Here is a 56,130-nt window from a genome sequence, read left to right as displayed (position 1 = left end):
ATCGAACTACTGCAAAAGAAGGCCTTAGTTGCAGCTAGGGCTTGGGTCTCACTTTACCTTAAATCATTAATTTGGTGGGGTTATTATCCATACAAACTGTTTAAGAGTGATTCTTAACGGTTGGCATTTTTAGTGTTAAATTTGAGTTGTGTATTGTGGTTGCGTTACTCACACTTTAACAGGGCGTTGAGCCTGTAGGAAAACTCATTGTTAATTTTTAAGCTTAAATTATTGTACAATAAATAGACTCAAAACGCTTTATTACGTAAAACCTTGATAGGTTTAATCGATTAAACAGCAAAACTTTTCGACGTAGCGAACGATTAAATTTTGAGGACGAGGTTTTTCTACAGTCTCGTTATACATTTTGGGAAGTTATGGAGTTTTCGATAAATCCGCACAGTGGAGTTGGCTCAATCAAATTAGGTATGCATAGAGCAGAAGTTCGTGAAATACTTGATGGATCATTTGATTCATCTAGAGGATCTCTCGATTATTATTTTAATGGCAGTCTTCAGGTTGAGTTTGAAAATGAATTAGTAAATTTTATCGGTCTAGCTCTAGATGAATCTTATGTCGTAACGTACTTAGGTGTTAATGTATTTGATGTAGAGGCTTCTGAATTATTTGCCTTAATAGCTGCTAATGAGCCATTGGAATATACATTCGACAAAGGCGAGTATGTTTTTCCTGAGCAAATAATAACGCTGTATGATGCTGATGATCAGTACGATTACTTAGGGAATCACCGAAGATCTATTTGGGGACAAATTGGCTTAGGTTCAAAGGCATACTTGAAAGCCATAAGTGGTGAATATCAATCGCATCAAGGCGGAAACAAAAAGCTTATAAGGGCGTTATGTGGTACGAGAGTATGAAGATTACCGAGAGCTTAAAAAGCCTGATCTTACTTCCTGTTCTAGTGATAGGGATGCCGGTCGTACTAATTTCTCGTTTTTTCGAGAGTAAAATTGAGAGAACGCCAGAAGAAGTGGAATCTGTATTATTTGAAATGGCATCAGGTAAAGTAAGCGACGATTGCTGGGATGATTTTCTCAGCATACCGATTAAAAACAAAAGCCTAGACAGAATTCGAGAACGCGTTGAAGTATTGTGGGCTTATGAGGAATACCAAAGAAAAAACAATAAGGGTTTTTACGTACTTAATGTAAAAGGCCTATCTGAAATTCAGGGTATTATTCGTGATTTACAAGCTATCAGAAGCACATAACAATTTGCTCCATTTGACGCTGTGCATGGCTTTCGGCCATTAATCCACAAAAATCTACTACAACCGCTGTGCAAATGTGCAAGGCGTTGAGCCTTTAGGAAAACTCATTGTTAATTTTTAGGCTTACTTTTTTGTACAATAAAGTAAGCCTAAAAATGCGTTGCTAGGTAAAATTTTGATAGGTTTTAACCATTAAACAGTAAAACTTTTCGACGTATGAACGATAAGTTTTTGAGGACGAGGTTTTCTACGGTCTTGTTATAAACTACTTTAAACATGGAGTCATGAGTGGAATTTTATAAAGCAAAAAGTTAGTTATAAATACTTTAGCCGAATATGGTCAGTTTGGTTGTGGCATTATTTCTCTTTAAAATCAAACAAAGGTCAGTCAGCAAGAATTTCTGGTTCGCAAATATGTGTGGCGGTAGTTGATGTACATGGGCGTTTAAATGGCTTTGCGCGTGTATTAACTGACTTTACTTTTAAGGCGCTCATCTTTGATCTCATTGTAGCTCCTGATCAAAGAAAAACAGGTTTAGGTAATAAGTTAATTAACCTAATCAAAGAGCATGAAAAATTAAAATCGGTTAAATGTTTTGAGCTATATTGTTTACCTGAGCTTGAGCCTTTTTATATCAATCATGGTTTTACCACTGACGTTGATAATATCAAATTAATGCGGTATGCAAACGTATATAAGACGCCTAAGGCTAAATAAATTTTGGAGAACGTAATGGAAATAGATGAAGATAAAATTGATGAGGCAGCATTAGCACTACTTTACCTGACTTTACATGATCACTATAGAGCATGGAAGGGGCTTGATGGGCTGTAACCAATCGCCTTTATGAAAAAGGGCTCATCTGCGCTCCAATAGGAAAATCTAAATCAGTTTTATTTACTGATGAAGGTTTACAAAAGGCGGAAGAATTATTCAAAAAACTTTTTACTAAATAAATCACAGTGCTGAATTGTGCTAAACAATCATTGAGGATATACGATTGTTTGAGGTGCGTTTATTTCTAGCCTGTAACAAACCAAGTCTCTAAGATTGGTTTGTTTGTGGATCGTGAGCGGGTCATAAAACCAGTAGCAACCAAGAGCCGCAATTAAATTAGCACATTTAGCCTTTTCGTCTTATCCAAAAATTGAATCGGGAAAATTAAGTTAATTTTCATCCACTTTGTTGGTGAATGCATAATAAATTAAAATATTTTCCTTTGTTGTTGAAAGCTTGTCCGTTATCAATTTGTGTTCACCCGGATTTAAAACGATTGTTTTATAATGCGAAGGTAAAATGGCAGCCATATTTTTATAACTGGTTATTTCTTGCTCTGCTCGAAAGTGGATAATAACTTGTACTATTTGAGTAAAGTCGGAATTATTAGCTAGTTCAAAGCTGTAGTTACAGGTTTGTGAGTTACAATGCCAAGTTTTTTCAGTAAGTGTAACGTCAGCATTGATATCGGATATTTGCTTACCGGCAATAAGAGCAATAATCAAAATAAAGCATACTAGAAAAAATCTTATCATTCTAACTAAGTCCCTGTTGTACAGCTTTGCTGTTTCATTTTATTTAGCCATACCTGTTACGCCAAAATTCGAGCATATATTGATTAATTTCCCATTGGTTGCCAACGGCTTGTTTGGTGTAGGGCAAAGTTGGCATATAAGGAAACGGGCCAAATTCTGGAGTCATGCTGAGTTTGCCTGTGCTTTGGCGTTTAATATCGACTACTGTATCCCACCACGCGACATGAGCGGCAAAGGTTTTTTGCCATTCGGGTGCTCGCGGATCATTAACCTGTGGACCATGGGTGAAACCAACACGGGAGTGAATATGATCGGTACGCTCAAGCGCCAGCTTTACTGCCGCTTTTTGATCATCCAGTAATGATGAAGCAACATTGACCCAATGTGAAATATCTAAAGTTAAACGCAAATCCGGAAACGCCTGTAAATAGCTTTGGCAAATATGTGCTGCAAATAAAATACGTGCTCTGTGCGTTTCATGGCATATTTGGATATTTGCCGCTTTGGTTTGAGCTGAGCTTTCGTTAAAAAATACGCTGGCTTGTTCAAACGTAAAATAATCGCGTCCGGTATGGCAATTTATTTTAACGGGATTTAACGCAATGGCTCGCTTTAAATCATTTTTAAAAATCGCAAAATGCTCGTTAAAATCTCCCTGATGCGCGCCAACTAATAGCAGCATTTTGAGATCGTATTTTTCAAGTGTATTAACGACCGCCCGTGTTTTATCGGGTGAGGGCAACCAGAGTTCAACACCATCGTATCCGGCTTGTTTGGTCTGATTACAAAATTCATCAAAACTGCCTTTATAACCCCAATTGGTCGCAAATATATTGAGTTCTAACGGTTTTTGAGTAGTTGCCAGTGCCGAATTTAATCCTAAGGCTGGTGAAAGCTGGCTGCCAATAAGTGCACTTGAACCTAGTGAATATTGTAAAAACTGACGTCGGTTAAACATAATTTTTGCTCGTAAATTAAAACAGTAAAAAAGGTACAATCAGAGCCAGAATAAAAGCCAGCACGATACGAAAAGACGACACAAAAAATAATTGTTCTGCGCCCGGTGCTTGTTGTGCCGGTTTTTTACCGGTTAGCATGGCTTTAACCAAATTTTGTTTTTTGACCAACACATAAAAAAATACAATAACCAGATGCAGCCAAATTAACCCCAGCAAAGCATTAAAAATCCAGCCGTGTAAAAAGGTAGCAAAATCAGAACTTTGTTTTACTACCCAATCGGCTAACGGACCTGAAAACCCAATATCGTCATTGGCAAATAAACCACTAATCACTTGGCTTAAAATCACCAGTAAAAAAATAATCACCATCCAGCCACCGGCCGGATTATGCCCTGCATGATAATCGTCGTGCCGGTTAAATGATTTGAGTAAATAACGTACTGCGTGCCACGGCCATTTGACAAAATCGCTGAAACGCGCAGTTTTTGCACCAATAATGCCCCAAATAAGGCGATAAATAATTAAAAACGCGATAAATAAACCCGAATATAAATGTGCATCTAGCCAACGCATTTCCATCGTTAACCAGCAACTAAAAATGGCGATAACTAATAGCCAATGAAAAGCGCGGGTGGAGATATCCCAAACTTTAACTTTGTTAGCCATGGTTTACTCCTTTAAGCTGAATATTATGTTGTTGGCAAAGCTGTTTTAATGGTTCTGAGATCAGCGTTTGTTCAATACTTAATGTTTTAAGCCGAGTTAACTTGGTAATTAATAAACTTAAATTATCCGGTGATATTTGAGCGCCCTGTAAATAAGCTTCGGTGAGATTATGCATGGCTAATAAAGTATTGAATGATGAATCTGTTAGCTGGCTGCTACGCAAATAAAGCGAACTAATAAACGGTGCTGCTGGTGCAATTTGCTGCATAGTTTGATCAGTAAATTCACCAGTGAAAGAGACATTGCTAAAGCGCAGTAAATGAGAGTCTCGGGCAATAAAGTTAAACGCGTGCGGAAAACTTGGTGCAAGTTCAGATAAAACCTGATTCACTGGTAATCGTGCTTGCTGTACCGCTTTTTTATCTAATAGCGGAATTTGTACCTCAACTATTTTTTGAGGGGCATCTGGAAAATCTGCCGCAGTTAATTCTGCGCTGGCACCTTTATTAATCCACATAGTTAATATTTTTAATTCATCTTCACTGGGTTTATCCCAACCCAACGGTGGCATTAAACGTTTGTCGTCTTGCGGCAGTTTCATTCGATTAATTATCTGGCTGCTGGCTGGCTCAAACGGCACTATGTTGTTTGTACTTTTGCCAGAATATAAAGTGTGAATAAAACTGTCGGTTCTGAGCCCACCTTTGCTTTTATCTATACCGTGGCAAGCCGCGCAGTATTGGTTAAAAATAGGTTCAACTCTTTGTTTATAAAAAGAATCATCTGCTAGTTTAATTTGAGGTTTTAAGCCTAGGCCGGTTAAAAGCTGGTGGCGGTTAACCGGATCATTTAATCCTAAAAATACCAATAATAGGCAGGTTATAATCGCAACATAAGTAAAATACTGCGCAGTGCCCAAACCTTGTTGATGAATTAGCCGGTTGGCTTTTAACTGCATGACATGCTCATTTAGATTGTTCATTTTTATTGATGTTATTAAGCCAGAATTTGTGAAACAACCCGATACGGGTTTACACCGGTTAGTCTCTGCTCTAAACCTTGATACGGGTAATTTAATGCATGAGAATCAAACCCTAATAAATAAAGTAACGTGGCGTGAAAATCATGCACAGATACCGGATCTTTAACCACTTCATAGCCCATATCATCGGTTTCTCCGTGGGTATAGCCGCCTTTTATGCCGCCGCCAGCAACCCAAACTGTATAGGCAGACGGGCAATGGTCACGCCCTAATAATGCAGCATTATCAGAGCCTCCGCGATTTTCTTTCATTGGTGTGCGGCCAAACTCACCGGCAAAAACGACAAGCGTATCTTCTAATAAACCAGATTGTTTTAAATCGGTTAATAAGGCTGAAATAGGCTGGTCGATTTGTTTGCATTTGTCTTTAAACCCCATATTTAATGCTTCGTCTTTAATAACGCCGTGGCTGTCCCAACCCCAGTCAAATAATTCAATAAAACGCACGCCCCGTTCAGCTAATCGTCTTGCGACCAGACAATTTTTTGCAAAACTGGCGCTGTTCGTATCTGTGATTGCATAATTTTGACGGGTTGCTTCGGTTTCCTGATGTATATCAAATGCATCTGTAGCTTCTAATTGCATTCTAAAAGCCATTTCGTATTGGGCGGTGCGGGTAATGGTTTCGGGATCGCCATATTGCTGATAAGTATCACTATTGAGCGCATTAATGGCATCTAGCATATTGCGCCGTGCATTTCGGCTCACACCATCCGGATTATCCAAATATAAAACGGGTTGTCCTTGTGAGCGGCATTGCACACCCTGATAAACACTGGGTAAATAACCTGAACCCCACAAAGCTTTACCGCCGGATGGCAATGCGCCGCCAGATGCCAGCACAATATATCCGGGCAGGTTTTGGTTTTCTGTACCTAAGCCATAAGTTGTCCAAGAGCCTAACGAGGCATGGCCTAATTGCACTGAGCCGGTTTGCATTAATAATTGGGCTGGTGCGTGGTTAAATTGGTCGGTATACATAGATTTTATAAAACAGATATCATCTACGTGTTTCGTTAAATGTGGCAATCTGTCAGACAGCCATGCGCCGCTTTGACCATGTTGTTTAAAGCTAAATTGCGGTCCCATTAATTTAGGCACACCGGTTAAAAAAGCAAAACTTTTGCCTTCTAAAAATTCTGCCGGGCAATCTTTCCCGTCAAACTTTGCCAGCTCAGGTTTATAATCAAAAAGCTCTAGCTGGCTGGGAGCGCCTGCCATGTGTAAATAAATAACTCGCTTAGCTTTAGCCGCAAATTGTGGTGGCAGCGGCGATAAGGGGCTTTTAGGATCTCGGCCAAAATCAAGGTGTGCAGTGGCAGCATGTGCTTGGTTTGCCCCAAATAATCCGCCAAACTGAGATAAAAATGCGGCGCCACCAAAACCGGCTGCACCTTTTAAAAAGGTACGGCGGGTTTGGTTTTGTAGCTCGGCTAAATGCTGTTCCAGTTGATTAAATCGTTGAAAATGTTTCATTATTTTTTACCTGTTTAAACTGGTATCCAGATTCATTATAGTGGCTGCCAGATCGGTCATTGCGGCAAGCTCAGGCTGAGTTTTATCCTGATGTAATTTAATCGCCTGCTGATAGCTTTGAGTTAATACATTGATTTCTTTATCTGTTGCTGGACGACTGGCAAGGCGTAAAAACCCCTGATTAATAGCAGCATTTAAATGTTGTTGCTGTTTGGTTTTTAATAATATGTCAGCCAATGCTTGGGCAGCTTCGTGGTAAACCACATCATTTAGAGTGACCAGTGCTTGTAGTGGGGTATTGGTGGTAAACCTTTGCGGCGCACTAATAATATGGCCGGTATCGTCAAACGTGATAAAACTTGGATAAGGCGAGGTGCGTTTATTGTAGGTATAAATTGCGCGGCGGTATCTGTTTTCGCCAGTTGCTTCAACCCACTTTTGTTGATTATAGACAGTTTGCCAAACACCATCCGGCTGGGGCGGCATCACAGATTCACCAAATTGTTTGTCTGATAATAATCCCGCAGCAAATAGAGCCTGATCTCGGATCATCTCAGCACTTAACCGCTGGCGTGGGCCACGGGCTAAATAGGTATTATTTGGATCTTGCGATTTTTTATCGGCTGTGGCGATTGCACTTTGGCGATAAGTTGATGATAAAACAATGGTTTTGGCAAGTTGCTTAATATCCCAATTTAAGTCTTTTTGAAAATAAACCGCCAGCCAGTCAAGTAATTCTGGGTGGCTTGGCTGCGCTCCAATACTGCCAAAATCACCTAGCGTTTTCACTATTCCCTGACCAAAAAACTGTGCCCAAATTCGGTTTACAGCCACTCTTGAGGTTAATGGCTGGTCATCATCAAAAAACCATTTTGCTAAATCAAGCCGGTTAGCCCGCTCGGTTTTAGGGTTTAATTGACTGCTAAAAACGGCCGGTGTTAAAGGCAAAATGTCGTTTGCTTCTTTGTCTGTAAAATTGCCTCGGGTAAAAATGCGGGTTGAACGACGCTCTTGGGCAATTTGTTCCTGCATCACAGGCAAACTCGCTGCTGCTGTCTGGTTTATGGTCAGATTTTGAGCTTTAGCTTGGGCCAATAATGCTAAGGGTTTTTGGGGGGCTGTTGAGTCACTGACAGTAAGTTGTAATTGTCTTAAATAATAAGGTTTTTCACCACGGCTATGATCTTTTTGTAACTGATACAGCGAAAACGCCAGTTTATCACCGCGGTTCAGTTCAATTGGCTTTGTTAATAGGGCATAACTGCTAACCTGAGTATGCAATAAATGAGCGCTTAACCCTGTATACCAGCCTGAATCATAGTGAGTTTGGGCGCTGGTTTTTTGGTGATTGCTTCGGCGGCTATATAAATCCAGCATTTGATTAAAACCATAAACCGAAGCCGGAATAAATTGTTGAATTGCAACCGGCTGTTGCTCACCGTTGTGGCGAATAATTTTAATGTCGACTTTTTCAACCGTAAAACCATCTTGCGGGGTATGAATCGCTTTGGCTGGGTCAAGCGGAGCTACATTAAACTTGATGGCTGAAATAGTTTGTTTGCCATTAGCTGGCTCGGCTTCAAGCTGATAAACCCCAAGCGCTGGAATGGCTAATTTAGGCTCGGCTAATTCACCGTTTGTGATATTGAGTGGGGTTACACTATCTGGCAAATCAGCTTGTATTGCTGACTTTTCAGCCGTTTTAGCCAAGCGGTAAGCATTAAAAATGTTGTTGTGTTTATCCGTTAACTGTTTGCAGCTCTTTGCTAGTTTTTTGTTATTTTTTGAACAGTTCTGGAGCTGGTTTTGCAACTCTGGATTAAGTGATCGCCAGTCATATTCTGCAATTGCCAGCTGCGCTAACGGTTTATTGATTTGCGCTTTAGCTAAATTAACGGGTTGCCACTGGCTATTATTTTGCCAACTGGTTAGCTCAGCAAATAACTTGGTGCGGGTATGCTCATACGCTTGCTGGACATTAAATAAAGCCTGACGTTTATTTTGATCATAGGCAAATTTTAAATTTGGGCTGTCGTCGCGTCGGTCTGCATCTTCAGAGGTATTAAAAAAGGCCAGCGAATTAAAATATTCGGTGTGAGTAATTGGATCATAAGGATGCGCATGACACTGAACACAATTCATGGTAATGCCATTTAGTGCAATCCAAGTGGTTGCGTTTCTGTCCATGACTGCATAAGTCCGGTATTCCTCATCATCAGTCCCGGCTTCGTCATTTGCCGGAGTTAACCGGTTAAAAGTGGTGGCGACAACATCATCTAACTCAGGTTCGGGTAATAAATCACCGGCAAGTTGTTTAATCACAAATTGATCGTAAGGCATGTTCTGATTAAATGCGCGAATTAACCAATCACGATAAGGCCACGAATCTCGGTGTTTATCCCGTTCAAAACCACGAGAATCAGAATAACGGGCTAAATCCAGCCAAACACTGGCCCAGCGTTCACCATAATTTTTAGTGCTCAATAAGCGGTCAACTGTAGCTTCAAATTTATTGGGATCGGTACTGGTAACAAATTGATTAATTTGCTGCTCGGTTGGCGGTAAACCTGTTAAATCTAAACTGGCACGTCTTAACCATTGGCTATCGCTGGCAACTGGATTAGGCGTTAATCCTTGTTCAGTCATTTTATTTAAAACAAATTGATCAATTGGATTATTAATCCAATTTTGATTATCAGTTTGTGGTGGGGTAATTATTTTTGGTGGAATAAAAGCCCAGTGTTCTTCCCACTGTGCCCCCTGATTTATCCAATCTTCCAATAATTGAATTTCGTTATCTGACAGGGCCGGGCGCTTATACGGCATTCGTCTGGTTAAATCTTTAGACTTTATTCGCTGAATAAACTCGGATGCTTTAGCATCACCCGGCACTATATTCAGTCGCCCAGAATTACCACGGGCCAAAGCTTCGTTACGGTAGATATAAGAAATGCCGCCTTGTTTGGTGACTCCGCCATGACAGCCCACACAGTTTTTATTCAAAATAGGGCGAATTGACTCGTTAAAACTGATTACTGGCGTATCTGAACGGTTAGTGTCTGCCTGATTACACGCCGTTAATGCAATAGCCGAAAAAACCAGTAATAAACGGTTTTTTATGAACCAAGTCGAATTGAATAGTTTCACCACAACTTATACCTTATTTCCCCTAATCATTTGAATATGTATTAAAAAAGTAAATAATATTTGGGTAGTTGTTTTTATTAGGTGAATTAATTTAACATAAAAAGACGGTTTTTGTTAGTTATTTGATTGTTAGTGAGTGAATTATGTTTTTTGATCTCAATTGTTTGAGAGTTAACAGGCTTACATGTAAGCCTGTTAGATAAATGGCGTTAATTATGTTCAAAGCCAATTACGTTAATGTTATTGATCGCTGGCATGGTAAGATGGTCTGCACTAACTTGATTTAATTTAATATTTTTTACTGGTGCATCAGCTTGTGCTTCAATTTTGCAGATAAAATCGGCTTGTTGTAAATGAATATTTTCAAGCTGAATATTTTCGATTTGAGTTAAGCGCACTTCATAAGTTGGGACTAGATCTTTCCACTGGTATAACACATCGGTTTCTATTGCCAGAGCGCCACCTTTTACCGCTTTCACTTTTATGTTGCTGACATAAATATTTCGGACAAAACCGCCGCGTCGCTCGTTGGTTTTTAATAGCACCATATTGCCGGTGCCGACTGTATATTGAGTGCCATCTTCAAATTCACAGTCGTGAATATACACATTTTCAATCCCACCAGATAGTTCGCTGCCAAGTGCAACCAGTTGATGTGCGCGTTTAATTAAACAATTTCGCATCACTAAATTTTTAGTTGGGGTATTTAAACGCCAAGCATCCTGATTGCGGCCGGCTTTGATTGCAATGGCATCGTCACCTTGATCAAATATGCAATCCTCAATCAGCATATTTTGGGTCATTTCTGGGTCTACACCATCATTGTTATGTCCGTGAGCTTTTACTTTTACCCGACGGATCACCACATCGCTACACAAAAACGGGTGCAATACCCAAAACGGACTATCTTCAATTTCAATATCTTCAATTAAAATGTGTTTGCAGCGATTAAACTGAACAAAATGAGGCCTTAAATTAGCACCTTCAAATACCATCTGGCGTTCTATTAAAGGCTCGTTTTTCGACATTTGATGATACAACTTGGCCAAAGCCTGCATGTGAGGTTCGGGTCTGGCATACCAAATTTGCCAAATATCTAATTTAGCTTTGAGTTTACCTTGTCCACTAATGACAATGTTTTCACATTCATACGCATAAATTAAAGGGGAATAGTTGTAACACTCCATGCCTTCCCAAGTGGTTTTTACTGCCGGTAAATAATCGTTTGGATCTTCGGAAAATAATAAAATAGCGCCTTGCTCAAGATGTAAATTAATATGGCTTTTTAAATGAATTTTGCCACATAACCATTCACCTTGCGGAATCAATACTCGCCCATGTACTTTATTTGCTAATTCGATTGCACTGGCAATTGCCTGATTATTTTTTAGTTTATTATTTGGTTCGGCACCAAAATCAAGGATATTAAAAACCGGAGCTTGGCTAAAATCCGGCACTTTAATTACAGGCATTGCAAACGGTGCGTTGACTTGAATCTGTTCCATAAAAGTTAATTTTTTTAGTAAGAAATTATATCTTTGTTATATTAAAGCAATATCAGTCAAACTCAATCACTACTTTAACTAACTTTTTCTCTGTTGGAAGAATGCTTGATGCTGCGACAAATGGTTTTGATGTATGATCGCATGGATGTGAGAAATAGTATAAGCAGGAGCAGTTATATTTTTTCACCGGCTGAAATCAAGTTTTGAGATTGCATGAGTATATAAATGACAAATAATTATCATTTATATACTTCTGTGTTGGAGTGCTGGTGGTTTTAAATTTACGGTTTTTCCATAACTGAAGCTGCCATCAATACTGCCATATAACCATGTGCATATTGTTTGTCACCTATCGTTGGCACACTAACCGGGCGTTTGTTTAGATAATCCTGATAGGTGTTTTGTGGACTCATCCCCGGAGCAAAACCGTTTATTTGTATTTGACCATCTTCTGCTGTACTGATTGCAGTTTTTAGAGCTTGCCAGCCTTTTAAAGTTGTTACTGTATAAGCATGATCTAACAAACCCAAGTTGATACCTTTTTGGAGAGCATAAACGATCATACCTGTTGCACTTGACTCGGGGTAATTAGCTGGATCGGTATGTTTATCAAGCACCTGATGCCAGAAACCCGTATTAGGGTTTTGCGTTGCTCTAATGCCTTCTGCCAATTCAGAAAATAATATTTTAATTTTTGGATAAGCAGAGTGTGAGGGTGGCAATACTTCGAGTATGTCGACTAATGCCATTGCGTACCAAGCTGATGCCCGTCCCCAAAATTGAGTTGCAGTACCTGTGATTGGATGAGCCCAAGGCTTTTCTTTATCGTAGTTCCACGCATGTAGTGGTAGCTTATATTTAATATTAAATGAGCGCTCAGATACGAGCAAAATTTGCTCTACTGATTTGTTAATTGCTATTTGGTCTTGGGCTAATAAACCGTAACGAATTAAAAACGGGTAGGCCATGTATAAACCATCAACGGATGCGACATTTTTATATTTATCGACGTTTTTATGCCAATATGCACCGTCGGGTGTTTTGTTAAATGCAGAATTTTCTGAGAGCAGGTGATCTCGCATATTTTTAGCGGCCTGTAGGTATTTTTGCTGGCCGGTTTGCCTATACAAAAATAAACAAATTATGCCTGGATGAATTCCGTCTAGCGTATTTAATAAGCCATTTATTGAGCCGTCTGCCAGAATATAACTATCAGCATAAGCTTGAATATATTTAAAATAAGTTTGGTTACCTGTATTGTGAAATATTTTTTCCATACCATGCATAATGACACTATTTGAGTGATCCCAGCCATGATGTGTAAGTGCATCAATTGTTGGTTGGTATCGGGTAATAATTGCATTAGAGGTATCTTCGCCTAAAGTGCCAGCGGTGGCATTTTTGTGCAATATTAAAATAAATAGAATGGTTAATTTAAAAGTGAGTTTGAGCATCATAATCCCTGTTGTTTTATTTTGATTTGATAATGTAAATTTTTTGTTTCAAATTCACAATAAGAATAAAAAAATAGACATTATAAAATCGTATTATGGCTACAGGAGATGATTTTTTGAGCGCTAATTCGTTTTGTGAAAGGCCTTAGGTTTAATAGGTTATTTATAATCAGCTATCTCACAGTTTTTAAACTGGCCTAGTTTTAAGTAAATAACAGCACCTTGCTCTGTGGCACAAATAGGTGATGCATTTGGGTTGGCAAGTCGCAGCCAGCTGCCGTTTGGAAAATCTGCCTGTTTTGTACGGAGTGCACCGGATACCACTAGTATTTCAGCATTTTGATTGTTTAAAAGGTTAATTGTTTGTGTTGGTTTGAGTTTTAACAAGCTAACTGTTTCTGTATCTGATTGATATAAAAGACAACTATTTATACTGTTAGTCGTTTGCCATAGGCTTGGATCTTGAGTATTTATTTTGACTGTTTGCGTATCTGAGCTATCCATTTGTCTGAGTTTTACAAAAATCCGTGCACCGGTTTGGCTAAAAGGCTGATGGCTTGAACCGGGTGGGTTCCTAAGATACCAGCCAGCCGGATAATCGCCATTTTCATCTGAAAAGACACCGTGTAATACTAAAATTTCCTCTCCTCCCGGGTGCAGGTGTTGAGCAAAATTTGAGTCTGGTTGATATTCTACAATGCTGGTTGCACGGGCTTTTTCGTTGCCGATTCTGTCTAGCATTATTCTATTAACCCCTGCCTGAGGCGATTTGCTCCACTCAAACTGATTTGGTTTAAGCGATACATTTTTTGAAAAGTCGGCATTTAACAACATAAACAACCTCTAAGTGTAAGTTAACGCTTGCTTTTATTATGGATGAAAAGATATTTTAACTCATCAGCCTGCCAATTAAAGTATGGATAACAAATGACCACTGAAAACAGCGTATTACCTTTTGATAAACCTGCCGAATTAACTGAGCAAGAACAACAAAATAATATTTGGCGGCTGGCAATTGCACAAGCTTTAGCTGGAGCTAACTCTGTTGTGATTTTTGCAGCGGGCGCTATCGTTGGTAATAATCTTGCACCATCCGCTATGCTAGCGACTTTGCCTATTTCTATCTTTGTGGTTGGTATGGCTGCTTGTGTTTTCCCCGCAGGTGAAATTGCCAGATTATTTGGCCGCCGGATTGCCTTTTTAGTTGGCTCAGGTGCCGGTGTTTTAACCGGTTTATTTGCTATGTTAGCTGTTTTTATGGGCTGGTTCTGGTTATTTTGTGCCGCTACATTTTTAGGCGGCGCTTATGCGGCTGTTGTATTATCCTTTCGTTTTGCTGCTACAGATGGTGTCTCCGCTAAGCGTCAGCCACAAGCTTTATCATTGGTGATGGCTGGTGGTGTATTGGCAGGTGTGATAGGGCCACAATTAATTACATACACTATGCATTTGTGGCCAGGACACACTTTTGTTGCCACGTTTTTAACCCAAGCTGTGGTTGCCGCTATAGCAGCGGTGATTTTATGGAGCGTAAAGCTACCCGAGCTGGTCACAGTAAAAAATAACACAGGCAGAGCATTAACTGAGATTATTCGTCAGCCCAAATTTATCGGTGCGGTTATATGCGGTGCAGCTTCTTACACCATTATGAACTTTTTAATGACCGCCGCGCCGCTGGCAATGCATATTCATGGACATTCACAAGAGGCTGCTAATTTGGGCATTCAATGGCATGTGATTGCTATGTATGCGCCAAGCTTTTTTACCGGTAAATTAATTAGCCGATTTGGGGCAATTGGGATTGCAGGTGCAGGTATTTTATTAACTGGAGTGTCAGCCATTATTGGCTTAGAAGGCACTGATGTAACGCATTTTTGGTGGATGCTGATTTTATTAGGGGTAGGCTGGAATTTTGGATTTTTAGGGGCTTCGGCTTTAGTTTTGCAATGCCATAGGCCTGAAGAAAAAACGCGAGTACAATCCCTTAATGACTTTATTATTTTTGGATTAATGGCAATTGGATCGTTTTTATCCGGTGGGATTTTAGCCACATACGGCTGGAACTTTGTATTATGGGTTTCATTTGGTCCGTTGCTTGTTGCTATTTTAACCTTAGGATTAATTTTAAAGGGAAAAAGCTGAGTTGTAGTCGAAAATAGCTGGCTGGTTAATATTATGATGTGCAGATGGGTTAATTTATTTAGGTTTTTATATTTTAGGGAGAAGTTTAGCACAAGGTCGGGGGTGTTGGGATTGCTTCATCTTTGGGCATATCTGCTGGTGCGTTAGTACATACTATTATCGCTGCTGTGGGGTTATCGGCATTAATTATGGCTTCGGCCACTGCTTTTTTTATAGTTAAAATGGCTGGAGCTATGTATTTAATTTACCTTGGCGCTAAAATGCTTATACACAAATCAGAACTAACGGATACGATTTCTAACTCTGCAACTGGCTATTCAACTGCTTTTAAACAAGGTTTAATTACGAATGTATTAAATCCCAAAGTCGCTTTGTTTTTTCTGGCTTTTTTACCTCAATTCATTAGTCACGACAGCCAGTCCCATTTGTCCAGTTTTATGATTTTAGGTCTTACTTTTGTGATTACTAGTAGTATTTGGGGATGTTTTTTAGCTTGGTCGTCTGCCATTTTAAGTCATAAATTAAGAGCAAACCCTAAGATATTAAACTATATCAATAAATTTACTGGTTTTTTGTTGGTTGGTTTGGGCATTCGCCTACTTGTTAGTGATAAAAGTTAACAGACAGAGCGATTTATACACTGTCTGTTATGTTTATCTATAATTTTAAAGCGCTAAACTAACAATGGATTTAGCGGGTAGCTCAATAATGATTTTACCATTTTGCCAGCTTGCTTGATTGAAGCTTTGTAGTTTTACCTTAGTAGGGTTGTCAAAGCTGTTAAAATCGTCCATTTTATCTGCGGTTAATAACTGGCCTTTAATCGACTTTTGCTCGAAGCCAGTTAAATTTAAGCTTAATTGTACAGCCTCATCTGGATTTAAATTAGCCAGAGATATATGCACTTGTCCGTTTTTATCAACCGATGCTGTCGCGCTTACATTCGGTACACTAACACCGTTATGTTGGTATTGATTCGCCGATATGGTTAACGGCAGAGCTTTGGCGTCCTGATGTACTTTGTACATATCAAATACATGGTAAGTCGGGGTTAACAAAATTTTATCTTGGTCGGTTAATATCATCGCTTGTAATACATTGATCATTTGCGCAATATTCGCCATTCTTACCCGCTTTGCATGCTGATGAAAAATATTCAGAGTCACTGCGGCCACCATTGCATCACGCAGGGTATTTTGTTGCCATAAACCGCCCGGACTATCTGGTGCGTAGTCGTACCAAGTACCCCATTCATCTACTACCATTGCCACTTTTTGCTGTGGATCGTATTTATCCATGATTGCACCATGTTTACGGATTAATTCATCTATTAACAATGCACGTTGCATGGTTGAGATCCATAAATCTTCATTAAATCCAGTTGCCTGACCTTTTTTGCCCCAATCGTTGGTTGGCAAAGTGTAAAAATGCAAAGATAAACCATCCATCAGTGGTCGGTCTGTATTATAAAGTAAAGGGGATGTTTTACCGGGTCGCCACATCATGGCTTTTTTCATCACGGTTTCTGTCCATTCATAATCATCTGTATCTGCACCTGTGGCGATTAGCTGTGGTCGATTACCACGTGGTGCAGATGAACGCACATAACCTTGATATTTACGATACTGATTAGCGTATTCTTCGGCGTACATATTACCGCCGCAGCCCCAGTTTTCGTTACCTATGCCAACATAATCTAGTTGCCAAGGTTCTGTTCTACCATTTTTTGCCCGTTCAGAACCTATCGGGGAATCTGCATCCGTTGTCATATATTGCACCCATTCGCGTGCTTCTTGTACTGTGCCTGAGCCAACATTAACGGATACAAAAGGTTTGGCACCAATTTGTTCAATAAAATCCATAAACTCATGTGTACCAAAGGTATTAGGTTCAATTTGTCCCCAGCTTACATTGAGTGACGGCTGGCGGGTTTCACCTATGCCATTGCGCCAGTGATATTCGTCAGCAAAGCAGCCTCCCGGCCAGCGTACAACGGGCACTTGAATATGTTTAAGTGCTGCGACTACATCGTTTCTAATGCCACGTGTATTTGGAATCGGCGAATCTTCACCTACCCAAACCCCCTCGTAAACACCGCGGCCTAAATGTTCCATAAATTGACCATATACTTCTTTATGAATCATTGCGCCGGGTTTAGAGGCATCTATATTCACTGTGATTGTTTTGTTGGGTGCTGCGCTGCAAGCCTGTATAAAAGATAAGCCGCTAAGTGCTGCAGCCAGTGCTAGTTTTTTCATTGGTATACCTTTGTTTAGTTGCCATTTCCATAAAGTTTTGAACGTCTGAGTGCACCTGTAGATCGGCGTTTACGCCGATCTACAGTAAAAATTTGAACTCATCAAAATTAAATGGAAAAGGTATTAGTTGCTCATTCGCTAAACTATCGATTTTTAAAAGCGTAATATCACACAAGCTGGCTTATGTTTTGTTATGCCAGCTTGAATCAAAACCACTTTACGGTTGGTTAAAATATTGGGTTAAGCGGTCGAGTTCTTTAATTGAAATTGGGAGCACTGCGCCATGTTTTGGTCCTTCAAAATTAGTCGCTTTCATTGGTGAATCCGGCTCATTAAACCGGCCGATATTTTTAAATGTTTTAAAATCTGTAGTTTCGGCAAACCCCATGTTATTGCGTGGTTTTGCGTGAAAAACATCGTACATTAATACATAAGTATCAGTGCCGTGACGATGCCATAAATTGGGGGCCTCAGCTGCCACTTTTTCTGAGTCGACTTTAGTTGGATCAAACTGATAGTCTGCATTTATTTTGTCTGAAATTGCCTGCCTTAAATTGCCCGGGTTATCGTGAGCAACATAAAACATGTGGTATTTATCACCAATTTTGGTGATGTCAGCATCTATCGTATTAATTTTAGGGTTTGGATAATAAAAAATTTGTTTAGGGGTGGTAGTTAAAGTTGTAAAGTCCGAATTCGCATACGAATACACCATATAATTTGGTTCGTTTTTTTGTCTGGTGGTAAAATAAACCATTAATTGATTAGTTGTGTCATCGTAAATGGTTTGTGGTGCCCAGACTGAGCCTAAATCGCCCGCTTGAGGAAATAATTGATTAACCGGCACGCGTGCTAATGTCCAATCAATTAAATTGTAGGATTTCATTAAAATCAGGTTTTTATTATTACCCCAGCCGTATTTATCGCCGTCCCTTTCCCATTCTGTCGCTCTTAAACCTTCGCGCTTAGCAAAAATATGTAAGTCGGTTAATGCCATATAAAATGCATTATCTGGGCCGCGGTAAATGTGTGGGTCTCGCACGCCCAATTGTTCGGCAACTGCTTTGCCGATTAAGACTGGTTCACCGTTATTTACATCGGTAAACCTATAACCGTCTGTTGAAGTTGCAAAATAAGCTGAATGTGTTTCATCTTTAAAATAAACCAATAAATAGGCGGTTAAGTCGGATTTATCTGTAATTTGTTGAGTATCAGGATCAAGCTGCTTAACTAAATTTAATGTTTGAATTGCATGCTGATTCGGCTGAGTAGATGCGGGATCGAGCGCTACAGACGTTGACGAATTAACCGAGCAGGCAGATAAACCTGCGGTGATGACAAGGCTCGCTAAACTGAGCTGACAAAATTGTTTTAGCTTATGTTTTAAGATCATTTTTGTTTTCCTTGTTTATATTCTTTAAGCTTTGGATCTTAGGCTTAAATTATAATATTTATATAATCAATGGAATGGCAAAAACACTTAATTTGTTAATAATATTTTGTTTTCTTGATCTTTATTGATTGTATCGGACACCCAATACAAACTGACGACCAGTGTGATTATATTCGCGCATTAAGTTCATACTGCCGTCTCCAGTCACATAATGGCGGCTATATTCGTCAGTTAAATTGCCAATTTCAAAAATGAGTGTGGTTTGTTTGGTTAGGTTATAAAAAGATGAAAAGTCAACATAAGTGGAGCCTTGTGTTGCATTTTGTTTATTGCCGGTATACCCCGGAATTTCGGTAAAATAATCACCGCGACTATTAACTGAAATACGTGCGCCAAAAGCGGGTTCTTCATAATACAAAGTTAAATTATGTGAATTTTCAGATACTCCAACATTTTCACCTGAATGCACCTGAGTATAATTAGCGGTCAAACCTGTGTTAGCCCATTTGCCGAGCAAAAAATGAAAAGGCTGTTGGTAACTAAACTCAATGCCGTTAATTTTAGTACCTTCGCCATTTTCAGAAGAAACATGGGTATAAGCTTGAGTAAAAGGATCAACCGATATACTGGGATCAAAATTAGAATCTGCTCTGATCGAATCAAAATAAATAGGATCGACCATTTTGTCTTCCTTAGATGAGCGGATGTAATCTTTAATCCGTTTATAAAAAAAGTTAACTGCCACTAAAGCTTCTGGTTGAAAATACCACTCCATTGCAAAATCAAAATTGCTACTTTTATAAGGATCTAAATAAGGGTTGCCAACGGCGACTAAACCTTCAACATAGCGAAAACTCGGATTACTCGGGTTGAGTTTTGTTAAGCTTGGCCGGGTCATGGTTTGGGTTGCGCCCAACCTAAAAATAATATCCTGCGGGGTTTCCAGCGCCACATTTAAGGCGGGTAAAAAATTAGTATAACTATGCTCAGCATTAACCGCTTCAATCTGGCTATATAAGGTTGTATAACCAGTTGAATCTGCATCTGTTTTTACCAGCCGAAACCCTAAATTAGTGGTTAAATACACCTCTTTAAATTCATGCTGGTGTTCAAGTTCAATAAATGCGGCCTTGGTAGTTTCAACAATTTCAGAATTACCTTGAATTTGCTCAATCCAGTTTAATTTACCTCTGGCTTGTTTAACCTTAACAAAGTCTGCAACAATAAATGGAAATACCTCACCGTTAAAATATTGCCCATAATCAGATTTAGGAAAATCTTTAGTTAAACCAACTGCTGAATCAGCTTCAAACATGGGCAAACTATAACCTAAATTGGTTACTGTTCGTTGATTGTAGGCTACACCGGTTTGTAAATGCCAAATTTGGCCGGTGTAATTAAAATTGAGTTTGGCGGTAATATTTTGTTTATTTATCTCGGTTGCACCATCAAAAGATTTAAAGTTATAGGCTGCGGGGTCATTATAATTATAAAAATAGGTGACCTCTGGCGAATTAGAGTCTTGTGTAAAGTCGAAAGCAAACTGATGAGTTTGCAGCGTATCCATAATATGACGTAGTTCTTCACGGCGAAAATGAGATTCTGCTAGCCCTAAAATGCCATTCATTTGGGTCGATTCATTCAGCTGCCATTGACCAGATAACGCGTATTGATTAAATTGAGTTAAGCTTTGTGTATCGCGGCTTTCAATGCGTCCGGTGAGGCCATCAAATAAACCTGCATCGACTTGCTTGCCATTTTTATTGACACTGATTTGCAAAGGGGTTATCTGGTTAAAATAATTACGATACATTTGATAATAGTTATAAAAATCACGATTATTTTTAAGCTGAGCATGTAAAAAATCTAATGTGAGTTGAACGGTCGAAACCGGCTGATATTGTAAGCTGGAGGTAATGCCAAGACGCGTTTGATGATTGCCAAAAAAGTCTGGTCGAGGCAATCTGGGGGTCCACAAACAATTCACTGCGGCAACTTGTTGCGAATTTAAATAACAATCCTGCTCAGCTATATCGCCACTAATCTGTAGCTGAGTCGTATCAGCATAAGTCATATTATTTTCAACGGGGGTTTGCCAGCCAACAGTGCCAAATCCTTCCTGAGCTACTGTGCGTTTCGCATAAGCAAATGATAATAATGCGCCAAATTTTTGATCGGCGAAGGTATTTGAAATTAAAAATGCGCCACGCGGATCATAAGCATTGGATACAGGGTTATAGCTGGTTTGCAGCGAGGTGGCCAAGGTAAAGCCAGGTTTATCTAAGGGTTTAGCTGAGTATAAATTGACTGTACCCGCAATACCGCCTTCTTCAATTGCAGGGGTGGGCGATTTTTGAATATCCACTCGATTAAACAACTCAGATGCAAAAACATTAAATTCAAATGCGCGACCGCCATTTAATTCACTCACCGATGAATCCAGCTCATCAGTGGTGGTTGGAATTTCCATCCCGTTTAAAGTTACCCGAGTAAAATCAGGGCCTAAACCTCGTAGAGTAATACGGCGGCCTTCGCCACTTTCACGAGTAATCGCCACTCCGGGTAAACGCTGTAATGAATCGGCAATATTTAAATCAGGGAATTTACCTATATCTTCGGCCGAAATAGATTCACTCAAATTAATATTAGCGCGTTTGGTAATAAGCGCCTGACTGAGTGAGCTTCTAAACCCTTTAATTTTAATAGTTTCAATGTTGGTATCTGCGAGATAACTTGGTTTAGCATCATGGCTTTTCACCACTTTTTTGCTTAATACAATTCGGTGCTGTGAGTCTAAAAAGGCGTGTAACTGTGAATCTGCCAGTAATAATTTAAGCGCTTGCACAATGGAGTATTTACCGCTAAGCGGCTTGGTTTGAATACCGGTCAATTCAGACATTGGGACAGCGAAACTAACATCAGCTTGTTCGGCAAATTTTAATAAGGTCATCGCTGCATCACCGGCTTCAATATGAAATGTTATTTCAGATGAGGCTTCGTTAGCCTGCAACGGATTGATTGCCAGCTTAAATAGTAAACCAATGGCTAAACATAAATTGAAAACAGCGTGAGCTTTTAATGGGTTAAATAACCTACGTACCATCAATAATGGAATTGACAGTTGTTTGATTACATTAGGTTTAAATAACAAGGTAAAATGACCTGTATTCACGTATTTCCAGCTCAGCTAAAAAATCATAAAATTTCATAAATAATCATAAACGATTAATAAATGTAACAATAACATTATTTCTATTAACATTTAAGTTAAAACGAGAAATTATTTAACCTGAGGTGTGTATAAGGAGTGTTGAAGTAAATTTTTCAACTATTGGATTAAATAATACCAAACCAAGCTTATTTACGTTCCAACGAGGATAGTTTTTCGTCCTATCAAGGCATTTTTCTGTACCTAATAGTGAGCTATTAGTCAGAAAAATAACGATGAGAGGCGGAAAAATAGCCCGTTGGGCAAATTTTCTTATGTGCAGCTCAGGTTATTTAACCTCAATTCAGGCGCCTGATATTACCTTTGTCTGTAATGTGATGACTATTTTGTAAAAACCTTAAGTATTTTTTGGCTGTAAAACGTTAATAACTAAAAAATACAGCAAACCGGTCAGGCAAATTGCTTACTAAACCGGATAACAAAATGGATAGACAGATGGCTTTTCATCCCAAGAAAATTCGAGATTTTATAATATTAGCTATTGCTTTTTTTAGCTTAGCCGCTTGCAAACAAGCACCACAACAAGATAGTTCACTGTTAAAATCTCACCTCAATTCTGCACAAAGCTTAACATTAACCAATCAACATAAACCATGGACACGCTGGTGGTGGCATGGCAATGCGGTTACTCAAGCTGGGATTTCCTATGAGTTAGCTGCATTGAAAGCTGCTGGTGTTGGTGGTGTTGAAATTACCCCTATTTTTGGTACTTACGGAGAAGAAGATCAGTTTATTGAATTTTTATCCCCTAAATGGATGCAAATGTTTATTCATACATTAAATGAAGCTAAGCGATTGGGTTTAGGTGTCGATTTAGCAACTGGCACCGGCTGGCCGTTTGGTGGGCCATGGATTAGTGAAACTCAGGCTGCAAAAAATATTAATTATAAACAATATCAGTTAGCTCAAGGTCAGCAGTTGACTGATAAAATAGAGTTCATTCAAAAACCTATGTTAAAGGCTTTAAATAAAAAAGCTTCGTTTGAACTGATTAAAACACCACTGTCGGCTAATCAAAATCTACAAGCGTTAGCTATCGATCAAATCCGTTTTGAAAAATCATTACCGCTCTTGAGCTTAATGGCTTATAGCGATTCTGGTGACGTCATCGAATTAACAGAAAAAGTTTACAACGGACAATTAAACTGGATAGCGCCGCACGGCAATTGGACTTTATATGCCATATTTATGGGGCAGCATGGCAAAATGGTTGAGCGAGCAGCGCCGGGCGGAGAAGGTTTAGTGATTGATCATTTCTCAAAACCGGCACTTGAAGATTACCTTGCACAATTTGATCTTGCATTTAAAGGGCAGGATATCAGTTACTTAAGAGCTTTTTTTAATGACTCTTACGAAGTTGATGATGCTGCCGGGCAAGGCAATTGGACTCCTGCATTATTTAGCCATTTTAAGCAATTACATGGCTATGATTTAAAAACACATTTGCCTGTACTGCTAAATAAAGAAAATACGGAATATGGTCGTCAAATATTAACCGATTACCGCACCACCATTGAAGATATGCTATATCACAACTTTACCCAAACATGGAAAAACTGGGCGCATAATAACCAGGCGCTGGTTCGTAATCAGGCTCATGGTTCACCCGCAAATATTTTAGATTTATATGAGTTGGTGGATATTCCAGAAACCGAAGGTGAAGAGATGATCAAAATTAAATTTGCTTCGTCTTCGGCAAATTTTACGAATAAACCTTTAATTGGGGCAGAAGCCGCAACTTGGTTAAATGAACATTTTGAATCAGATTTAACTGATATCCGTAAAAATATGGAAAATTATTGGCTCGGTGGGGTTAATCATCTGGTATATCATGGCACCGCTTATAGCCCAAAAAATGCGGCTTGGCCGGGGCATTTATTTTATGCTGCGATTCATTTTAATGACAGAAACCCACTCTGGCACGACTGGGCTGAACTCAATCAATATGCTGCCAATGTGCAATATTATTTGCAAAACAGCCAGCACGATAATGACTACTTAGTCTATTTTCCAATTTATGACAGATATGCTCAAGTTTCAGATAACTTACTGGAGCACTTTGATATCTGGGGAAAATTTAATAAAACGGAAGTTAAAAAACTGGCCGATAAATTATTAAACAACGGCTATGCATTTGATTTTGTTTCAGATAAACAAATTGCTAAGCTAGCCTCAAAACAAATCGACACCAATACTAAAGCATCTAACTATAAAGCGATTTTAGTCCCTAAAACAAACTATATGCCGCTTGAAACCTATCAAGCTTTATTTAAGCTGGCGGAGCAGGGTATACAAATCATCTTTTTTGATCAGCATCCAAAAAAAGCAACTGGGTATGCCAATATTAGCCAAAATCAAGCTGTGTTTTCAGCGCTTAGCCAATTATGGCAACAAGATAATCCGGCTGTTACTTTTGAAAGTTTTAATCACAATCCTGATTGGATAAAAACTCAGTTACCACAAGGTATTCGTGCAATCCGCAAAAACTATCAAACCGGAAAACTCTACTTTATTGTGAATGATAGTTTGCAAGCTCAGGATGTTTGGCTGCCTTTAGCCAAGTTAGAATCTTCTAACTTACTGATTAATCCGCATGATTTAACTCAAGGTTTAGCTGAAGTTGAATCAAATGGCACTGGTCATAAAAAAATACATGTGCAGCTACAAGCCGGAGAAAGTGTCTTGTTATTAAGCCGAGAAGCGCCATTTAAAGCTAAACCTTATTTGTATTTTAAACCCGGAAATACAACCAAACTGACTCAGCCTTGGGCGTTGTCTTTTATTTCTGGCGGGCCTGAATTAGCACCTGCACTTAAACTGGATAAATTAATGAGCTGGAGTGAATTAGGGCAGGCATATCAATATTTTTCTGGCCGTGCCAGTTATGTCACTTATTTTTCAAATGTCAATTTATCTAATCATAAAGCCACTGATTATATACGTTTAAATTTAGGTGAAGTTGCTAACAGTGCGCAAGTGTTTATCAATGGGCATAAAATTAAAACTTTAACCGGACCTGATTTTTCGGTAGTGCTAAAAACTTCGGAGTTAAAAGCAAGCAACCGTTTAGAAGTTATTGTTAGTAATACAATGGCAAACCGAATCCGTTACATGGATCAACATAATCTAAACTATAAAACTTTCTACAATATTAATTTCCCGGCGAGAAAACCACAAAACCGTCAAAACGGTTTATTTACCGCTGAACACTGGCAACCCAAAAAATCGGGGTTATTAGGGCCAGTTACCATAACCGAGCTGAGTGTTAGTCCAATTAATAAATAGTCAAAATTAAATATAAGGCATTAAAATGATTAAAAAAATACACGTTTTTATCATTGCATTAAGTTGGCTGGCGCTACCCAGCTTGGCTGCACAGCTAACTTATCAAAATAGCCAGCTTAATTTCGATAATGGCAAACTACAAATTTTAAAAGATGGTAAAACGATTATTGATTTGCAAGACATTTTATTGAATTACCAAAGCGCAAAAACTTGGCAGTTAACATCGGCAACTCAAGATAAATTAACTTTGGTGGCTTCATTTTCTGATCAGGTGGAAATGTATAAAAGTATTTACGACACGGCCGACCGGCAAGTTGAATTTGAAATCAGTTTAGTTAAAGGTGGTTATCGCATCTATGCACAACCTAAATGGCTCGCCCATGTTACTTTAAAATTTAATGCTTTGGGTGATCATTTTTTTGGTTTAAGTGAACCACTGCAACCCGATAATCAATTATCTCCCGATTTAAAAGGTGCAGTGATTGATGTTGAAATTAACGGCAATAACAATAATTTACACGAAAATTATGCGTCTGCTTATTCTGCGTTTTATATCAGCAGCTATGGTTATGGTGCTTTTTTTGACTCATTTGCTAAAGGCCGATATTACTTTGATATAAACGGTGAAAATAAAATTCATCACGATGCCAACAAACTCGACTGGTATATATTTTTAGGCGATAGTGGCGAGCAGATTCATCAAGCCTATTTTGATTTAATTGGCGAACCTAAAAAAGTACCAGTATGGGCAATGGGGGCAATTGGCTGGCGTAATAATAATGCCAATGCTGCTGAAATTATCAGTGATATCAAAATCCTGACAGCTTTAAAAATGCCTTTTACTGGCTGGTTTGTTGATCGGCCTTACAGCGACGGTGCACATGCTTGGTCAAAAATGAATTTTAATCAGAATTTTGCTGATCCCAAGCAATGGATAGCTCAAATTAATAATGAGTTTGGGATGAAATTTATGACTTGGGCTTCAACCCCATTTTTTGAAGATCCACGCTTTGATAAACACCTAACCAGTTCATATAACTACTTGGATTTAACTGACAATCCTTCGTTAGCAGCCTTTAAACAAGAACTTACCAATAAGCAATATAAAGTTGGTGTGCAAGGGCATAAAATTGATCGGCTCGATGAAATGTTTAGCGAGCATGAAGTTTGGACTGATGCCAGTGTGACAGTCGACGAACGTAAAAATAAATATGCGGTATTAACCGCTAAAGCATTTAATGATGCGCTGCAAGATTATTGGGGAGATGAACATTTTAATTTTGCTCGTTCCGCCTATCACCGCAGCCAACCTTATTTAAGTGCTATATGGGGAGGTGACCCAAGGTCGAGCTGGCAAGGTTTACAAGCCAATTTTGCTAATGCAATGCGTGCTTCTTTTATGGGCTTTCCAGTGTGGGGGACTGATGTTTCTGGTTATTTAGGCGAAGCCATAATTGATAAAGACTTATATATTCGCTGGATGCAAGCAGGCAGTATGACTGGCTTTTTTGAGATAAAAGTAGATGGGCAAAGCAGTAAACATGGTGATCGTCTGCCAAATAAATATGATGAGAATTTTCAGCAAATTTATCGTCAGATATTAGAAGACAGAATGCGTTTTGTCCCTTATTTATATTCGCTTGCACATACCTCTGCGCAAAACGGGCCACTGATGCAGCCATTAACTTATCGCCATTTAACGGATCAGAACACCTATTCAATATGGGATCAGTTTTATTTAGGCAAAGCTTTATTAGTTGCCCCCGTATTTGAAAAAGCTTATCAGCGCCAAGTCTATTTACCGCAAGGCCACTGGGCTGATTTTGATAACCCGGCTAAGTTATATCAAGGTGGCAAAACGATTAAAATTTCAGCGCCATTAAATAAACTACCACGGTTTATTGGGCAGAATCAGCTTTTGGTGACCGGGAATATTATTCAAGGTAATGCTAAAAATTGGCAGCTATTTGAACCAGAATTAACTATTCATGCTTATCCGGCAATGCAAAAAGCACAAACACAATTTGAATATATTGATTATCTGGATGCCAATCAGGCTAAAACGATTCGGATGATGTCATCACCAAAACAAATTGAAATCACTGCTCCAGCATTTAATCACAAGCTAAATATGAGTTTGATCATTGAAGATCAACCTAAAGCTGTGCTGCAAGCCGGTCAAACAATTCCTTATCAATTTGACGCGTCTAAAAATCTGCTAACTTTGAACCTCAGTAAAGGACAGCCGGCCAAATTAACTTTAATAAAGTAATTTTTGTTGTATTCACTCTAAGCCACCACAAAAGCTGATTTGTTATAAATCAGCTTTTTAGTTTGCATAAAAATCTATTTATCAATTTGTTGCATTCAGGTAGGCTTCTGATTTAGTGGGCGATATTTACCTAATCAAAACAATACAATAAGAGAAAACAATGAAATATTGGCGCAATGGTGAAGTTAAACAAACAATTAGCTGGAAAGCTCTTTTCTCCTACCTTTGGTTAGTTCCTACACCTGCGATTGTATTTACTTTTATTGTGCTGTTTAGCCCCAAAGGGGCTCCAGCAAGAGGGCAAGCCGCATCAACAAAACTTGACCTAAATGTACTTTTTGAACGGGTTTTATTCATTTATGAATGGTTATTAGTGATTGGGATAGGTGCTTGGATTATCACTTTTTTTATCAGACTGACACCTGCATTTTTCATACGAGATAAATTGTTACATATCTCAACTTTTGGCATTTCAAGTCAATATCCATTATCAGGCATTTGCAAAATCAAAGTTTATCGGTTGGGGCCGATAGGCACGCTATTAGATGTAAAATCAAGCATGGGGACAAATATCAGACAATTTTTATTTGTTACTCAAGTAAAAAAAGATAGCCTGCGTAGCTATCTGGCACCTTCAAATATTGTGGTGGAATAAAAAGCTTTAGTTACGGTATGGTAATTATTTAACGCTTTAAGATTTATTTTATAAGATACCAGCTTCGCAGCGCCAGAAGCGTTGGCGCTGCGAAGTGATACCGGGTTTTACCCCAAGCACTTATTTGGTTGTTTGCTTAAAAAATATCTAATTTAATATTCTGAATACCTTGCTCAAAAGCCGCTTGCCCTTGTGGGCCTAAATTTTTAGGTTGATTAAATTTAGTACCAATTGGACTGATTCTATTTAAAAAGCTGATTTCGCCTTGGTATTCGAGAGCCAACGTATTGGCTGGTTGAGATGCATTTTCTGGTTGCAATACGCGAGCAAACAAGTTTTGGTTCGGCGTTGAAAAGTGAATCCGGTTATTATTGTCACCAATTGCTAACCAATTGATGTTAGCAAAGTAGCCTTTAAATTCTGGAAATATCCAGTTTTCACCTGCTATGCCTTGATTATATTCGTTTTGCCAAACGCCATAATTCACGCCCTCTAAACGGTTTGCCCAAACTCGGTAAGGGCCTTTTCCTAGCCATTGTTTTTGAGTAAATGCCGATTGTGGATAGTTAAAACTAATGCCATGTAGCACATAATGTCCATCTAAATGATAATCCAAATCAAGTGATAAATAACCCTGCTTATGTACTGTCCAAACTTGTTTTACAATGCCTTTTGGTGGATTGATAAGGGTAATTTTTAAGCCGTCATTAATTTGCTGTGTTTGTAAACGGGTATTGCTTTTCTGCTCAGCTTCGTTTTGGGTTGGATCATGTAATTGCCAAGATTCTATATTTTTATTGTGCAATGAATCATCAGAGCGAACTAATAGCGGACCATTTGTTAAGTTATGAACGCGGCCTTTACGTTGGTATTTCATTAATCGGCCACTGTTTTGGGCAAACTCAAGGGTTAAATCCGCAGCTTGAACAATCAGTTTTGTCTTATCTGAGTGAATAATTTTTACCGCTTGCTCAGGTATTTTATTAACTCGATTTTGCTTAAATGTTTGTGCTGTTAAGGCTGCATTTTGTTGCGCAGTTTGAATAGGCCAAGACCAGTTTATAATAGATTTTTGTTTGCCTTTACCTTGGGTTTTATCGAAAATTTCAACTTCTAACCAGCCTTGTTGTTGCCAATTGGCTGGTAGATTGAGCTGCAGATTGGCAATGTTGTCTGGTTGAGTTTTAGGTAAAACTTGCTCAGAACTTGCAAATAACTGAGGTGAGTGGGTTGCTTTATCAAATGCAGTTTGTGTTTTATACAAACGCCATTCTAATGTTAAGTTAGTTAGATTATTAAAATCGTAAAGGTTTTTGATATTTAACTGACCATTAAATTGTGTAGAGATAAGTTGACCATTGGTTAAATTAGTCAATTGTAACGGTGACCAGATTTCTTTAATGGTAAAGTAGCTGGCTTCTAATTCACCATTTGGGCCAATAATGCCATCAGGTGCATGGTTGCCGTCGGTATCTATTTTGCCATTTTGGTCGGTTCTGGCTACGCCTTCATCGGCTAAAACCCATAAAAAGCCGCCGGCCCCCAGCGGACTGGACATCATTAAATCCCAAAAATCACGTAACCCTGCACCGTGGCCGCCATCGTATAAGCCATGCAAAAATTCAGTGGGCATAAAAACTTCACCTTGGGCTGGTTTGGCTAATAAATCTTGATAAGTAGGGTAATGGTCGGTATCTAGGTGCCTGAATAATTCCCAAGGGTGCATTACTGGCCGGTTTTGTAGATCGTATTTAGCATAATCATCATCCACTTCGGTATTCCAGCCACCTTCATTGCCGTTTGCCCAAAATAAAATACTAGGATGAACCTGATCTCGTTTGACTAATTGGGCAACTAAGCGGCGTGCTGATGCTGTATCGTAAGCCGGTTTTTGCCATGTGGTCAGCTCGTTAATAACATAAATGCCGAGTTTGTCGGCGGCCTCTAAAAAATGAACATCGGGTGGATAATGTGACATTCTGACCGCATTCATATTCATATTTTTAATTAATTTTATATCGTCTATGCTAATTTGCGGCGTTGTGGTACGGCCAGTTTGCGGACGAAAACTGTGGCGGTTGACCCCTTTGAGAATAATTTTTTCTCCATTTAGATACAAACCATCATGCGGTTTTAATTCAAAGGTACGAAAACCAAATGTTTTGGTGATTTGATGTAAGGTTTTATGCTGATTTTGTAGTTTAATATTAACTTGATATAAATTAGGGGTTTCGGCGCTCCATAATGCAGGACTATTAATGTGTGTATTTAAGCTAGCCATTGCATTGTTTAATGGTGCTTTAAAACTATCGCCAATGTGATTACCGTTTAAATCCTGAATTTGAGCAACTACTTGGACTTTATCTAGGCTGGCTGTTGTTAAACTATTTTTTTGCGCTAAATAGACATTTAGCTTAAATTCGCCACTGGCTTTGGCATCTAAACTCACCCAATCAATATGATTTTGCGGTAAAGCTTGTAAAAATACTTGTCTGAAAATACCGCCAAATACCCAATAATCGGCTTGTCTTTCAGCAGTTTCAATACTTGAATTAGCAGATACTTTATCAACAATCACTTTTAATTCATTTGGTTGATTAAAGTGGATAAAAGGCGTGATATCGTAGCTAAAACGATAAAAACCGCCCTGATGTTTTGGCCCGACCTGTTGATTGTTGACTAGCACTGTGGCGTCTGTCATGACACCATCAAACACAATTTTTATGGTTTTATTTTGCCAATTATCCGCTAAAGTAAAATAACGACGGTAAATACCCTGTTCATTATGTTTTGTTTTATCTGTACCGTAATTGTAATGCCCAAAGCCTTGTAATTCCCAGTTAGAAGGGACAGCTATTTTTGACCACTTACCGCAATTTTGCCCTTGGTTACAATAAAAATCCCACTCGATTGCATCGTGGCTGCCAGTACCGCTGAGCATTTTAATTTGAGTTGTGACTGTATTAGAGTCTGGCTGCTGCTGATTAGAACAAGCTAAAAGGATTAAACTGAAAAAACAAAGTAGCGCTTTGCCGGCAAGTGAGTTGAGCATTTAGATTCCTTTTAAATATTATGTCCAAATTGGCAGCCCGGTTGATTAAATTAACCGAGCTGCTTATTTGAGGTTAGAGTTTACTGATTATAACGAACACCTAAGAAGAACTGACGACCAGAGTGATTGTACTCACGCATTAAGTTAAGCGTACCGTCACCTGTCATATAAAGTCTTGAGTATTCATCGGTTAAGTTAATAATTTCAAACGACACGGTGACATTTTCATTGATGTTATAAAACGATGAAAAATCAACGTGCGTTGGTCCGGTTGCCGCGCTTTGTGCGTTACCGGTAAAGCCTGGGACTTCAAGGAAATAATCATCACGGCTGTTCACCGAGATACGGCCACCAAAATCTTCTTCTTCATAATAATAAGTGAAGTTGTAAGAGTTTTCAGAAACACCGACTAATTCACCCGAGTGCACTTTAGTATAGTTGGCGACAATACCTGTGTTGCTTAAAAAGCCCGGTAAAAAGCTCAGTGGTTGTTGGTAAATTAACTCAATACCATTAATGTCTGTGCCTTCGGCATTATCAGACGAAAAATGTGTATAAGGTGTGGTGTAAGGATCAACCGATATCCGTGGGTCAAAACTTGGATCTTGCTCAATTGCCGGATAATAAATGGAATCAATTAATTTATCCTCTTGAGTGGAGCGAATATAAGACTCTACATCTTTATAAAAGATGGTTGCAGCTAATAATGCTTCATCGTCAAAATACCACTCAACCCCTAAGTCTAAATTATTAGATACGTAAGGGTCTAAATAAGGGTTACCAACCGTAGCAAACCCTTCAATGTATCTGAATCCAGGTTTGCCCGGACTTAATTTAGTTAAGCTTGGGCGAGTCATAGAACGGGTTATCCCTAAACGGACAATCACATCGTCTACTGCCTCTAACGCTAAGTTCATTGAGGGTAAAAAGTTGCTGTAATCATGTTTGGCGATAATAGGTAAGACACTACCATCTACTTCTACATAACCGGTTGAAGTGGTATCTGTATCCACCATACGAATACCAAAGTTTGCCATTAATAGCATGTCGGCAATATCGAACTGAGTATCAAACTCAAGATACGCTGCCATAGTTTCTTCTTCAATTTTATAGCCATTAGCGGGTTGCTCTTGCCAACCATTTGCACCAGTCGTTCTGGCTATTTCTTCTTTCATTTTGGCAAAGTCAGCGACAATAAATGGGAACGTATTACCGTCAAATCCATCGCCATAATCACTTTCAGGGAAATCCTCAGTAAAGCCTACCGCACTATTTAGTTGTAATGCGGGTAAACTATATCCACGGGTTGTAATACTGCGGTCGTTATAAGCTAAACCGGTTTTAATCGTGACCTCATCGGCATCATATTTAAGGTCAAGTTTACCAGTAATATTACGTTTATCTGTTTCACCTGCACCATCAAATGAGCTTAAATTGTATTCGGCTGGATCATTAAAGTTATAAAAATACTCAACATCTGGCGAGTTCGCATTATTAGAAAAATCAAAGCCAAATTGATGTGTTTCTAGTGTATCCATAATATGACGAAACTCTTCACGTCTTAATTCAGATTCAGCTAAACCTAACATGGCTTTTAATTGCAGACGCTCGGTAAAGTTAAATTCACCGGATAATGCATATTGATCAAATTTTGATTTTGCATAAGTTTCACGGCTTTCAATTCGGCCAGTTAAACCGTCAAATAAACCGGCTTCAACTTGTTTACCGTTTTCGTGAACCGTAATTTCAAGCGGGGTAATTTGCGAAAAATAGTTACGGTACATTTCATAAAAATTATAAAACGCGCGGTCATTTTCAAGTTCTGAATGCAGATAATCAAAGGTGATTTCGGTATCGTCATTTGGTGCCCATTGTAAAGCTGTGGTAATCCCAACGCGCTCTTGCTGGTTACCAAAAAAATCAGGACGCGGTAAACGCGGCGTATATAAACAGTTAACTGCATTGACCTGCTCACCATTTAATTGGCAATTATTATTAGCCGGGGTGCCGTTAACCACTAAATTTGGGTTATCAACATAAGTCATATTGTTAACAACGGGTGTTTGCCAACCAACGGTACCAAAACCTTCTTGGTTAACATCGCGAGTTGAATAAGCCACTGAAAATAATGCACCAAACGTATCTTCTGCAAATGTATTAGAAACCATAACCGCAATGCGTGGGTCGACTGATTTTGATACATCGTTATAACTAGCCTGTGCTGAGGCTGCTACATGAAAACCACGATTATCAAACGGTTTGGCTGAGTATAGATCGACAGTACCGGCAATACCGCCTTCTTCTATTGAAGCCATCGGTGATTTTTGAATATCGACCCGATTAAACAGCTCAGATGCAAACATATTAAACTCAAATGCACGGCCACCATTTAATGCGCTAACCGAAGAATCCAGTTCATCAGTGGTCGATGGAATTTCCATTCCATTTAACGTAGTGCGGGTAAAATCCGGGCCTAAACCACGTAAAGTAATCCGGCGACCTTCGCCACCTTCACGACTAATGGCAACACCAGGGACACGCTGTAATGATTCAGCAATGTTGAGGTCTGGAAACTTACCCATATCTTCGGCAGAAATGGACTCGCTTACATTTACATTGGCGCGTTTATCTAATAACGCTTTGTTAAGTGAACTTCTAAAGCCTTTTACTGCAATTATTTCCATATCTTCAGCAGTATTGTCTGTTTGCTCTGCGGCGAATGATTGTGCGCTTGATAACCCCAATAATGCACAAATCACGCTGGTATATACTTTAGTATTTTTCATTTTAAATTCTCTTGGCGTCTTTGTTGTAACCAGAAAATGAGCCTGCTTTTATGTTTAACTTGTATGTTAAAGCATAAAAAAAGGCATAACTTCCTGACCTGTTTCAATCCTATTCTGTCACCTTAAAACAACATAAAGAGTGAGCAATGACATTGAATAGTGTTTCAATTAAACAAACATAATTGATTAAACACGCTCATATAACGAAATTTAAAATCAAAAATACTTACAAAAAATTAATAAAATAAATAAATATTTTTAAATTTTTTTTAGTGTATTGAATTTTATATATTTTATTTTTTGGGGAAATAATCATTTTTAAGCATCTCATGGTTTTGTTATTCTTATTTAACAAATTGATGGATTAATCTGTAAGCAGATTTATTTTTGAATAAAGTAAGTATTTTCTTGCGCTGCTGCGTTATATAGCTAAAGCATCACTCAAGTTGCGGTAAACATGGTTTAGAGTATGGATAATAAACAAGACTCAGTCTCATTTTTTCAGTCTATTCGGGGGCGTTTGAAACTCTTTGTTTCTTCAATTGTGCCACCGGATGAGGTAGACGATATTGTGCAGGAAACTTATTTAAAAGTTTGGCAGCATCAGCAGGAAAAAACCGCCAGTATTAATAAAAGCTTTATTTATAAAGTGGCAAAAAATCTGGCGATTGATTTTTTACGCAAACCTCAGTCACAAAAAAATGATTCTGTTGAGGATGAATCTGAATTTGGTTTTGAGCATCAGGACTCAACCTACCAACAAGTTGAAGCAGATGAACAGTTTTTATTATTTTGCCAGCTTGTACGCCAGTTGCCGCCGCAGTGCCGAAAAATTTTTATTATGAAGAAAGTATACGGAATGAGAATTAAAGAAATCGCCGACGAATTAGAGCTAAGTAGTCGCACTGTTGAAGTTCAATTGCAGCGTGGTTATGTAAAATTTCAGGCGCTTGTGCACCAAGCCGAAGCGAGTGAACAGGGCGATTTTGCAACTATGCAAGGGAGAGGTCGTCGCCATGATTAATCATAACCAAAACACAGATAAAGCCAATGTGGTTGATTTAAAAACCAAAGAGCAAATTATATTGGATGCCGCCGGTTGGTTAATTAAACAAGAAGAGGGCTTTAGCCAAACTCAACAGGTTGAGTTTGAGGATTGGTTAAATCAGTCTGAATTACATAAAAAGTTATTTAATCAAGTCGCTAAGCCGGTAACGGATGCCAATATGCTGGCTAATTTAGCACCGATATTTCCGTATCAAAAACGCCAGCAACGCCGAAAAACGAGCTTGCTACCTAAAATGGCGGTTGCTCTTAGTACGGTATTTTGTGTTGGGTTATTGTGGTTTATGCAAACTGCACAAACTCCAGCGCCTAGTGCAAATCAGTCATATCAGGATTCTGTGATTTTAGATGCGCATAACTCTCAAACGAATACAGTGCAATATGTAAGAACCTTTCATACCCAAATTGGTGAGCAAGGGCATTTTATTTTACCGGATCAATCTAGCTTACGGCTGAATACCAATTCTCAGGTTAAAGTGGTATTTACTGATAACCGTCGTTTACTTTATTTAAATAAAGGCGAGCTTCATATTGAAGTGGCTCATAATCAAACCTGGCCACTTTCGGTTATCGCCAAAGATAAAACTTTTGAAGCCGTTGGCACAGCGTTTAATGTGGCGATTGAAAATGAGCTGGCAGTGGAGTTAATTGTAACTGATGGCACTGTGGCCGTTGCAGAGATTAAACCTGTACCAGCCAATCAAAACCAGCCTGATAATCATTTGGTTATCAGTGTTAATAAAGGTGAAAAACTACAGCTTTCAACTGAGCAAAATAGTTTGAAGAATGCCCAAAAAGTGCAGGTGGGACAAGCTCAAATTGATCAATTATTGGCGTGGCAAACGGGTAGTTTAACTTTTAATGGTGAGCCGCTCGAAACCGTTTTGCAAACATTAGCTCAATACACTGAATATCGATTTGAGCTGGAACAAGCTGAGTTAAAACAAATGAAAATAGTCGCCCGGATAAAAGTAAGTGAATTAAATAACATTACTGAAATTTTAACCCATAACTTTGGCTTAAAAGCAGAAAAAACGAAAGATAAACAAAGTATTGTATTAAGTAAGGCTAAAGTTAATTAATATCAGTATGAGAGTATTTAAATGTCATCTGCTTTACAGCACGTTTAGCAATAGTTAATAAATCTTGGCTGGTTATAAAGCTCTTTTATGACCAGCTAAGATTTATATTAATCTGATATTCAAAATTGCCACTATAAAATCAGATGATAACTTTGATATGTATATTATCGGAGTTTTAAATTAATTTGACTTGATTCCTTTACCAGTTGCAGCCCAATAAATTCCTCCATATAGATGACGTAGAAATTGTTCATTTGAATAAACGGATGGCATGTGCCCAAGAGCGGTATAAAAAGCTCTGCCGCCATCATAATTGTGGTACCAAGCAATAGGGTGAAAATCTCCCATCCCTTTAGTTTTAATATCACCCCAACTTGCTTCAGGTGAATAGCTTTGCTCATCTACAGCTAAAATATAATTTAAATTAGTTTGCTTACTTGGATAAAAATCGTACCACTCGTCAGTCCATAACTGTTTATCATTAAATGCAACCATACCTGGAAACTGATTATTTAGTATATTTAATTGAGCCGTTTGAATCTGAGGATGTATCTTAAAATAGTGCCCAATCATTTTTCCATACCATGGCCAGTCATATTCTGTATCTGCCGCACTATGGATACCAACAAATCCTTTTCCTGATTGGATAAAACGTTGAAATGCTGCCTGCTGGTCTTTATTTAAAATATCTCCTGTTGTATTTAAAAAAACGATGACATCAAATTGTTTTAAAAATTCGTCATTAAATCGATTAGCATCTTCGTGCCAATCTAATTTAAAAAAATGTTGTTTTGCAAGTGTTTCCAATCCATTAACACCTTGGTTAATAGATTTATGATGCCAACCAGCTGTTTTGCTAAACAATAAAACATTAAATTGCTCTGCATGGCAGAAAAACATAGCAAAAAATAAACTAATCGTTATTGTCAATTTTTTCATAATACTCATCTTTATTCCTTAAATTCCTTTGTTCTAAATTTAAACGACTTAGATTGTCTGATAAAAGTGAGCTGGGTGTCTAGGTTAAGTTGTAATCAAAAAGTTATAAATTTTCTCAGCGATCTATTTTTTAGCTGAAAGTAGGAGAGTTATTTACGTATGTCTTTATTTTGATTCAGCTTGTTTTATTGAAAATTAATTGTTTCTTGGACAGATGTGAACTTTTCAGATCAATAAGTTAAGTATTAATTCACTCTTGATTCTTTAAAGTTTTAGCAGCAGGAGTATTTTTATTGATGTATGTACATTGTAGGTAAGGCATATTGCAGAAAGCTTGCTCTGTTATTTCACCTTTTGCAAGCATAGGGTTGGATTTATAAAGCGAGTTATTAGACTTGTAAAATAAAAAGGTCAGGAAATAACCTGACCTTTTTCTACGTTTTATTATTAACTAGGAGTACTCTAATTAAGGCGCACAAGCAATTGCTGTTGGGCCTTGTGTCCCGGTTAAATTGTCAATAGTTAAACTATCAATGTTACCTAAACCACCAGCTGTAGCTGAAACTAATTTAATTGTAGTTTCGCCTGGCTGTAGGTCGTACGATGAATAAGTTTCTAACCATGTATCCCAAGTACCGGTACCATCCATATCAATATTGAAAGCATTAGCTGTATTATTAATCGTTACACTAGCATATCTGTTATCAGCTGCACCATTTGCATAGCGTAACAAGAATCTATATGTACCAGCTTCGCGGACATTTACTTTATACGAGATATACATACCTTCAGCATTGTCAGTATTAGAGAAACCATCGCCTTCATAACCTGCCCAGTTTGATTCCAATAAACCAGTTTGCATTTCACAATAACCATCTGCATTTTCTTGAATGGTTACGCTAGTGGTACTTGGATTTTTCTGATAAACGATTTCAGAGGTTGGTTCATCTGTAATGACAGTGCCATCTTCAAGCGTAACTCGCATCATATACCAGTACGATTGAAGCTCTACTAAACTTTCATCATAATCAGCATAAGCACTGCGAGGCTCTAAGTTAGACGCAACTACTACTGCACCATCGGCAGAAGCTTCGGTATTACGTATAATCTCAATATTACTGTAAACACCACTGTAGTATTTAAGATTCCAGTCAATACGGATACCACCATCTTCTAATCGAGTTATGATGTTAGATTCAGGCTGAGGTAATTCAAATAAAATATTACCTTCTGGCGTAGTATCAACAACTGTACCGTCTTCTAAAGTGACTTCAAATGAATACCAATAAGTTGTTCCGTTGGTAAACCCAGTATCACCACCAGTATCACGTAAACGACCATCAGTTGCTCTAGCATTTTCTTTAACTAATACTCGACCATCTAAAGAATCCGTTGTATTACGGTAAACATTTACATTAGTAATGCTTTGACCAAAGTTTCTTAATTCCCAAGTTAAATTGATAGTTTCAAGAACAGGGTCAGCTTCACCGGTAAAGTTTGTTCTGCTACCTTCTGTAGTAATAAACGGACCAACAATTTCAGAGGTAACATTAGATGCTGTTGCTGTATTGTACTTAAACATATACCAGTAATTTACATCTGCAGGTACTGCAGGCTCTTCTCCCTCGGCAGGTTTTGGCGTAACAGCAGTATCTACATAGCAATCTTTCTCAGCAAAAGCCGGTGTTTCAGCTCGACCAAAAGGGACAACCCGGGTACGACCACTAGCTTGATTTTGGGTATTTCTTAGCAATTCGATATAAGTGATCGGATCGAAATTTTTGAAATCCCAACAGATTGTCATTACACCATCTTTATAGGTGTAATCCAGATTAGTCTCTTGAGCTAAAATATTTTCACCAAAAACAGGGTCTGTAATAACTGTTTTTCCATCTTTAGTGGTTAACTCAACCCAGTAATAATATTTACTGCCATCTGTGGTCTCTGCATCTGTCCAAGTTTTAGCATTAGCATTTACCGTTGCGTAATAAGCCTGAGGTTTTTCAGGGATAACACCCATTTCAGTGGTTTCCGCACGATAAATATGAATAGACTCAAGCTGTAAATTAGTTACCCAAGTTAAATCAATGTAGTTATTTAAGCTGGCAACTTCTAATCTTGGAATTAATGTTGAAGTCATACGTGCTTGAGATACATGATCTAAACCAGCAATTGTATTACCACTGCTGTCTTTAACTTCCGTCCAGTAATAATAAGTGGTATCAGGCACAGCAGAAGTATCGACAAACGTTGTTTCGCCACCTTCTAACATACCGACACTTTGAGCAGCGCCTTTGTCGTTGCTAGTTGCGCGTAAAATATTAACCGAACCAACTTCAGATGAGCCGCCGTATACTTTAACGATAATATTATTGTTATTACCTTGCGCGACCATATTGGTTGCTGGAGTACCCGCTACAGCCGTTGTTTTAAACTGTGGTAAATCTTTTAATAAATGATCATACAGCTTCATATCTGAACCCATATAGAAACTTGGGTGCGGAGGCTGGTTATAACCAACGTTCTGCCAAGCAACTGCTGTACGATATTGTCTGTCGTGCATTAAAGTCGGTAAGCGAATATCTGTTGGGATATTTGAAACATAAACCAATAACTTAGTGCTATCTTCGTTACGAGTTACGATTTCTTCACGCCAGTCACCAAGAATATCGGCAGATAAACCCGGAGTTGCTTTAGTTCCGTTATTTGAAACACCAGTACCATTTTTAACGGTTTTAGAGTCAAATAATGCTTCTTTTTCAACAATTTTATCGTCTGGATTCCATTTAGTAACACTTAAACCACCTTCGGCGTTACCGTCTAACATTTCACGTGATAAATCACCATCCCACCATGTCATAAAGTTCATGGATGGTTTATTTTGCGAAATTACGGTACCGTCAGCGGCCATTAAGCCACCTCTTGACCCCCAGCTTTCTAGACCTGGATAGTTAGGGTCAATATCACCCGTTAAACCACGGCCAACATCATCGCCATCACCATTACTTGGTTGTGAGTATAAAATTTCACCGGTGGCGGCATCATGTACTTCAACACCAAAGTTACCGTTTTCATTAATATAAGCCCCAGAACCTTCATGAACCATCATGACTTCTAAGCCAGGGCGACTTGGTACTATGTCTGTTACATGAAGCGCATCACCATGGCCTAAACCCGTATTATATAATGAGGTTCCATCATCATCTAAAGTACCAGCACCAAAGATGATTTCATCTTTACCATCACCATCGACATCGGCGACACTTAAACTATGTGCACCTTGGCCAGCGATATTGTTTTCTGTGGTATCAGTAGAAGAATCATATACCCAGTTAGTTGTTAAGTTTTCACCATCAAAATTAAATGTCGCTACAACAGCTTTGCCATAATAACCTCTAGACATAATTAAACTAGGGACTTTGCCATCTAGATAAGCTACACCAGCTAAGAAACGGTCTACTCGGTTTGTACCATCTGAATCCTTACCCCAACTAAATCTGTCTCCTCGAGGAGGAATATAATCAATAGTACTAATTGCTTCGCCTGAGATACCATCAAACATAGTTAAGAATTCTGGGCCATCAGTTATAAATCCAGCATCATCTCTATATTCTGCTTCAGCATCCCCAATCACATTACCACGACCATCAATAGTACCATCAGCTGTTTTCATTGCTACTTCTGCACGGCCGTCCTGGTTAAAGTCATAAGCGATAAACTGAGTATAATGCGCGCCAGCACGGATATTTTGGCCTAAGTTAATACGCCATAATAATTCACCCTCTAGGGTGTAAGCATCAATTAAAACATCACCTGTTTTACCTGCTTGAGAGTTATCTTTAGCGTTATCCGGTTCCCATTTTACGATTAGCTCGTACTGACCATCTCCAGTTAAATCAGCTGCAGATACATCGTTAGCAGTATAGCTATGTTCAACACCATCCACAAAGCCATTAGCTGGAGTACTCAAAGGGATAGCTAAGTATGGTTTTGCTTGAGCTTGAACAACTTTCGACGCTGATTTTTCAACATCATCAACAAAAGATTTAACCTGATATGTGTCAGTAGGTAGACCATTAATGTCTACTAAAAAGGTTGGGTCGCCAGGGCGTGCTGATTGCATAAACTCGCCATTTTTATAAACTTTAAAAACGACTCTTTGCTCATCTAAGCCTGACAAACGCCAGCTAATAGCGTTTTCGCCAGCATCTTCTGCTGGAATAACAATTAAACCTAAGTCTAGATTTTCTACTTGTGAATTGCCGCTGGTGTCACGTTCAGCATCAGTTAATGGTGCTGGAGTGAAAGGTTCTGCTGGCGTATATTCGCTGTCACAACCAACCAGAACTGTTGTAATCGCTAAAGGTAATAAAGCCTTTGCAAATACGCGATTTTTATCTTTGAGATACCTTCCGTCTATTTTCATTATGCGGTCTCCGAAAATGATTTTAAGAAGATGATGCAGAATTAACAAAAAAACTACATCAAATTACCCTATTAATTAAAAAATTAGTGCTAACCAGATCGATTATTTATCGTTTTATTTAAACCAAAATAACACCAACAGCAGTCATAATAAATCACTAACAATCATATATCCAGTGTTTTTTAATCTTTATTTAACAATATATAAAAAAATATCTTAACTATTGGTTTTATTTTTTTAATTTATACCGATTTTATGGTCGGTTAAGTTAATAGTGTGAGTATTTTATGTTTTTAATTGTGTTTTTATGACTAATGTTAGTTACTTTTAAACCAAAATATAGCTTGATAGTTCCATTGTGTAAGATCAAATAAACTCTACTTGTTTATCTCTGCTTGATAAAAAGAAATGATAGTTGTTATTTCTGATATATTTACTGAGTATTTGTTAATTAAAAAGTGAGTGGGATTCAGTATAATTAAAGATAAATAGAGCACTTAATGATTGTGCGTGACTGAAATTGGTTTTTTTGTTTAATAATTGTTGAAATTGATTTGTTTTGGTTATACTATCCTTGTTGTTAAAAAAAGTTTTGTATTTAACAAAAACTTCACCTACTAACAATTAACGCAGGATTTCATAATGAATAACTACAATCAGTCTAAAAAAATAGATAGCACTGAATCGGCTATTCCACACTTTAAACAAAAATCTTTAGCTAACCGAATTGCTTCTATTTTATTTGCTGGCGCTGCTATTAGTGCATTTTCTGGGGTGAATGCATTTGCAGCAGAATCTGAACAGGCTCAACAAACGCAAAATCAGACAGACACTGAAGCATCACAAGATGATGAAGAAATGGAGCTGATTCAAGTTTCTGGTATTCGATATAGTCAATTAAGTGCTCTAGATCGTAAAAAGAATGCCGGCACTATGATGGATTCATTAGTTGCTGAAGATATCGGTGAATTTCCGGATAAAAACGTAGCAGAAGCACTTCAACGTGTATCTGGTATTCAGCTTGAACGTGATATGGGTGAAGGTAGCTCGGTCAGTGTTCGTGGTGTTGAATCTGGCCTAGTTCGGGTTGAAGTCAACGGCGTTACAGCTATGGGTATGGGTGGTAGCCGCAGCGTAGATTTCCGTGATATGGCATCTGAGTTGGTTAAATCAATAGATGTATATAAAGGCTCAGAAGCACGTATTACAGAAGGTGGTGTTGGTGGTACGATTCAAATTAATACCCGTAAACCGAATGAATTTACTGATAACTTTTTCCAGTTTAATGCGGAAGCACAATACAATACGATGATTGATGAGTATATGCCTAAATATAATTTAACTGGCGTATATAAAGTTTCGGATCGTTTTGGCTTTTTGGTGAATGTGACCGCATCTGATCAACATCAAATGTTCCATGGTTTAAGAAATACAAATTGGCAAAAATATCGTGATATAGACAATGATCCTAATAAGACTGCTCCTGATCAAGATTTTGCAGAGTATACAACGAAAGATTCTTGTTCATCTGGCGCTTTATCAGCAGCAGATGAACAGCTTTGTGAAGAGCAATGGTATGAATATAGCCCAAGTAATGCACGTTACAGTGTTTGGGGTCGTCAGGAAAAACGTTTATCAGCCAATATAGAAGCACAATATCAATTAACTGATGAATTATCTTTTGATATCTCTTATACCGATAGTAGTCGTAATAAGGTTGCAACTGATAGAAACTTCCAAGTTGAGATCGGCGATACATTTAATTCTACAGCAGATGCGGTAACAGCAGATAAAAATGTTTATAAATTAATAACAACAGGTCGAATTACTTCGGATGCTAATCCTGAGGGATATCTAGCGGGGGCGACGGTACGTAACCGTACTCTGAACTTTGATTGGGATCAAGAACGTAAGATAATGAAGGCGGGTTTTGATTACAATAAAGATGGGTTAAAAATCGAAGGTTATATCGCTCGTTCAACCACGTTTGAAGATATTGATTCACGTGATACCCAAAGTGCTCAAAATAACGTAGGTGGTATCGTTATTGAACAGGTTAAAGGTTTGCCTACTTTTGACTTTACCAATGCTTATATTATCAACCCAGATGATGAAGAGGATATTTTTAATACCTTTAATTATAATGATGGTAATCAATATACTTCACTTGATAGATTTAAATATGCACCTAGTCAAAGTGATGCTGCTGAAAATATTGCTAAGTTAGATGTCACTTATATCCCAGACTCGGACTTTTTTACAAAATTCTATACTGGTTTTATTATGACAGATCAACAGTTTGCTAATGATGGTTGGTCATATAATATTATGCAAACTGTGGGTAATCCTTACACAGTAGACGGTGTAACTAAAATATGGACGCAGGATGATCATGAGTATGTTTATGCTAATAATCGTTTTGCGACCGATAAATTTTTCCGAGATTATGATTCAGGTGTAGATATTATCGAAAGCTATATGGCGATTGATACTGAACCATACTTAGAAGCCTTATTGGAGCGTAGTGGTTATTCATCAGCAGTTTCTGCACGTGATAATCTAGATTCAGCACAAAGCCGTTATGACATAAGTGTTAAAACTCAATCTGGTTATGCGCAAGCTGATTTCGAAACTTATTTAGGCGATATGACCTTAAAGGGGAATTTTGGTGTACGTATTGCCCGTACTGAAACTGAATCTGAAGGCTATACCCGTATTCGTGTTTTAGTTGAACAGTTTGAAAAGAATGATGATGGTACACCTGTATTAGATGACAACGGAAACCGTATACCAATTAAGGGTCCTAATGGAGAGAATTTAGGCGGGGAAGAAGATAGAACAGACGATCGTTGGTTTGAAGGCCGTCAAGCTATCACAGAAGAATTTATTGATGTACTACCTAGCTTAAATATGACTCTAGAAATGTTTGATGGTTTTCAGGCGTATTTAGGTATTGCTAAAGTAATGGCTAGACCTCAAATCAATGATTTAAATATTAATGCGGATTGTACGATTCATGATTACCCTCTAGCAGGTAACTTAGCTTATGTTAATACTTGTAGAGCGGGTAACCCGGATTTAGACCCATATCGTGCTAATCAATATGAAGTTGCATTAACTTGGTATCCTGACGAGACTTCTATTTTATCTGCTGCCTATTTTGTTAAAGATATTACCAGCTATGTATTTGGTGCAGAGGTACATGAAGATGTTGATTTCTTTAATGATGGCCGAGTATGGGATGTTACTCAACAAACCAATAAACAAGGTATTACTACAAAAGGGGTTGAGTTACAGGCTTCAACTTTCTTTACTTTCTTACCTGGCTTTTTACAAAACACAGGTGCAAAAGCTAACTATACCTATATTACTGCAGATAATGTTGATGACTTTAACCCGTTAACTGGTGAGCAAATGCCGCTAAAAGGTCAATCTGAAAATTCATATAACCTTGAAGGTTTTTATGAAGATGAAGATTGGAGTATCAAGTTAACTTATAACTACCGTGATGAATATTATGCACGCGTATTTGACGGTTTACCTGTGTTTGTTGACGCTGCTGGTTATATCGACGGTAAAATTACTTACCGCTATAGTGACAACCTTAAGTTTTATGTTGATGGTCGTAACCTAGGTAAAGAAGCTAAAGTTGAGAACTCTGGTACAGGCCGTATTAACGACGTTCAGTGGTCTGGTCGCTTATTCTCAATCGGTGTTACTTACAAAATGTAATTTTAATTTACTTTAATACTATATAAAAAAGGGCACTTTGGTGCCCTTTTTCTTTTTATATTTACCTTGTGCATTTACTGCATGTATCTATGTTGTTCTGATCAGAAAAATACTTAGGTTTTTGTAAGTATTTTTGCCGCTAGATTTCGTTACTAATAAAAAATATAAATACATTATTGGGTATATTATGAAAAGATCTTCTTTAGAGTTATCTCGACGCCATTTTTTACAAGCCAGTGTTTCACTGGCCCTTGTTTCTGGTTGTAGTTCCACTTTTTCATCTGCTAAACAGCCTGTCATGATAGATACAATTACTGTTTCAGCTCCGTTTAGTATGCCCCCAATAAAAATTCCTAACTTTACAGCAGCACCCGTATTTAATATTAAAGAATTTGGAGCAAAGCCAGAAAGTAAAGAATCGAATGATAGAGCTATTGCAGCTGCTATTTCAACGGCCCATTCAAATGGGGGAGGGATTGTGTTTATCCCCGAAGGAAGCTGGCAGGTTGGTCCTATTCATTTTAAAAGTTTTGTGAATTTACATATTGCAGAAGGTGCTATATTACATTTCTCTGGTGATCCGAAAGATTATTTACCTGCCGTAAAAACAACTTGGGAAGGTATGGAGTGCTATAACTATTCACCACTTATTTATGCTTATGAATGCGTAGAAATAGCTATAACAGGTAAAGGGTTATTAACAACCCAGATGGATATTTGGACAATTTGGGGGAAACGACCTAAACCTCACATGGAAGCTTTAGCCTCACTTTATCACCAAGCTGCAAAAGGGATCCCTGTTGAAGACAGAGTGATGACTTATGAAGGTGCTAATTTAAGGCCGCATTTTATTCAGTTTAATCGTTGTCAGAATGTATTGATTGAAGATATCAATATAGAAAATAGTCCATTTTGGGTGCTTCATCCTTTTTTATGTCGAGATGTCGTAATTCGTCGAGTTAATGTTAAAGCTCATGGCCATAACAATGATGGAATTGATCCAGAAATGACCCAAAATATGTTGATAGAGGATAGCATTTTTGATCAAGGTGATGATGCATTAGCTGTTAAATCTGGCCGTAACCAAGATGCATGGCGTATAAACGTACCAACTAAAAATTTGGTTATGAGAAATTGTAGGATCAAGCAAGGCCATCAACTATTAGCTGTTGGTAGTGAACTTTCTGGTGGGGTAGAAAATGTGTTAGTTGAAAACTGTCAGTTTGATGATGGCACTCAATACTCAGGAACTGGAAATTTAATGTTTATTAAAACTAATGAGCGTCGTGGTGGTTACGTCAAAAATATTTATATGCGTAATGTTAAAGCACATAATATAGGTGGTGCGCCATTAGCTGTAGAAACAGATGTACTATACCAGTGGCGTAATTTAGTCCCTACTTATGAAAAACGTCTGACACCGATAGAAGGTTTATATTTAGAAAATATAGAGGTAAAAACGGCCAAACATCTTTGCAAAATAGAGGCTCAAGATGAGATGCCAGTAAAAAATGTAGAGCTAAAAAATGTAAAAGTTGAGCAGTTGTTAGGTGAGAATGTGATTGAGAAAAATGTACAAAATTTAGTTGTTAGTTAATACATTTTATACTCCTACTCATTTCGTTTTATTAGTAGGAGTATAAAATTAGTCGTTAGCGCTTTTAGTCCAATTAAGTTCAGTTCTAATCAGAAAAAGCGATGGTTGATATTTAATTTCTTGTTAAGTATTGGAGTAAAGTCTGGTGGAATCTATCTGGCTGCTGAATATGCGGAGAATGACCTAAATCGGCAAATTCAACCAAAGTCGCATTCGGGATTTTTTCTGCTGCTTGCTCGCCTAAAATGTCGTATCGGCCTAATGTTTTTTGTACCGCTTTTGAGGCGTTATTTTTACCAATAGCGGTATTATCTTTTTCACCGATTAATAATAAAGTAGGTATTTTAAGTTGGCTAAACTCGTGAACGACTGGTTGAGTAAATACCATGTCGGAGGTAAGCGCCTGATTCCACGCAACTCTTTGTTTATCTTTACCATTATACATACCGGCTAACATATCTACCCATTTATCAAACTCTGGCCGCCACTGACCGACATAATAAGTATGCTGCTGATAATTTTTAATGCCTTTTGCAGTTTTATTTAACTCAGCCTGATAATTTTGATCCAGCGTTTGGTAAGGCACTCCTTTGGCTTTCCAGTCTTCTAACCCAATAGGGTTAAGTAAAATTAACTGACGGGTTTGTTGTGGAAACATTAATGCATAGCGGGTGGCTAACATGCCGCCCATTGAATGGCCCATTACACTGGCATTTTTAATATTTAAACTGTTCAGTAAGTTATGCGTATTGGTTGCAAGTTGATGAAAACTAAACTGATAATGTTGGGGTTTCGTTGATTTACAAAAACCGATTTGATCGGGCGCTATTACTCTAAAACCAGCTTGAGTTAAACGCTCAATACTATCTTGCCAAGTTGCGGCACAAAAGTTTTTACCATGCATTAGCACAATAGTTGGCGTTGGCGATGCTGTATTTTGAGGAGCAACGGCAGGAGCAATATCTAGATAAGCCATTTTTAATGCCTGACCCTGAGATTCAAACTGATAATATTTTACCGGATAAGGGTATTCAAAACCCTGTAATTCACCGCCGTATTGTGGTTGTGCAGCTTGAGCCATAGTGGTAGTTAAACAGGCTGCCCCAATTAAAAAAGCACTGAATATGTTGGGTTTGGGAAAACGCGTATTTAACTGCTGAAAAAGTCCTCGCATAATTTAATATCCTTTATCTATACAAAAAATATCTATACAACAAAAATTGATTAAGACCATAGCATGGTTAGATAGTTTCAACCTACAAAACAACTCTAACATAATGAACCGTTTGTTGGTTGCAATCACATTGTGGAGCGGGCTTTAGACCGTTTTACGGCGGCATAAATGGCGGACTCCAGCCATTTAAAATGAAATAGCAAATTGATTACGGCTATAGCGATAAATAAACGTGGCACAAAGCCGTTTATTTAGCTAAGCTTTTGATAAAATTGACCAGTTTTCAATTAATTTAACCTCAAGCCGGATAATCAGTTAGCGACAGCCTGTAAGCGATTATCCAGAACTTAGGTTAATTTCTCATATCTATTCTTGAAAGGACTTTGTATTCGGGTGAAACATTTAAAAAATAATTATCTATGTGTTTTGAGTTATTTTTTGTGGGCTGTTGTTTTATTGCATTCAATACTACTTCCCGCTTATGCGGCTGATTCTGTCAAACTTCAATTACGCTGGTTGCATCAATTTCAGTTTGCTGGTTATTACATGGCAAAAGAAAAAGGTTTTTATGCCGAAGAAAATATTGATGTTGAATTAATTGAAGGCGGGCCAAATGCCTTATCACCCATTGAAAGTGTATTAAAAGGAGAGGTGGATTTTGCGATAACAGGTTCAGGCGTGGTGATTGAGCGAATGGAAGGCAAGCCAGTTGTTGCTTTAGCGGCAATTATGCAAACATCCCCGATTGTATGGATTACCTTAAAGAAAGATAAAATTAATACCCCGCAAGACATTATTGGCCATACCGTATTAATTATGCCGCCACCGGAAAGCGCTGAGTTATTAATTATGCTGGAACGGGAAGGGTTATCGTCCAGCACACTGAATATTCAGCCTACCAGTTTTGATATCAATGATTTAATTAGTGGCAAAGCACAAGCTTACGATGGTTATATTTCAAATGAACCTTATTATTTAGAGCAGCAAGGCATTGAATACAACATTATTAATCCAAAAGACTATGGCATTAATTTTTATAGCGACGTATTAATTACCAGTGAACAACAGGCAACAGAGCAAGCTAATTTAACCATGCGTTTTAAAAAGGCGAGCTTAAAGGGTTGGGAATATGCGTTAAATCATATTGATGAAACCATTCAACTGATTCATCAAAAATATGCCCCTCAAAAAACACTGGCACATTTAAGATTTGAAGCCCGCACAATTAAAGAGTTAGTGATCCCTGAACTGGTACAATTAGGCCACATGAATCCCGGCCGTTGGCAATTTATTGCACAAAGTTACCAGCAATTGAATATGACTCAGGCTGAAGTTAATTTAGATGGGTTTTTATTTACCGAAAAAACAAAAACAGATTATTTATTAGCCGCTAAAATTGGTGGCTTTGCGAGTTTGTTATTGGCTATTGCCGCTTTTATTATTTATAAATTTAAAAAATTATCTGTTCAGCTTGCTCAATCAAACCAGCGTTTATCTCAACAAGCGGTAACCGATCAACTTACCCAATTAAATAATCGCCGAGGTTTGGAAGATAACGCCCGTAGAGTGTTAAATTTGGCACAACGTGAGGGTTTTCCTTGCTGCTTTATTATGTTGGATATCGACCATTTTAAAGCGGTGAATGATAATTATGGCCATCAGGCTGGCGATCAAGCTTTGGTTACATTTGCCAAAACCATTAGCCAATATCGCAGAAAACACGATGTTATCGCTAGAGTTGGCGGTGAAGAATTTGCGATTTTATTGGTTAACTCTGACTTAATACAATCTCATCAACTCGCACTTCAAATTCAGCAAGATATTAATAATTTAATGATTACTATTCCTAAAACGACTGATACTTTTAAAATTACTGCCAGTATGGGTATAGCCGAAGCAAGCGGTGATTTAGAATCATTTTGGATGATTGCAGACAAAGCTTTATACCAAGCAAAACATGCCGGACGAAATACATTGGTTGTCGCACAAAATTAATTGATATTTTTAGCCACTTTACCTGACCGGCTAATATGTTGGCTTTAAATTGTAGGATGGTTTAGCTGCGAAGCAGTGTAAGCCATCATATAAAACAGTGTTTAATGTGAGCAGTGTCTCGCCATAACGTGTCACACCAATCTTATATCAAACAGCTTATTCAATCTTATACTTAAAGCTAGATTTGAGCGATAACCTGAAACTAACTAGCAAAAATTTGATTTGCATAAACTTCAAATTTTATCAATCTATTTGGTTTTAATTAAAGAGTCAGGTGGAGTTGTCTAATCTAGGTTATTTTGAGCAGAATTAAAATAAAAGCCGATTTTATAACGGGGAATAAAATCGGCTTTGGCAGGAGAGGGTAGTAACCGGCTAATTTATTTACTGCCAGTTGCTTTATTTAATGCTTACTTATTTAAAAGACTCTGCTTTTTCGGCATACCAGTCGCGCATTATGTACCAAGCTTTTTTCTTTTCACCGCTTTCAGATAATAAACCTTTGCGGTTCCAATAATCCTGTACATTTGCTAACGGGCGGCGTGGTGATAAAAAGTCTTTTAAAATCCACGGTGACATACCCCGTAATTGCGCCATGTTTTCAAACATTTCTAAGTTATATTTGTAAACCGCAACCTGATTTTCTTCTGTGTATTTTTCATTTTCATCGCCATGCCAGCCATGTAATGCACCGCCACCAAACTCACTGATCACAATTGGTTTTTTATATTCAGTTACCCATTTGTAATTGGCACAATCTTTTGGTGCATCGTAATACCAGCCGCAATAGCTGTTAATACCAATTACATCTACTACGCTGGCAAGTGGATCTTCAATTTTATGGCCGTATTCTGTCGTTGTTTGGGTATTAAGTGCAGCAGTCACTAAACGAGTTGGATCTTGCTCACGAACGGTTTTTGCTAAGCTACTTAAAAAATGGTTTCTGTCTTTAGTATTTAACGTTTCATTGGCAATAGACCATAAAATAATCGATGCACGGTTTTTATCGCGTACTAACATTTCAGTGAATTGCTGTTTGGCTTTTTCTAAAACGACATCACTTTCAAACTGAATACCCCAATAGTTAGGGTTTTCAGCCCACACTAATAAGCCCATTTCATCAGCTAAACGTAACATTTTTTCGTTATGTGGATAATGGGCTAAACGGACATAGTTGCTGCCTAACTCTTTTGCCCAGTTTAATAAAGTGCGATCTTCGCTTTCGCTCCATGCACGGCCTGCACCACTTGGTTTTTCTTCATGAATTGAAATACCGCGTAAAAAGATGCGTTGGCCATTTAATAAAATATCGTCGCCTTTTACTTCTACATATCTAAAGCCAATTTTATCTTTAACGGTTTCGCCGGCATAAACTAACTCGGTTTGATATAATTTAGGCGCTTCTGGCGTCCATAATCTTGGATTAGCATTAAAACTAATTTGTGCTTCGCCTTTACTGTTTAACTTTAAACTTTGGCGCACATTTAACTCTGGAATATGCAATTCAACTGCACCGGCAACTTTGCCTTTAACACTCACTTTGGCTTTAATTTGTGGAACTTTGCCATTAACGTATTGAATACTGTAGTCATCTACATAGCTATCATTTAATTCAATTAGTTTTACTGAACGCGTAATACCACCATAATTCCACCAGTCAGTACTCATGGTTGGAATAAAATCTGGTTCACGGCGATTATTTACTTTTACAACAATCGAGTTAGCGCCGTCTACTAATTGCTCATTTACGTTAAATTGAAATGGAGTAAAACCGCCTTCGTGCGTACCAATTTCATGGCCGTTTAAATAAACGGTTGCTAAATAATTAACCGCGCCAAAATGCACTAAATAGTTTTTGCCAGACTTTTTATTAACCGTAAAATCTTTGTGATACCAGACAGTGCCTTCGTAAAAAAAGAGTTTATCGTCTTGAGTATTCCAATCGCCCGGTACTTTTAGTTTTTGAGCTGAGGCAAAGTTATATTCTAATAACTGATCAGGGGTTTCTTGTTTGGCGTTTTCATAAAATTTTCGTTTATCGCCTACATCATAAGGGTCAACAATGGCATTCCATTGTCCGTTTAAACTAATTGAATCCCTTGCATCAGGGTTTTGAATTAAATCGATAGAAGCAAATGCCCTTGCAGACAAAAATGCTATTAAGACTAGCCAATACTTCATGTTGCTTTCCTCTGTTAAAGATAAATATCAGATATTTTGAGTCACATTAGCAATCATTTTGTTTCTAAAAATATCTGGTTAATATAAAAATTATTTTAAATCAATTAGTTATCTATTGATTTCGTTGTCATTTTTTAAGTTTAATATGAGACTGTTATTAACAAAAAACACACTTGATTTACTTAATTTAAAAAATACACGTAAAAAAATAATATTGCAAGAAAATGATTGATTATGTTTATTTGTTTGTTTTTTTGTCGCTTTTACAATCAAAAGGATAAATAAATAGAAGTTTATTTATCCGTTTTAACGGGATTTTATGTTTTTGTTTGAGTGCATTTGGTTAAGTTTGATTATTTTTGTTGACCTTGTCTTGTGGATTGATCTATTATTGGGTTGTTGTAAATTTAATGTTAAATGAAATTTGACATTTTTTTGCCGAATGGATGCGGAGATTAACAGAGGTGATAACAATGAAAACTCATTATTCAAATATTGTTTTAAAACAAAGTGACAACGTTAGAAAAGATAACGTTGGTAGTGTATTAAATAAGACAAAAGTAGCCGCCCAGATTAGTTTATTACTGACGGGAGCTTACTTTGGTACTAGCGCTTCGGCATATGCTCAGCAAGCTGATAACAGCACAGAAGTTCGCAGTGTTGAAAATGCATTACAGCAAACCGAAGAAGAAGTAGAAACTATTTCTGTAACGGGTATGCGTCAAAGTCAGTTAGGGGCGTTAAACCGTAAAAAAATGTCTGACACTATGATGGACTCTTTAGTGGCTGAAGATATAGGCGAGTTCCCAGATAAAAATATTGGTGAAGCGCTGCAACGTATTTCCGGTATTCAGTTAGACCGATCGGACGGCGAAGGCTCTTTAGTCAGTGTGCGTGGGGTTGATCCTGATTTAGTTCGGGTTGAAATGAACAGTGTCGGTGCAAAAGGCACAGATGGCTCACGTGCAGTTAATTTCAGAGATATGGCTTCTGAACTCGTTAAATCACTAGATGTTATTAAAGGCTCAGAAGCACGTTTAACCGAAGGTGGTATTGGCGGCACAATTAAAATTAATACCCGTAAGCCAAATGAATTTAAAGACCATTTTCTGTCTATGAATGGGGAAGTTCAATACAATAATGTTGTTGAAGATTATATGCCTAAATTAAATTTAACTGGGGTATATAAATTTAGTGACGATTTTGGTGTATTAACCAACATTACCAGTAGTATTAAAAATACCAATGTCAGCGCAGCCCGTAATACTGACTGGGTATTATTGAACGATTATGACGGCTCGGACGAAAAAACATTTGTTAATTCTGATTATGCCAACATCACTAATGTAGATGATTGTGAAGATGCAGCTTGTAGAGAGCAGTGGTATGACTTATCACCAAGAATTCCTCGCTATGGTTCGTGGAATCGTGACGAAAAACGGTTAAGTTTTAACACCATGGGGCAATATAAATTTAATGATAATTTATCCGGCCATATTGGTTATACCTATAATAAACGTGATAAAGATTCGATAGATTATAATTTACAATTTGATATTACCGCTGATTCGAGACTAGTACCTGGCACAATAGAAGTAGATGATCGCCATATTGTTACTGGGTTTGAAGCTTCTGATTTAACAGTGATTACTAACCGAACTGTTGAATTTCAATGGGAAGAAAAGTCGGAAATGTTTGAAACCGGACTCGAATACCAAAAAGATGCTTTAAAAATAGAAGGGATTGTTGCTTACTCTTCAGCAGCACAAGAATATGAACAGCATGACGCACAGGTTAGAGCCCGCAATATTCAAGGCATTCAAATTTCTGCACTAGATAATGCAGGTTTGCCTTATATTGATTTATCCAATGCATATATGAACGACGACCCAACTCAAACGGTTGATTTTGCAGATCCTGAAGTTTGGAATAATCGTTCACGCTATTCTTTACGACCAGTACAAAATGACTCGTCAGAAGCCATGGCTAAGTTAGATTTAACTTACATTCCAGACTCAGATTTTTTCACTATTTTCCGAGCGGGTGCTCAACATATTACTGAGAAAGTTGAAAAAAATATTTGGCGTTATGACATTATTCAAGATGTGAGTACCAGAGCTAACAGTACATGGACACCGGAAGATCAACTCGCATCAGTTGAAGGTCACTTAACTATGCCAGTTGAGTTTTTTCAAGGCTCAGATAAAAAATTCCCGGGCTGGGTAGCGATTAACCCGTATACATTTATTCCTGCGTTACAAGAAACTACTGGAGACTTTACTAGCGTTTCAGATTTAGACCCTGATACTGATAGTTTTGATGTTGAAGTAAAATCAAACGCGGTTTATTTACAGGCCAATTTTGAAACTGAATTAGCCGATATGCGTTTATGGGGTAACTTTGGGGTACGTTATGTGCAATCTTCTACTGACTCTAATGGTGCCGTTACTGAACGTATTTATGTTGATGCCACAGAAGTAGATCCTGATACTGGTGAAGTTGTGGTTGTTGTTGATGAAGAAACTGGTATTCCAAACTGGGAAGAAGATGAAGATCACCCAGATACATTTGTTGGTGAAAAAACACTTAGCACTGAATATTCAGATACTCTGCCGAGTATTAATTTAAATCTAGGCATTATTCCTGAAGAGCTTATTTTATATATGGGGGCGGCAAAAGTAATGGCTCGTCCGCGTACTGCTGACTTAAACCCAAATGCAGATTGCCGTGACTATTCACGAACAACTGAGCAGCAGTTAGAAGACACACCAGTTAATCGTTGTACAGCTGGTAACCCATATTTAAACCCTTATCGTGCAGATCAGTTTGATGTTGCTTTAAACTGGTATCCAGATGAAAAATCGATTGTTGCAGCGGCTGTTTTTTATAAAAAAATGAATAGCTGGATTTTGGATGCGAATGAGCGCTTCGATATCGACTTTTTTGGTGACGGCCGTTTATGGGATGTTCGTCAAAAATTAAATGGAGAGGGCGCAATTACGAAAGGGATTGAATTACAAGCTTCGACGGTATTTTCTCAATTACCAGCACCGTTTGACGGGTTTGGGGTTAATGCAAACTATACCCGTATGTGGTCAGAAGATGTAGGTTTGTTTAACCAGTTAACAAAAGAAGAACTGGCGTTCCCATCTATGTCTAAGGAAGCTTATAACTTAACTGCATTTTATGAGACTAAAATCTGGAACCTTAAATTAGCTTATAACTTCCGTAGTAAATATTTGGCTAATCCGAGCATTCGTTCTGGTAACCCAGCTTATGTTGATGATGCCGGTTATTTAGACGCTAAATTTACTTACCGAATTAACGACAAGCTGAAAATATTTGCTGATGCTCGTAACTTGCTAGATGAAGTTAAACACGTTAATGCGGGCTCTGGTTTATCAACTGATTATCAATGGTCTGGCCGTGACTACTCAGTTGGCTTCTCGTATAAATTTTAATTAATACTAATTAAGGCAGGTAGTTCGCTACCTGCCTTTCTGTATTTTAAAAACATGCAAATTTTGCTTAGGCTAAGTCTGCATCTTTATAAATTACTTATTGGCTGAACAAATAAATTCAATTAATTTTTCCAACATATTTTTAAAAAAGGTGAAAAATGGATAGACGAGATTTTCTTAAAAAGTCGACCATAGCAGCTTCTATTCCGGTTGCCATGTCGGCTTTTAATTCGGCTCAGGCGGCTGATTTAATCAACACAGTAAAACAAAAAATTAGCCGGACGGCTGGCAAACTCAGCTGGTTAGAAGGCCAACAAACGGCTTATAAACCGGGTAGCACCTGGGGTAAACCTTGGGCGCAGGGCGAATTAAGCAAAACTCAGGCACTCAAATT

At 38.1% G+C, this 56,130-nt stretch carries 34 protein-coding genes; 16 read left to right on the top strand and 18 right to left on the bottom strand.

Going from position 1 to position 56,130, the window contains the following annotated elements; translation table 11 throughout:
* Positions 1–377: 377 nt before the first annotated feature.
* From N7931_RS13105 to N7931_RS19615, 4 genes are all read left to right on the top strand, one after another.
* The gene (locus N7931_RS13105) at positions 378–878 is read left to right on the top strand and encodes a hypothetical protein (RefSeq protein ID WP_262794678.1); all 501 of its coding nucleotides are present in this window, start codon (positions 378–380) and stop codon (positions 876–878) included.
* Positions 875–1,231: a hypothetical protein gene (locus N7931_RS13100; protein WP_262794676.1), complete on the top strand. Its 357-nt coding sequence runs from the start codon at positions 875–877 to the stop codon at positions 1,229–1,231. The genes N7931_RS13105 and N7931_RS13100 overlap by 4 nt, the downstream gene beginning before the upstream one ends.
* A 349-nt stretch (positions 1,232–1,580) precedes the next feature.
* Positions 1,581–1,949: a GNAT family N-acetyltransferase gene (locus N7931_RS13095; RefSeq protein ID WP_262794675.1), complete on the top strand. Its 369-nt coding sequence runs from the start codon at positions 1,581–1,583 to the stop codon at positions 1,947–1,949.
* Positions 1,950–2,092: 143 nt separating this feature from the next.
* Positions 2,093–2,188, top strand: coding sequence for a DUF6429 family protein (locus tag N7931_RS19615; protein ID WP_410369355.1), 96 nt, complete (start codon positions 2,093–2,095; stop codon positions 2,186–2,188).
* A gap of 210 nt (positions 2,189–2,398) precedes the next feature.
* Here the strand turns inward: N7931_RS19615 and N7931_RS13090 are convergent, their stop codons facing one another.
* From N7931_RS13090 to N7931_RS13050, 9 genes are all read right to left on the bottom strand, one after another.
* Positions 2,399–2,764 carry a hypothetical protein gene (locus N7931_RS13090; protein WP_262794673.1) on the bottom strand — a complete coding sequence of 122 codons (366 nt, stop codon included), beginning with the start codon at positions 2,762–2,764 and terminating at the stop codon, positions 2,399–2,401.
* A 43-nt stretch (positions 2,765–2,807) separates the two neighbouring features.
* Positions 2,808–3,722 (bottom strand): sugar phosphate isomerase/epimerase family protein, encoded by a 915-nt coding sequence (locus N7931_RS13085; RefSeq protein ID WP_262794672.1) that lies wholly within the window; start codon positions 3,720–3,722, stop codon positions 2,808–2,810.
* A 16-nt stretch (positions 3,723–3,738) separates the two neighbouring features.
* Positions 3,739–4,389, bottom strand: coding sequence for a cytochrome b/b6 domain-containing protein (locus tag N7931_RS13080; RefSeq protein WP_262794671.1), 651 nt, complete (start codon positions 4,387–4,389; stop codon positions 3,739–3,741).
* Positions 4,382–5,347 carry a c-type cytochrome domain-containing protein gene (locus tag N7931_RS13075; RefSeq protein WP_262794670.1) on the bottom strand — a complete coding sequence of 322 codons (966 nt, stop codon included), beginning with the start codon at positions 5,345–5,347 and terminating at the stop codon, positions 4,382–4,384. The genes N7931_RS13080 and N7931_RS13075 overlap by 8 nt, the downstream gene beginning before the upstream one ends.
* A gap of 38 nt (positions 5,348–5,385) precedes the next feature.
* Positions 5,386–6,906, bottom strand: coding sequence for a DUF1501 domain-containing protein (locus N7931_RS13070; RefSeq protein ID WP_262794669.1), 1,521 nt, complete (start codon positions 6,904–6,906; stop codon positions 5,386–5,388).
* Positions 6,907–6,912: 6 nt separating this feature from the next.
* Positions 6,913–10,056: a PSD1 and planctomycete cytochrome C domain-containing protein gene (locus tag N7931_RS13065; RefSeq protein WP_262794667.1), complete on the bottom strand. Its 3,144-nt coding sequence runs from the start codon at positions 10,054–10,056 to the stop codon at positions 6,913–6,915.
* Between the two features lie 206 nt (positions 10,057–10,262).
* A complete protein-coding gene (locus tag N7931_RS13060) occupies positions 10,263–11,558 on the bottom strand; it encodes a glycoside hydrolase family 28 protein (RefSeq protein ID WP_262794666.1) in 1,296 nt (431 codons plus the stop codon).
* Positions 11,559–11,839: 281 nt separating this feature from the next.
* The gene (locus N7931_RS13055; protein ID WP_262794665.1) at positions 11,840–13,015 is read right to left on the bottom strand and encodes a glycoside hydrolase family 105 protein; all 1,176 of its coding nucleotides are present in this window, start codon (positions 13,013–13,015) and stop codon (positions 11,840–11,842) included.
* 156 nt (positions 13,016–13,171) lie between these two features.
* On the bottom strand, positions 13,172–13,846 hold the full coding sequence (locus N7931_RS13050; RefSeq protein ID WP_262794664.1) for a cupin domain-containing protein: 675 nt from the start codon (positions 13,844–13,846) through the stop codon (positions 13,172–13,174).
* A gap of 93 nt (positions 13,847–13,939) precedes the next feature.
* On the opposite strand from N7931_RS13050, the gene N7931_RS13045 reads away from it, so the two are divergent.
* Both N7931_RS13045 and N7931_RS13040 read left to right on the top strand, forming a co-directional pair.
* Entirely contained in the window at positions 13,940–15,154 is a 1,215-nt protein-coding gene (locus tag N7931_RS13045; protein ID WP_262794662.1) for an MFS transporter, read from the top strand.
* A 110-nt stretch (positions 15,155–15,264) separates the two neighbouring features.
* A complete protein-coding gene (locus N7931_RS13040; protein ID WP_262794680.1) occupies positions 15,265–15,774 on the top strand; it encodes a LysE family translocator in 510 nt (169 codons plus the stop codon).
* 45 nt (positions 15,775–15,819) lie between these two features.
* Here the strand turns inward: N7931_RS13040 and N7931_RS13035 are convergent, their stop codons facing one another.
* The 3 genes from N7931_RS13035 to N7931_RS13025 form a co-directional block, all read right to left on the bottom strand.
* Positions 15,820–17,412 carry an alpha-N-arabinofuranosidase gene (locus N7931_RS13035; protein ID WP_262794661.1) on the bottom strand — a complete coding sequence of 531 codons (1,593 nt, stop codon included), beginning with the start codon at positions 17,410–17,412 and terminating at the stop codon, positions 15,820–15,822.
* A gap of 217 nt (positions 17,413–17,629) precedes the next feature.
* Positions 17,630–18,805 carry a glycoside hydrolase family 43 protein gene (locus tag N7931_RS13030; protein WP_262794660.1) on the bottom strand — a complete coding sequence of 392 codons (1,176 nt, stop codon included), beginning with the start codon at positions 18,803–18,805 and terminating at the stop codon, positions 17,630–17,632.
* 121 nt (positions 18,806–18,926) lie between these two features.
* On the bottom strand, positions 18,927–21,977 hold the full coding sequence (locus tag N7931_RS13025) for a TonB-dependent receptor (RefSeq protein ID WP_262794658.1): 3,051 nt from the start codon (positions 21,975–21,977) through the stop codon (positions 18,927–18,929).
* A gap of 480 nt (positions 21,978–22,457) precedes the next feature.
* On the opposite strand from N7931_RS13025, the gene N7931_RS13020 reads away from it, so the two are divergent.
* From N7931_RS13020 to N7931_RS13010, 3 genes are all read left to right on the top strand, one after another.
* A complete protein-coding gene (locus N7931_RS13020; RefSeq protein WP_262794657.1) occupies positions 22,458–25,319 on the top strand; it encodes a glycosyl hydrolase in 2,862 nt (953 codons plus the stop codon).
* A 25-nt stretch (positions 25,320–25,344) separates the two neighbouring features.
* Positions 25,345–27,591: a TIM-barrel domain-containing protein gene (locus tag N7931_RS13015; RefSeq protein WP_262794655.1), complete on the top strand. Its 2,247-nt coding sequence runs from the start codon at positions 25,345–25,347 to the stop codon at positions 27,589–27,591.
* A gap of 160 nt (positions 27,592–27,751) precedes the next feature.
* On the top strand, positions 27,752–28,246 hold the full coding sequence (locus N7931_RS13010; RefSeq protein ID WP_262794654.1) for a hypothetical protein: 495 nt from the start codon (positions 27,752–27,754) through the stop codon (positions 28,244–28,246).
* A gap of 136 nt (positions 28,247–28,382) precedes the next feature.
* On the opposite strand, the gene N7931_RS13005 is transcribed toward N7931_RS13010, so the two are convergent.
* Positions 28,383–31,298 (bottom strand): glycoside hydrolase family 2 TIM barrel-domain containing protein, encoded by a 2,916-nt coding sequence (locus tag N7931_RS13005; RefSeq protein WP_262794653.1) that lies wholly within the window; start codon positions 31,296–31,298, stop codon positions 28,383–28,385.
* Positions 31,299–31,378: 80 nt separating this feature from the next.
* Positions 31,379–34,084, bottom strand: a complete 2,706-nt coding sequence (locus N7931_RS13000) for a TonB-dependent receptor (protein WP_262794652.1) — start codon at positions 34,082–34,084, stop codon at positions 31,379–31,381.
* A 469-nt stretch (positions 34,085–34,553) separates the two neighbouring features.
* Here N7931_RS13000 and N7931_RS12995 point away from each other — a divergent pair, with 469 nt between their 5' ends.
* Together N7931_RS12995 and N7931_RS12990 are read left to right on the top strand one after the other, a co-directional pair.
* Positions 34,554–35,108: a sigma-70 family RNA polymerase sigma factor gene (locus tag N7931_RS12995; protein ID WP_262794650.1), complete on the top strand. Its 555-nt coding sequence runs from the start codon at positions 34,554–34,556 to the stop codon at positions 35,106–35,108.
* A complete protein-coding gene (locus N7931_RS12990; RefSeq protein ID WP_262794649.1) occupies positions 35,101–36,231 on the top strand; it encodes a FecR family protein in 1,131 nt (376 codons plus the stop codon). Before N7931_RS12995 ends, N7931_RS12990 begins: the two co-directional genes overlap by 8 nt.
* A gap of 180 nt (positions 36,232–36,411) precedes the next feature.
* Here the strand turns inward: N7931_RS12990 and N7931_RS12985 are convergent, their stop codons facing one another.
* Together N7931_RS12985 and N7931_RS12980 are read right to left on the bottom strand one after the other, a co-directional pair.
* Entirely contained in the window at positions 36,412–37,179 is a 768-nt protein-coding gene (locus N7931_RS12985) for a ThuA domain-containing protein (protein WP_410369354.1), read from the bottom strand.
* A gap of 457 nt (positions 37,180–37,636) precedes the next feature.
* Positions 37,637–41,596 (bottom strand): carbohydrate-binding protein, encoded by a 3,960-nt coding sequence (locus tag N7931_RS12980; RefSeq protein WP_262794647.1) that lies wholly within the window; start codon positions 41,594–41,596, stop codon positions 37,637–37,639.
* A gap of 642 nt (positions 41,597–42,238) precedes the next feature.
* Between N7931_RS12980 and N7931_RS12975 the strand changes: the two genes are divergently transcribed.
* Complete coding sequence (locus N7931_RS12975; RefSeq protein WP_262794646.1) at positions 42,239–45,328, top strand: TonB-dependent receptor; 3,090 nt, start codon at positions 42,239–42,241, stop codon at positions 45,326–45,328.
* 187 nt (positions 45,329–45,515) lie between these two features.
* Entirely contained in the window at positions 45,516–46,925 is a 1,410-nt protein-coding gene (locus N7931_RS12970; protein WP_262794644.1) for a glycoside hydrolase family 28 protein, read from the top strand.
* Positions 46,926–47,037: 112 nt separating this feature from the next.
* Here the strand turns inward: N7931_RS12970 and N7931_RS12965 are convergent, their stop codons facing one another.
* Positions 47,038–48,099, bottom strand: a complete 1,062-nt coding sequence (locus tag N7931_RS12965) for an alpha/beta fold hydrolase (protein ID WP_262794642.1) — start codon at positions 48,097–48,099, stop codon at positions 47,038–47,040.
* 456 nt (positions 48,100–48,555) lie between these two features.
* Between N7931_RS12965 and N7931_RS12960 the strand changes: the two genes are divergently transcribed.
* Positions 48,556–50,094, top strand: a complete 1,539-nt coding sequence (locus N7931_RS12960; RefSeq protein WP_262794641.1) for a GGDEF domain-containing protein — start codon at positions 48,556–48,558, stop codon at positions 50,092–50,094.
* A gap of 414 nt (positions 50,095–50,508) precedes the next feature.
* Here N7931_RS12960 and N7931_RS12955 read toward each other — a convergent pair whose 3' ends face one another.
* Positions 50,509–52,275 (bottom strand): glycoside hydrolase family 2 protein, encoded by a 1,767-nt coding sequence (locus tag N7931_RS12955; RefSeq protein WP_262794640.1) that lies wholly within the window; start codon positions 52,273–52,275, stop codon positions 50,509–50,511.
* 473 nt (positions 52,276–52,748) lie between these two features.
* On the opposite strand from N7931_RS12955, the gene N7931_RS12950 reads away from it, so the two are divergent.
* Positions 52,749–55,736 carry a TonB-dependent receptor gene (locus tag N7931_RS12950; protein WP_262794638.1) on the top strand — a complete coding sequence of 996 codons (2,988 nt, stop codon included), beginning with the start codon at positions 52,749–52,751 and terminating at the stop codon, positions 55,734–55,736.
* Between the two features lie 158 nt (positions 55,737–55,894).
* The coding region (locus N7931_RS12945; RefSeq protein ID WP_262794637.1) for a hypothetical protein at positions 55,895–56,130 on the top strand (236 nt) is incomplete at its 3' end.

Origin of the sequence: Catenovulum sp. 2E275 (assembly GCF_025515275.1) — a bacterium.
Classification (GTDB): domain Bacteria; phylum Pseudomonadota; class Gammaproteobacteria; order Enterobacterales; family Alteromonadaceae; genus Catenovulum.
Note: the sequence above shows the minus strand (reverse complement) of the source record. Positions and strands in the feature narration are given on the sequence as shown.

Bases quoted from the DNA above. Each gene is read 5' to 3' on its own strand.
- N7931_RS13090 (WP_262794673.1), bottom strand. From the start codon at position 2,764: ATGATAAGATTTTTTCTAGTATGCTTTATTTTGATTATTGCTCTTATT.
- N7931_RS13000 (WP_262794652.1), bottom strand. From the start codon at position 34,084: ATGAAAAATACTAAAGTATATACCAGCGTGATTTGTGCATTATTGGGG.
- N7931_RS13035 (WP_262794661.1), bottom strand. From the start codon at position 17,412: ATGAAAAAACTAGCACTGGCTGCAGCACTTAGCGGCTTATCTTTTATA.
- N7931_RS12985 (WP_410369354.1), bottom strand. From the start codon at position 37,179: ATGAGTATTATGAAAAAATTGACAATAACGATTAGTTTATTTTTTGCT.
- N7931_RS13085 (WP_262794672.1), bottom strand. From the start codon at position 3,722: ATGTTTAACCGACGTCAGTTTTTACAATATTCACTAGGTTCAAGTGCA.
- N7931_RS12990 (WP_262794649.1), top strand. From the start codon at position 35,101: ATGATTAATCATAACCAAAACACAGATAAAGCCAATGTGGTTGATTTA.
- N7931_RS13015 (WP_262794655.1), top strand. From the start codon at position 25,345: ATGATTAAAAAAATACACGTTTTTATCATTGCATTAAGTTGGCTGGCG.
- N7931_RS13055 (WP_262794665.1), bottom strand. From the start codon at position 13,015: ATGATGCTCAAACTCACTTTTAAATTAACCATTCTATTTATTTTAATA.
- N7931_RS13075 (WP_262794670.1), bottom strand. From the start codon at position 5,347: ATGCAGTTAAAAGCCAACCGGCTAATTCATCAACAAGGTTTGGGCACT.
- N7931_RS13105 (WP_262794678.1), top strand. From the start codon at position 378: ATGGAGTTTTCGATAAATCCGCACAGTGGAGTTGGCTCAATCAAATTA.
- N7931_RS12970 (WP_262794644.1), top strand. From the start codon at position 45,516: ATGAAAAGATCTTCTTTAGAGTTATCTCGACGCCATTTTTTACAAGCC.
- N7931_RS12995 (WP_262794650.1), top strand. From the start codon at position 34,554: ATGGATAATAAACAAGACTCAGTCTCATTTTTTCAGTCTATTCGGGGG.
- N7931_RS12950 (WP_262794638.1), top strand. From the start codon at position 52,749: ATGAAAACTCATTATTCAAATATTGTTTTAAAACAAAGTGACAACGTT.
- N7931_RS12965 (WP_262794642.1), bottom strand. From the start codon at position 48,099: ATGCGAGGACTTTTTCAGCAGTTAAATACGCGTTTTCCCAAACCCAAC.
- N7931_RS12955 (WP_262794640.1), bottom strand. From the start codon at position 52,275: ATGAAGTATTGGCTAGTCTTAATAGCATTTTTGTCTGCAAGGGCATTT.
- N7931_RS13030 (WP_262794660.1), bottom strand. From the start codon at position 18,805: ATGATCTTAAAACATAAGCTAAAACAATTTTGTCAGCTCAGTTTAGCG.
- N7931_RS12980 (WP_262794647.1), bottom strand. From the start codon at position 41,596: ATGAAAATAGACGGAAGGTATCTCAAAGATAAAAATCGCGTATTTGCA.
- N7931_RS13005 (WP_262794653.1), bottom strand. From the start codon at position 31,298: ATGCTCAACTCACTTGCCGGCAAAGCGCTACTTTGTTTTTTCAGTTTA.
- N7931_RS13050 (WP_262794664.1), bottom strand. From the start codon at position 13,846: ATGTTGTTAAATGCCGACTTTTCAAAAAATGTATCGCTTAAACCAAAT.
- N7931_RS13020 (WP_262794657.1), top strand. From the start codon at position 22,458: ATGGATAGACAGATGGCTTTTCATCCCAAGAAAATTCGAGATTTTATA.
- N7931_RS13010 (WP_262794654.1), top strand. From the start codon at position 27,752: ATGAAATATTGGCGCAATGGTGAAGTTAAACAAACAATTAGCTGGAAA.
- N7931_RS12975 (WP_262794646.1), top strand. From the start codon at position 42,239: ATGAATAACTACAATCAGTCTAAAAAAATAGATAGCACTGAATCGGCT.
- N7931_RS13080 (WP_262794671.1), bottom strand. From the start codon at position 4,389: ATGGCTAACAAAGTTAAAGTTTGGGATATCTCCACCCGCGCTTTTCAT.
- N7931_RS13045 (WP_262794662.1), top strand. From the start codon at position 13,940: ATGACCACTGAAAACAGCGTATTACCTTTTGATAAACCTGCCGAATTA.
- N7931_RS13070 (WP_262794669.1), bottom strand. From the start codon at position 6,906: ATGAAACATTTTCAACGATTTAATCAACTGGAACAGCATTTAGCCGAG.
- N7931_RS13060 (WP_262794666.1), bottom strand. From the start codon at position 11,558: ATGGAACAGATTCAAGTCAACGCACCGTTTGCAATGCCTGTAATTAAA.
- N7931_RS13100 (WP_262794676.1), top strand. From the start codon at position 875: ATGAAGATTACCGAGAGCTTAAAAAGCCTGATCTTACTTCCTGTTCTA.